Annotated in this window: 53 protein-coding genes, 1 tRNA gene and 4 pseudogenes (2 of these 58 only partly in view); 22 read left to right on the forward strand and 36 right to left on the reverse strand. The window is 69.3% G+C overall.

The window, feature by feature from the left end:
- Positions 1–16: 16 nt before the first annotated feature.
- Both LIX60_RS03635 and LIX60_RS03640 read right to left on the reverse strand, forming a co-directional pair.
- Complete coding sequence (locus tag LIX60_RS03635) at positions 17–1,135, reverse strand: acyl-CoA desaturase (protein ID WP_227957167.1); 1,119 nt, start codon at positions 1,133–1,135, stop codon at positions 17–19.
- Between the two features lie 7 nt (positions 1,136–1,142).
- Positions 1,143–2,201, reverse strand: coding sequence for a ferredoxin reductase (locus LIX60_RS03640; protein ID WP_227957168.1), 1,059 nt, complete (start codon positions 2,199–2,201; stop codon positions 1,143–1,145).
- An 86-nt stretch (positions 2,202–2,287) separates the two neighbouring features.
- Here LIX60_RS03640 and LIX60_RS03645 point away from each other — a divergent pair, with 86 nt between their 5' ends.
- Complete coding sequence (locus LIX60_RS03645; protein ID WP_227957169.1) at positions 2,288–3,427, forward strand: CdaR family transcriptional regulator; 1,140 nt, start codon at positions 2,288–2,290, stop codon at positions 3,425–3,427.
- A gap of 166 nt (positions 3,428–3,593) precedes the next feature.
- Here LIX60_RS03645 and LIX60_RS03650 read toward each other — a convergent pair whose 3' ends face one another.
- The 8 genes from LIX60_RS03650 to LIX60_RS03685 form a co-directional block, all read right to left on the reverse strand.
- Entirely contained in the window at positions 3,594–4,856 is a 1,263-nt protein-coding gene (locus LIX60_RS03650) for an acyl-CoA dehydrogenase family protein (protein ID WP_227957170.1), read from the reverse strand.
- Positions 4,843–5,655, reverse strand: a complete 813-nt coding sequence (locus LIX60_RS03655; RefSeq protein WP_227957171.1) for an enoyl-CoA hydratase-related protein — start codon at positions 5,653–5,655, stop codon at positions 4,843–4,845. The genes LIX60_RS03650 and LIX60_RS03655 overlap by 14 nt, the downstream gene beginning before the upstream one ends.
- Positions 5,652–5,900, reverse strand: a complete 249-nt coding sequence (locus LIX60_RS03660; RefSeq protein ID WP_227957172.1) for a hypothetical protein — start codon at positions 5,898–5,900, stop codon at positions 5,652–5,654. Before LIX60_RS03660 ends, LIX60_RS03655 begins: the two co-directional genes overlap by 4 nt.
- Positions 5,901–6,545: 645 nt before the next feature.
- A complete protein-coding gene (locus LIX60_RS03665; RefSeq protein WP_043462454.1) occupies positions 6,546–7,229 on the reverse strand; it encodes a TetR/AcrR family transcriptional regulator in 684 nt (227 codons plus the stop codon).
- A gap of 89 nt (positions 7,230–7,318) precedes the next feature.
- Positions 7,319–8,284: a nitronate monooxygenase family protein gene (locus LIX60_RS03670; RefSeq protein WP_227957173.1), complete on the reverse strand. Its 966-nt coding sequence runs from the start codon at positions 8,282–8,284 to the stop codon at positions 7,319–7,321.
- A 71-nt stretch (positions 8,285–8,355) separates the two neighbouring features.
- Positions 8,356–9,882: an AMP-binding protein gene (locus LIX60_RS03675; RefSeq protein WP_227957174.1), complete on the reverse strand. Its 1,527-nt coding sequence runs from the start codon at positions 9,880–9,882 to the stop codon at positions 8,356–8,358.
- 380 nt (positions 9,883–10,262) lie between these two features.
- Positions 10,263–10,910: an HAD family phosphatase gene (locus LIX60_RS03680; protein ID WP_227957175.1), complete on the reverse strand. Its 648-nt coding sequence runs from the start codon at positions 10,908–10,910 to the stop codon at positions 10,263–10,265.
- A gap of 98 nt (positions 10,911–11,008) precedes the next feature.
- Positions 11,009–12,208, reverse strand: a complete 1,200-nt coding sequence (locus tag LIX60_RS03685) for an acetyl-CoA C-acyltransferase (protein ID WP_227957176.1) — start codon at positions 12,206–12,208, stop codon at positions 11,009–11,011.
- Positions 12,209–13,125: 917 nt separating this feature from the next.
- Between LIX60_RS03685 and LIX60_RS03690 the strand changes: the two genes are divergently transcribed.
- A complete protein-coding gene (locus LIX60_RS03690) occupies positions 13,126–13,947 on the forward strand; it encodes a hypothetical protein (RefSeq protein WP_227957177.1) in 822 nt (273 codons plus the stop codon).
- 284 nt (positions 13,948–14,231) lie between these two features.
- On the opposite strand, the gene LIX60_RS03695 is transcribed toward LIX60_RS03690, so the two are convergent.
- Positions 14,232–14,774: a hypothetical protein gene (locus LIX60_RS03695; RefSeq protein ID WP_227957178.1), complete on the reverse strand. Its 543-nt coding sequence runs from the start codon at positions 14,772–14,774 to the stop codon at positions 14,232–14,234.
- 258 nt (positions 14,775–15,032) lie between these two features.
- On the opposite strand from LIX60_RS03695, the gene LIX60_RS03700 reads away from it, so the two are divergent.
- Positions 15,033–15,512 (forward strand): hypothetical protein, encoded by a 480-nt coding sequence (locus tag LIX60_RS03700; protein WP_227957179.1) that lies wholly within the window; start codon positions 15,033–15,035, stop codon positions 15,510–15,512.
- Positions 15,513–15,645: 133 nt separating this feature from the next.
- Here LIX60_RS03700 and LIX60_RS03705 read toward each other — a convergent pair whose 3' ends face one another.
- On the reverse strand, positions 15,646–17,436 hold the full coding sequence (locus LIX60_RS03705) for an AfsR/SARP family transcriptional regulator (RefSeq protein ID WP_227957180.1): 1,791 nt from the start codon (positions 17,434–17,436) through the stop codon (positions 15,646–15,648).
- A gap of 972 nt (positions 17,437–18,408) precedes the next feature.
- Entirely contained in the window at positions 18,409–18,918 is a 510-nt protein-coding gene (locus tag LIX60_RS03710; protein WP_227957181.1) for a CHRD domain-containing protein, read from the reverse strand.
- A gap of 529 nt (positions 18,919–19,447) precedes the next feature.
- On the opposite strand from LIX60_RS03710, the pseudogene LIX60_RS03715 reads away from it, so the two are divergent.
- Positions 19,448–19,618, forward strand: a pseudogene (locus tag LIX60_RS03715) (translocation protein TolB); the annotation flags it as partial.
- A gap of 195 nt (positions 19,619–19,813) precedes the next feature.
- Positions 19,814–20,470 (forward strand): TetR/AcrR family transcriptional regulator, encoded by a 657-nt coding sequence (locus LIX60_RS03720; protein ID WP_227957182.1) that lies wholly within the window; start codon positions 19,814–19,816, stop codon positions 20,468–20,470.
- A gap of 157 nt (positions 20,471–20,627) precedes the next feature.
- Here LIX60_RS03720 and LIX60_RS03725 read toward each other — a convergent pair whose 3' ends face one another.
- The 3 genes from LIX60_RS03725 to LIX60_RS03735 all read right to left on the reverse strand — a co-directional run bounded on the left by LIX60_RS03725 (position 20,628) and on the right by LIX60_RS03735 (position 25,164).
- Entirely contained in the window at positions 20,628–21,995 is a 1,368-nt protein-coding gene (locus LIX60_RS03725) for a phenylacetate--CoA ligase family protein (RefSeq protein ID WP_227957183.1), read from the reverse strand.
- 192 nt (positions 21,996–22,187) lie between these two features.
- Complete coding sequence (locus tag LIX60_RS03730; RefSeq protein ID WP_227957184.1) at positions 22,188–23,813, reverse strand: carboxylesterase/lipase family protein; 1,626 nt, start codon at positions 23,811–23,813, stop codon at positions 22,188–22,190.
- Positions 23,814–23,925: 112 nt separating this feature from the next.
- Complete coding sequence (locus LIX60_RS03735; RefSeq protein WP_227957185.1) at positions 23,926–25,164, reverse strand: CSLREA domain-containing protein; 1,239 nt, start codon at positions 25,162–25,164, stop codon at positions 23,926–23,928.
- Positions 25,165–25,669: 505 nt separating this feature from the next.
- Between LIX60_RS03735 and LIX60_RS03740 the strand changes: the two genes are divergently transcribed.
- Positions 25,670–26,536 (forward strand): site-specific integrase, encoded by an 867-nt coding sequence (locus LIX60_RS03740; protein ID WP_227957186.1) that lies wholly within the window; start codon positions 25,670–25,672, stop codon positions 26,534–26,536.
- 70 nt (positions 26,537–26,606) lie between these two features.
- Here LIX60_RS03740 and LIX60_RS03745 read toward each other — a convergent pair.
- From LIX60_RS03745 to LIX60_RS03760, 4 genes are all read right to left on the reverse strand, one after another.
- Positions 26,607–26,710: transfer RNA gene (locus LIX60_RS03745), tRNA-OTHER, on the reverse strand.
- A gap of 108 nt (positions 26,711–26,818) precedes the next feature.
- Positions 26,819–28,051, reverse strand: coding sequence for a DUF4253 domain-containing protein (locus LIX60_RS03750; protein ID WP_227957187.1), 1,233 nt, complete (start codon positions 28,049–28,051; stop codon positions 26,819–26,821).
- Between the two features lie 50 nt (positions 28,052–28,101).
- Entirely contained in the window at positions 28,102–28,527 is a 426-nt protein-coding gene (locus LIX60_RS03755) for a DUF4259 domain-containing protein (protein ID WP_227957188.1), read from the reverse strand.
- Between the two features lie 279 nt (positions 28,528–28,806).
- A complete protein-coding gene (locus LIX60_RS03760; RefSeq protein WP_227957189.1) occupies positions 28,807–29,175 on the reverse strand; it encodes a VOC family protein in 369 nt (122 codons plus the stop codon).
- Between the two features lie 63 nt (positions 29,176–29,238).
- On the opposite strand from LIX60_RS03760, the gene LIX60_RS03765 reads away from it, so the two are divergent.
- Together LIX60_RS03765 and LIX60_RS03770 are read left to right on the forward strand one after the other, a co-directional pair.
- The gene (locus LIX60_RS03765) at positions 29,239–29,697 is read left to right on the forward strand and encodes a MarR family winged helix-turn-helix transcriptional regulator (protein ID WP_227957190.1); all 459 of its coding nucleotides are present in this window, start codon (positions 29,239–29,241) and stop codon (positions 29,695–29,697) included.
- Positions 29,698–30,001: 304 nt separating this feature from the next.
- A complete protein-coding gene (locus LIX60_RS03770; protein ID WP_227957191.1) occupies positions 30,002–30,391 on the forward strand; it encodes a hypothetical protein in 390 nt (129 codons plus the stop codon).
- A 210-nt stretch (positions 30,392–30,601) separates the two neighbouring features.
- Here LIX60_RS03770 and LIX60_RS03775 read toward each other — a convergent pair whose 3' ends face one another.
- The 6 genes and pseudogenes from LIX60_RS03775 to LIX60_RS03800 all read right to left on the reverse strand — a co-directional run bounded on the left by LIX60_RS03775 (position 30,602) and on the right by LIX60_RS03800 (position 34,829).
- Positions 30,602–31,300 carry a contact-dependent growth inhibition system immunity protein gene (locus LIX60_RS03775; RefSeq protein ID WP_227957192.1) on the reverse strand — a complete coding sequence of 233 codons (699 nt, stop codon included), beginning with the start codon at positions 31,298–31,300 and terminating at the stop codon, positions 30,602–30,604.
- A 40-nt stretch (positions 31,301–31,340) separates the two neighbouring features.
- Positions 31,341–31,646: an RNase A-like domain-containing protein gene (locus tag LIX60_RS03780; protein WP_227962611.1), complete on the reverse strand. Its 306-nt coding sequence runs from the start codon at positions 31,644–31,646 to the stop codon at positions 31,341–31,343.
- Positions 31,647–31,675: 29 nt separating this feature from the next.
- Positions 31,676–32,377 (reverse strand): hypothetical protein, encoded by a 702-nt coding sequence (locus LIX60_RS03785; protein ID WP_227957193.1) that lies wholly within the window; start codon positions 32,375–32,377, stop codon positions 31,676–31,678.
- 25 nt (positions 32,378–32,402) lie between these two features.
- On the reverse strand, positions 32,403–33,245 hold the full coding sequence (locus tag LIX60_RS31690) for an RNase A-like domain-containing protein (RefSeq protein WP_227962612.1): 843 nt from the start codon (positions 33,243–33,245) through the stop codon (positions 32,403–32,405).
- A 785-nt stretch (positions 33,246–34,030) separates the two neighbouring features.
- Positions 34,031–34,339 (reverse strand): annotated as a pseudogene (locus LIX60_RS03795) (WXG100 family type VII secretion target); the annotation flags it as partial.
- Positions 34,340–34,397: 58 nt separating this feature from the next.
- The gene (locus LIX60_RS03800; RefSeq protein ID WP_227957194.1) at positions 34,398–34,829 is read right to left on the reverse strand and encodes a WXG100 family type VII secretion target; all 432 of its coding nucleotides are present in this window, start codon (positions 34,827–34,829) and stop codon (positions 34,398–34,400) included.
- Between the two features lie 144 nt (positions 34,830–34,973).
- Between LIX60_RS03800 and LIX60_RS31695 the strand changes: the two genes are divergently transcribed.
- A complete protein-coding gene (locus tag LIX60_RS31695; protein ID WP_308101085.1) occupies positions 34,974–35,249 on the forward strand; it encodes a hypothetical protein in 276 nt (91 codons plus the stop codon).
- Between the two features lie 122 nt (positions 35,250–35,371).
- Here LIX60_RS31695 and LIX60_RS03810 read toward each other — a convergent pair whose 3' ends face one another.
- From LIX60_RS03810 to LIX60_RS03830, 5 genes are all read right to left on the reverse strand, one after another.
- Entirely contained in the window at positions 35,372–36,298 is a 927-nt protein-coding gene (locus LIX60_RS03810; RefSeq protein ID WP_227957195.1) for a carbohydrate ABC transporter permease, read from the reverse strand.
- A 2-nt stretch (positions 36,299–36,300) separates the two neighbouring features.
- Positions 36,301–37,194, reverse strand: coding sequence for a carbohydrate ABC transporter permease (locus LIX60_RS03815; protein WP_227957196.1), 894 nt, complete (start codon positions 37,192–37,194; stop codon positions 36,301–36,303).
- A gap of 95 nt (positions 37,195–37,289) precedes the next feature.
- Positions 37,290–38,612 (reverse strand): ABC transporter substrate-binding protein, encoded by a 1,323-nt coding sequence (locus LIX60_RS03820; protein WP_227957197.1) that lies wholly within the window; start codon positions 38,610–38,612, stop codon positions 37,290–37,292.
- 70 nt (positions 38,613–38,682) lie between these two features.
- On the reverse strand, positions 38,683–40,416 hold the full coding sequence (locus LIX60_RS03825) for an alpha-glucosidase (RefSeq protein WP_227957198.1): 1,734 nt from the start codon (positions 40,414–40,416) through the stop codon (positions 38,683–38,685).
- A gap of 83 nt (positions 40,417–40,499) precedes the next feature.
- A complete protein-coding gene (locus LIX60_RS03830; RefSeq protein WP_227957199.1) occupies positions 40,500–41,681 on the reverse strand; it encodes an ROK family transcriptional regulator in 1,182 nt (393 codons plus the stop codon).
- Positions 41,682–42,424: 743 nt separating this feature from the next.
- On the opposite strand from LIX60_RS03830, the gene LIX60_RS03835 reads away from it, so the two are divergent.
- The 6 genes and pseudogenes from LIX60_RS03835 to LIX60_RS03860 form a co-directional block, all read left to right on the forward strand.
- Complete coding sequence (locus tag LIX60_RS03835) at positions 42,425–44,788, forward strand: family 49 glycosyl hydrolase (RefSeq protein ID WP_227957200.1); 2,364 nt, start codon at positions 42,425–42,427, stop codon at positions 44,786–44,788.
- Positions 44,789–44,884: 96 nt separating this feature from the next.
- Entirely contained in the window at positions 44,885–45,319 is a 435-nt protein-coding gene (locus LIX60_RS03840) for a DoxX family protein (RefSeq protein WP_227957201.1), read from the forward strand.
- An 83-nt stretch (positions 45,320–45,402) separates the two neighbouring features.
- Positions 45,403–46,056: a lytic polysaccharide monooxygenase auxiliary activity family 9 protein gene (locus LIX60_RS03845; protein ID WP_227957202.1), complete on the forward strand. Its 654-nt coding sequence runs from the start codon at positions 45,403–45,405 to the stop codon at positions 46,054–46,056.
- A gap of 122 nt (positions 46,057–46,178) precedes the next feature.
- Positions 46,179–46,730 (forward strand): DoxX family protein, encoded by a 552-nt coding sequence (locus LIX60_RS03850; RefSeq protein ID WP_227957203.1) that lies wholly within the window; start codon positions 46,179–46,181, stop codon positions 46,728–46,730.
- 48 nt (positions 46,731–46,778) lie between these two features.
- Entirely contained in the window at positions 46,779–48,095 is a 1,317-nt protein-coding gene (locus LIX60_RS03855) for an ABC transporter ATP-binding protein (RefSeq protein ID WP_227957204.1), read from the forward strand.
- A 7-nt stretch (positions 48,096–48,102) separates the two neighbouring features.
- Positions 48,103–48,275 (forward strand): annotated as a pseudogene (locus LIX60_RS03860) (IS5/IS1182 family transposase); the annotation flags it as partial.
- A gap of 1,273 nt (positions 48,276–49,548) precedes the next feature.
- Here LIX60_RS03860 and LIX60_RS03865 read toward each other — a convergent pair.
- The 3 genes from LIX60_RS03865 to LIX60_RS03875 all read right to left on the reverse strand — a co-directional run bounded on the left by LIX60_RS03865 (position 49,549) and on the right by LIX60_RS03875 (position 51,484).
- On the reverse strand, positions 49,549–50,007 hold the full coding sequence (locus LIX60_RS03865; RefSeq protein ID WP_227957205.1) for a hypothetical protein: 459 nt from the start codon (positions 50,005–50,007) through the stop codon (positions 49,549–49,551).
- Between the two features lie 921 nt (positions 50,008–50,928).
- On the reverse strand, positions 50,929–51,291 hold the full coding sequence (locus LIX60_RS03870; RefSeq protein WP_227957206.1) for a hypothetical protein: 363 nt from the start codon (positions 51,289–51,291) through the stop codon (positions 50,929–50,931).
- Positions 51,292–51,310: 19 nt separating this feature from the next.
- Positions 51,311–51,484 (reverse strand): hypothetical protein, encoded by a 174-nt coding sequence (locus LIX60_RS03875; RefSeq protein ID WP_227957207.1) that lies wholly within the window; start codon positions 51,482–51,484, stop codon positions 51,311–51,313.
- A gap of 192 nt (positions 51,485–51,676) precedes the next feature.
- On the opposite strand from LIX60_RS03875, the gene LIX60_RS03880 reads away from it, so the two are divergent.
- The 4 genes and pseudogenes from LIX60_RS03880 to LIX60_RS03895 form a co-directional block, all read left to right on the forward strand.
- Positions 51,677–51,982, forward strand: coding sequence for a transposase (locus LIX60_RS03880; protein WP_227957208.1), 306 nt, complete (start codon positions 51,677–51,679; stop codon positions 51,980–51,982).
- Positions 51,979–52,872, forward strand: a complete 894-nt coding sequence (locus LIX60_RS03885) for an IS3 family transposase (RefSeq protein ID WP_227957209.1) — start codon at positions 51,979–51,981, stop codon at positions 52,870–52,872. Before LIX60_RS03880 ends, LIX60_RS03885 begins: the two co-directional genes overlap by 4 nt.
- Positions 52,873–52,938: 66 nt before the next feature.
- Entirely contained in the window at positions 52,939–53,130 is a 192-nt protein-coding gene (locus LIX60_RS03890; protein ID WP_227957210.1) for a hypothetical protein, read from the forward strand.
- 52 nt (positions 53,131–53,182) lie between these two features.
- Positions 53,183–53,380 (forward strand): annotated as a pseudogene (locus LIX60_RS03895) (cupin domain-containing protein); the annotation flags it as partial.
- A gap of 407 nt (positions 53,381–53,787) precedes the next feature.
- On the opposite strand, the gene LIX60_RS03900 reads toward LIX60_RS03895, so the two are convergent.
- Entirely contained in the window at positions 53,788–55,023 is a 1,236-nt protein-coding gene (locus LIX60_RS03900; RefSeq protein ID WP_227957211.1) for an MFS transporter, read from the reverse strand.
- A gap of 263 nt (positions 55,024–55,286) precedes the next feature.
- Between LIX60_RS03900 and LIX60_RS03905 the strand changes: the two genes are divergently transcribed.
- The 3 genes from LIX60_RS03905 to LIX60_RS03915 all read left to right on the forward strand — a co-directional run.
- Positions 55,287–55,814, forward strand: a complete 528-nt coding sequence (locus LIX60_RS03905) for an HAD domain-containing protein (RefSeq protein WP_227957212.1) — start codon at positions 55,287–55,289, stop codon at positions 55,812–55,814.
- On the forward strand, positions 55,811–56,260 hold the full coding sequence (locus tag LIX60_RS03910; protein WP_227957213.1) for a hypothetical protein: 450 nt from the start codon (positions 55,811–55,813) through the stop codon (positions 56,258–56,260). The genes LIX60_RS03905 and LIX60_RS03910 overlap by 4 nt, the downstream gene beginning before the upstream one ends.
- A gap of 494 nt (positions 56,261–56,754) precedes the next feature.
- A protein-coding gene (locus tag LIX60_RS03915) for a hypothetical protein (protein WP_227957214.1) crosses the window boundary here: on the forward strand, positions 56,755–57,074 show its 5' portion. Its footprint extends 13 nt past the window's final position; only the first 320 of its 333 coding nucleotides appear in the window; its start codon is at positions 56,755–56,757; its stop codon lies beyond the right edge, outside the window.
- A protein-coding gene (locus LIX60_RS03920) for a hypothetical protein (RefSeq protein ID WP_227957215.1) crosses the window boundary here: on the reverse strand, positions 57,036–57,074 show its 3' portion. Its footprint extends 612 nt past the window's final position; 39 of the gene's 651 nt are visible here — the last part of the coding sequence; its start codon lies off the right edge, out of view; the stop codon is at positions 57,036–57,038. The two genes, LIX60_RS03915 and LIX60_RS03920, sit on opposite strands and share 52 nt — an antisense overlap.

Raw genomic sequence — 57,074 nt, forward strand, 5'->3', positions numbered from 1 at the left:
GAACCGATACCGGGAATCAGGCGGCGACGAGCTCCTGCTCACGGTCCGGCGTTTTGACCTTGGGCTTCTTGTTCGGCAGCGAGAGCCGGAAGACCTTGTGCCATGCGGAGAACACCTGCTTGGGCAGTGGGCCGGTCACGTATTCCAGCTCGTACTTCTGGAACAGCGCGCGCACCTTCACCGCGACCTCGGCGTACCGGTTGCTCGGCAGGTCCGGGAACAGGTGGTGCTCGATCTGGTGCGACAGGTTGCCGGTCATGAAGTGCATGGCCTTGCTACCGCTGATGTTCGCCGAGCCCATCATCTGGCGCAGGTACCACTGGCCGCGCGTCTCGCCCTTGATCGATCGGCGTTCGAAGACCTGTACGCCCTCGGGGAAGTGCCCGCACATGATCACCGAGTGGGACCAGATGTTGCGGACCACGTTCGCGGTGAACGTGGCGGCGAGCGTGGTGAGGAACGACGGGCCCGACAGCAGCGGGTGGATCACGTAGTCCTTGAGCACCTGCTTGCGGATCTTGCGGCCCACGGCCTTGGCCCGCGCGCGGAACTCCGGGTTCTTGCGGCGGCGCTTGTGCAGGTTCTTGCCGAGCTCCAGGTCGTACGCTGCGATGCCGTACTCGAAGAAGCAGGCGTTGATGAAGTTCCACAGCGGCTGGCCGAGGTGGAACGGGTGCCACTTCTGGTCCTCGTCGACGCGCATGATGCCGTAGCCGAGGTCGTTGTCCTTGCCGATCACGTTGGTGTACGTGTGGTGCAGCTCGTTGTGCGAGTGCTTCCACTGCTCGGACGGCGAGACGTGATCCCACTCCCAGGTGGTGGAGTGAATCTTCGGGTCCCGCATCCAGTCCCACTGGCCGTGCAGGACGTTGTGGCCGATCTCCATGTTGTCCATGATCTTCGCCACGGACAGCCCGGCGGTGCCGAGCAGCCACGCGGGCGGGAAGATCGAGAACAGGAGCACGCCCCTGCTGGCCAGCTCGAGCTTGCGCTGCACCGAGATGACCTTACGGATGTAGGCGGCGTCCTTTTCACCGCGGTCGGCGATCACCTCGTCGCGGATCGCATCCAGCTCGCGGCCCAACTCCTCGATCTGCTCCGCGGTCAGGTGGGCGGTGGGGTCGATGGCGGTCAAGGTGCTCCTACCGTTCGATGTCGCAGGGGCCCGCCGCAGCGGACACGCAGGTCTGGATGAGGACGCCCGGCTCGGCCTCGGTGATCTCGCCGGTGCGCAGGTCGCGGATGGCGCCCGCCTTGAGCGGCGTGACGCAGCCGAAGCAGATGCCCATGCGGCACCCGGAGGGCATGAGCACGCCGGCCTCCTCGCCGATGTCCAGCAACGGCGTGGCACCGTCCGCGTCGACGGTCTTGCCGGTGGCGCTGAACGTGACCTCGCCGCCGCCGTCGCCGGCGACGACGATGCCGGGGCGGAAGCGTTCGGTGTGCAGGCGCTCTTGGACGCCGTGTTCGGTCCAGTGTTCTTCGGCGGCGTCGAGGAGGCCCGCGGGCCCGCAAGCCCAGGTCTCGCGCTCGGTCCAGTCGGGCACGAGTTCGTCGAGACGGGCGATGTCGAGCATGCCGTCTGTGTCGGTGTGCACCTCGGTGAGCCGCAGCTTCTTGTCCGCGACCAGGCCGTGCAGTTCATCGCGGAAGATCACGTCTTGGGGCTGTGGTGCGCAGTGGACCATGACGACGTCGTCGAGCTCGGTGTCGCGCAGCATGCCGATCACGGGCGTGATGCCGCTGCCGGCCGTCAGGTAGAGCACCTGGGCGGGCTTGGCCTGCGGCAGCACGAAGTCACCGGTCGCCTGGTCGAGCTGGATCAGCGTGCCCGGTTTCGCCCTGCGGACCAGGTGGTTGCTGACCTTGCCGTCCGGGATCGCCTTCACGGTGATCGTGACGCGGCCGTCCCGGCGGTTTGCCGGCGAGGTGATGGAGTAGGCACGCCACAGGCGCACCCCGTCAACGTCGACCCCGATCCGCACGTACTGACCGGCTGTGTGGCCGCGCCAGCCCCGTCCCGGCCTGATCACGACCGTCGCGGCGTCGCGCGTCTCGGGGTGCACGGCCTCGATGCGCCCACGCAGGTCAGCGCCCGTACGCAGCGGGCTGACCAGGTCGAGGTAGTCCGACGGCAGCAGCGGCGTCGTGACCATCTCGAGCAGTTTCCACGCCCTGCTGCGGAGGGCTGTACTCGTCATGGCTCCAGCTTGCTGTGCCTGAAGGCGTAAAGTCCTGACCGCAGGATGTAAATCTGGTCGGCTAGATTGTTCGCAGGGAACAGAACGTGAGCCATGCAATCCGGAGGGCCGGCGAACTGGCCCTGGATGAGACGACGGTCACCGCACTTCGGGCCGCGCTGAAGACCACCGCCGACGAGGTCGTCCAGGCGATCATCGACGAGGTCCCTCCGTATGCCAACGCCCTTTCGGGCCGCATGGGCGGCACCATCCGCCGAGCCGTCCGCACCGCCCTGGGTCACTACCTGGACCTCGCGAGCGGGAAGACCACAGGCGGCGACGCCGGTGACGCAGCCTACGAGCTGGGCCGCGGCGAGGTGCGCGACGGCCGTTCGATGGACGCCCTGCTCAGCGCCTACCGCGTCGGCGCCCGCGTGGCCTGGCGATGCCTGGCCGCGGGTGCCGTACCCGCAGGTCTGCCCGCCGCCGAGGTCGCCAAGTTCGCCGAACTGACCTTCGCCTACATCGACGAGCTCTCCGCCGCGAGCGCCGCGGGCCACGCCGACGAACTGGCCGCCCGGGGCAGGGCCCACGAGCGCCACCTGGAACACCTGGCCCGCAACCTCCTCGCCGGCGCGAGCCCGGACGTGCTGCTGGCCTCTGTTCAACGGGCGGGGTGGCAGCCTCCGGTCTCGCTGACCGCGGTCCTGCTGCCCGCCGCCCAGGCCCGGCCTGCCTACCGCGCGCTCGACCCGAGCACCCTCGTCCTCGACGATCTGCCGGATGCCGCCGGTGTGCTGCTCGTCCCCGATGCCGACCGATCACATCTCTTGCGGCAGCTGACCGACCGCGCCGCCGTGGTCGGCCCGGCCCGGCCATGGACTCGTGCGTCCGCCTCGTACGCACGAGCCGTACGCGCCCGGTCCCTCTCCTCCGATATTCGCGACACCGAGGAGCACCTGCCGGAGCTGGTGCTGAGTGCCGACATGGACGCGTTCACAGACCTGCGTACCCGAGCCCTCGCACCGTTGCGGACCTTGCCTGTCGCGACCGCACGGCGGCTGGAGAAGACGTTGCGGGCGTGGCTGCTGCACCAGGGCAGGCGGGAGGAGGTGGCGGCGGAGTTGTTCGTCCATCCCCAGACAGTCCGGTACCGGATGTCGCAGCTGCGGGAGCTGTTTCCGGACCTCGCATCGCCACAGCGGGTCCTTGAACTGACGCTGGCCGTCGGTCTTCGGGCCAGTTGACGCGTACTGGTGGTCACCACCAGCCGGCCGCACCCGGACCGGGAGGTGGGAACGACGCCGAAGCCGGCTGCGGCGACGGCCCGGGCGATCGCCGGCCCGGTGGAACCGCGCGATGCCGGTGCCGAGTGCGGTACGCCCGGTGAGATCTTGCCCCGGCCGGCTCAGTTCACCGCTGCTTCGTGGCGGCCGAGGCGCCCGTGCCGCTCGCCGCCGCGGTTGCCCCGTCGCGGTACTGCCGCAGTTCCTGCCGGGCGATGGCCCGCTTGTGGACCTCGTCGGGACCGTCCGCCAGCCGCAGTGTCCGCAGATGCGCGTACATCATCGCCAACGGGAAGTCGTCGGTCACTCCCGCTCCCCCGTGCACCTGGATCGCGCGGTCGACGACCTTCAACGCGATGTTCGGAGCGGCCACCTTGATGGCCGCGATCTCGGTGCGCGCTTCCTTGTTCCCGACCGTGTCCATCAGATACGCGGCCTTGAGCGTGAGCAGGCGGATCATCTCGATGTCGATACGCGATTCCGCGATCCAGTCCTGGATGTTGGACCGGTCGGCAATCGGACGACCGAACGTCACCCGGGACTGCGCGCGTTTGCACATCAGCTCCAGCGCCCGCTCGGCCGCGCCGATCGCCCGCATGCAGTGGTGGATGCGACCGGGTCCGAGCCGGGCCTGGCTGATCGCGAAACCCTCCCCCTCCCCCTTGAGTACGTCCTTGGCCGGCACCCGCACATCGGTGAAATCGATCTCGGCGTGCCCCTCACGGTCCTGGTAGCCGAACACCGGCAGCCCGCGCATCACCGTGATGCCGGGGGCGTCGATCGGGACGACCATCATCGACTGCTGCCGGTGCGGGGCGGCGGCGGGATCGGTCTTCCCCATGACGATGAGGACCTTGCAGTTGCGGTGCAGGGCATTGGAGGCGAACCACTTGCGTCCGTTCAGCACGTACTCGTCACCGTCGCGCTCCATGCGCAGCTCGATGTTGGTGGCGTCGGAACTGGCGACCCGCGGCTCGGTCATCGCGAAAGCCGAGGCCATCGTCCCGTCGAGCAGGGGCCGCAGGTACTTCTCCTTGTGCTCGTCGGTGCCGAAGAGCGTGAGGACCTCCATGTTGCCGGTGTCGGGAGCGTTGCAGTTGCACGCCTCGGAGGCGATGTGGCTGCGCCCCATGATCTCCGCCAGCGGCGCGTACTCGAGATTCGTCAGCCCGGGGCCCCACTCGGGATGCGGGTGGAAGAGGTTCCACAGTCCGTGCTTGCGCGCCTCCGCCTTGAGTTCCTCGATGACCGGGGGGTGGAAGTTCGGGTCGCCCGACGCGCGCATCTGCTCGTGGTACACCTCCTCGGCGGGGTAGATGTGCGAATCCATGAACTCGAGCAGATCCGCCTGGTACTTCTTGGCACGGTCCGACGTCTCAAACAGGGACATCTGAACTCCTGACGGGTAGGGAGGGGAAATTCGGTGGGCGCCGGTCGAGGTGACTGGCCACGCCTTCGACGAGATCGGCCCCGCGGAAGGCCTGGAACATGAGGCCTTCGGCCCGGGTCACGGAATCGGCGTAGGTGCCGTCCGCGTCGTCGCGCAACTGGCTCTTGATGGTGGCCATGGACCCCGGGGAGCAGCGCGTCGCGAGCTCGGTGGCGTACGCGACAGCGGCATCCACCACACTGCCGCCGGGAACCAGGTGGTCGAGGAGTCCCATACGGAGCGCCTCCTCCGCCTCCACCATGCGACTCGACAGCAGCAGGTCCGCTGCCCTGCTGTGCCCCACCAGCCGGGGCAGCAGCCAGGAGATGCCGTACTCGGCGATCAGCCCGCGCTGCGCGAACGCCGTGGTGAACCGGGCCGCCGGTGAGCCGAAGCGGATATCGCAGTAGAGCGCCTCGACCATGCCCAGCCCCGCGGCCACTCCGTTGACCGCGCCGATCAGCGGTTTGCGCAGGGTCAGCGGAGTGTCGCGCGGCCTGCGCCGCGCCCTGTCCGCCTCGGAGACCTCACCGGCCGCCTGCAGCCGCTGGAGGTCGGCGCCCGCGCAGAATCCGCTTCCCGCGCCGGTGACCACGACGGCGCGTACGTCCGGGTCGTCCTCGGCCGCGTCGAGCAGTGTGAAGTAGCCGTTCTCCAGTTCGTCGGTCCAGGCGTTCAGCTTGGCGGGCCGGTTGAACGTGAGCACCAGCACGGGCCCGCGGTGTTCGGCGAGGACGAGCTCGCCCGCCGCGCCGGTCATGCCTGCGCCGCCCGGAAGCTCTGGTGGCGGCGCGTCCCGCGCAGCCACCGGTCGCGGTCCGAGCCCTTCTGCCAGCGCATGTCCGAAACGTCCTCGTGCGGCAGGACCAGGCCCCGCTCGCCCTCGACCGCGGCGAGGCGGGCATCGGTGACCCGAGCGCCCTCGCGGGCGGGCCACACGGCCGACGCGCCACCGCCGCCACCACCACCGCGAACGGCGATGACGACTTCTTGCGCAACGTTCACAACGAAACCCTCTCCGTGGCGGGGCGTGCGGCGCCGGATCATGATCCACGCCATCACGTTGTCTGTGGTCCCCTGTATAATTGAATCTGGCGTCAAGTTCAATATCTCGCCGCGCATCACGCCACGGAGAAGGCCGCCTCGCCCCGATGAACCGCAGCCAAGGGTCCCCGACCGCCATCGCCGCCCCTGCACCACGCCGCCAGCCGTGCGAGCGGCTGCCCGTGCGGCTCAACGGGAAGCCCGGGGGGCCCACGCAAAGCCGACAGCGGGTCAACGCCCGTGCCGGCCTGGAGAGATGTTGCACCCGGCCAAACGCCCCCGGCCGCACGGCTGTTGATGGACACTGACCCGGAGCGGCCGCGTGCCTCCGGCCCGGCTTCCGGTAACGATTGCCGTGCCGTCGTCGTCACTGCCGCGCTCCAGGCTCAGCCCCGGGGCTCGACGACCGCCACGGCGGCTACCCGCTCGCCACCGGTGGTTCCCGGCCGGCCCGAGGGAGAGGTGAGAAGGTACCGGTGACCGGGCATGAAGGCTCGCGCAACGCCGGTCTTCGTCTTCGCCTTCGTCTTCGCCGCGGGCGCCGGCCCCGGGATCGGCGAACGGTCGCCGCGGCAGGGCCCGCCCCGGCCGGCGCTGCTGCCGGATTCAGCGGTGGCCGGGGAACCGCAGGGCGTTCGCCCAGAGCCGGGTGACCGTGGTCACGAGCTCTTCGAAGTCCACCGGCGCACCTTCCCGCTTTTCGCCGAGCGCGAAGGCGTTGTAGGCCATGACGCTGACCATGCCCGACAGCGCACGGGAGGCCATCATCGGATCGAGTTCACGGTCCGCGACGCCCCGAGCCTGCAGGTCGGCGATGCCGCGGGCGTTGCGGCGGATGAACGCATCCGTGCGCCGGCTTCGGAACTCGCGGAATTCCGGCTCCACTTGAGCGACCTGCTCGAGCAGTCCCATCAACTTCGCGTTCCGCTTGTATGCCTCGAGATACGCACGATTGCTCGCCTCGAGTACCGCATACGGATCGTCGGTGTCCTGCACCCGTCCCATGCCCGGGTGCAGCATGTCCTCCTGCGCCTCCAGGAGTACCGCGGCAAGCACCTCTTCCTTGCTCGCGAAGTAGGTGTAGAAGGATCCCGCAGCGCGTCCGGCTTCTTTGGTGATGTCTGTGAGGCGGGTGTCGAGGTAGCCGTCCCGCTCGAACACCTTCCGCGCGGCCTTCACCAGAGCGGCTCGCGTCCGCGCTCCGCGCTGCGTCGTGGGCGGCTCGCGCAGCGGCGAGCTGGGCGCCATGGGGGGAGCCTTCTCGCTGTCCTCCGGCGCAGTGGTGTCCATCACCCGGAGTGTAGTTGAATCCGACGCCGGTATCACAAACACCCCCGTGACAGCGGTAGTCCGTTGTGGGGTGCGGCCGCGGCGCCCCCTCACATGTCCCTGAGCCGCCTCTTGGCCTCGGCGTACTCGCCGGCGAGACGCTCGACGACCGCAGCCGCAGGGAGGACCGCACCGACCGTGCCGATGCCCTGACCCGCACCCCAGATGTCCCGCCATGCCTTCGCCCCCTTGATGTCCCGGTCGCCGAAGTCCATGGCGGACGGGTCGGAACCGGGCAGTGCGGCTGGATCGAGTCCGGCGGCCTCGATGCTGGCGCGGAGGTAGTTGCCGTGCACGCCGGTGAACAGGTTGGAGTACACGATGTCCGCGGCGGTGGAGTCCACGACCATCTGCTTGTACCGCTCCTCCGCGTTCGCCTCGTCAGTGGCGATGAACGCCGAACCCACGTAAGCCAGGTCCGCGCCGGCGGCCTGCGCCGCGAGGATCGAGCGGCCGTGGGCGATGGAGCCCGACAGCAGGAGGGGGCCGTCGAACCAGCGGCGGATCTCCTGGACGAGCGCGAAGGGCGACTGCGTGCCCGCGTGCCCGCCCGCTCCTGCGGCAACGGCGATCAGGCCGTCCGCTCCCTTCTCCACCGCCTTGCGCGCGAACCGGTCGCTGATGACGTCGTGCAGCACGATGCCGCCGTAGGAGTGGACCGCATCGTTGACATCGGCCCGGGCGCCGAGAGAGGTGATGACGATCGGCACCCTGAAGTCCACGACGGTCGCGAGATCCTCCCCCAGGCGCGAGTTGGTCCTGTGCACGATGAGATTGACCGCGAACGGCGCCGACGGTGACTCGGGACGGCCGATGTCGTGCTTGGCCAGTTCCTCCGTTATGTGCTCCAGCCATTCGCGCAGCGCCGACTGGGGCCGCGCGTTGAGCGCGGGGAAGGAACCCACGATGCCGGAGGCCGACTGGGCGATGACCAGTTCCGGACCGGACACGATGAACATCGGCGATGCGACCACGGGCAGGCGGAGCCGGCCCTTCAGGCCGGGAGGCAGGCTCATGAGCTACTCACCATGCGTCTTTCTCCTGCGGTTCTCTTCTGCGGCGGACGCGTCTCGCCCGTCGGCGGAGTTCAGTGGCGGCGGGCGGGTACGTCGCCGGTCACCGGGTCACGGGTCAGCTCGGTACGGTCGATGGAACGCTTGAGGATCTTCCCGCTCGGCCCCTTGGGCAGCGCGTCGACGAACCGGATGATGCGCGGGACCTTGTAGGCGGACAGTCGCTCCCGCGTCCAGCTCGACACCTCGGCGGCACCGAGCCCGGAACCGGGCCGGGCCGCGACGAGGGCGGCGACCTCCTCGCCGTAGTGATCGTCGGGAACGCCGATCACGGCTGCCTCGATGATGTCCGGGTGCTCGAAGAGAACTTCCTCCACCTCACCGGGATAGACGTTGTAGCCGCCGCGGATGATCAGATCCTTGATCCTGTCGACGATGCGCAGGTCGCCGTCCGTGTCGGTCTCGCCCAGGTCGCCGGTCCGGAACCAGCCGTCGGGTGAAAGGCACGCGGCGGTGTCCGCAGGGCGGTTCCAATAGCCGCGCATCACCGTGGGTCCCTTGATGTGCACTTCGCCGACGGTGCCCGGCGGGCACTCCCTGCCGTGGATGTCGCGCACCTGGACCTGCAGCCGCGGGACGGCCCGCCCCGTGTACCCGGTCTTGCCGCCGCGGTCGATGTCGTTGAAGGTGCCGAAGGCGGTGGTCTCGGTGAGCCCGTAGCCCTCGAGGATGGTGCAGCCGAAACGGGCCTCGAAGGCCCGGGCGATCTCCCCGGGCAGCGACGCACCGCCGGAGACGGCGACGCGGAGTTGGGCGAAGTCCGCCGGATTGGCATCACCCGCCGCGTGCAGCATCGCGTTCCACATGGTCGGTACGCCGGCCATGATGGTGAGCCGGTCGTGGCGCAGCATCTCCAGCATCGAGGCCGGGTCGAACCGCGCCAGCAACGACATCGATCCGCCCGCCGTCAAGGTCGCCATCATGACCGATGCCTGGCCGAACACGTGGAACAGCGGGAGTCCGGTGCCGGTGCGGTCGGCACTGGACCCGCGGCTGCACTCGGCGCCGATCTCCCCTGCGGACAGCAGGTTCCCGACCGTGAGCTGGGCGCCCTTCGGCCGCCCTGTCGTACCGGACGTGTACAGAATGGCCGCGGTCTCGTCGTGGTCCCGGTCGACGACGCGGGCCGGGCCGGCGTCGGTGACCGCCGCGCCCGTGGACAGTACCCGGAAGGGCACCTCGAGCGCCGAGGCCGCCTCCGCGACGGCGGGTCCCAGGGCGTGCCATGCGACCGCCAACGAGCAGCCCGCGTCGCCGAGGACGTATTCGACCTCGGCCCGGGTGGACATCGTGTTGACCGGAACCACGACGCAGCCTGCGGTCTGGATGCCGAGGTAGGCCACTACGAACTCGGGCACCGACGGCGCCGCCAGCAGCACCCGGTCCCCGGGAGACAGGCCTGCGGCGGCCAGGGCGCCCGCGTACCGCAGGCTCGCGTCGGACAGTTGGCGATAGGTCCACTGCTCCGCGCCGCCGCGCAGCGCGATGTTGCCGGGAGTCGCGGCCGCGTGGCGGCGGACCGGTTCGAGAACACTGGCCATGGGCGGTGCCTTCCGGGGATGTGAGCAGGTTGCGCGGTTCGGGGCTCCTCCTCGCCGCTCCGAGTAGACTTGAACCCGAGCTCAAATTCAAGCCTGCTGCGCGCGGAAGTGACCGGTGTGCGGACCGTCCGGGCTTCTCGCCGTGGACGGCGCGACCACGCCCGCCGAAGCGCGTACGGCGGCTCAACCGGACAGGATCCGGGCGGGGCGGGACCCGAGCCGGGTACGGGTGTCCGATCGCCGGAGCGCGGAGACGGCACGGGGGAACAGAAGGGCACGGGGCCGGTACCAAGCGGGCGCGGGCGCAGCCGCCCGGCCCGCGGCGCCGGCCCGGGTATGGCCGGTTCCTGCGGCCGCGTGCTCGTCGATCGGTCGCCCGGTCAGGCCGAGATCCCGTAACTCTCGGCCAGTTGGCGGCGGGTGTCGGCAGCACCGGTGTGCAGCACGCCCCCGATTCCGATCCGCGCCGCTCCGTCGAGGTTCTGCCGCAGATCGTCGATCATGACGGCCTCCTCAGGGGCGATGCCGAGGCGTTCACATGCGATCGCGTAGATCCGCCGGGAGGGCTTGCGGATCCCGACCTCGGAGGAAATGACCACCGCATCGGCCACCGCGGCGAGGTCGACGCCGTCGTAGGTCCCGTTCCCGAAGGAATTGGACACCAGCGCAACGGGATACCCGGCGGAGCGGAGATCACCGAGCAGGGCGAGCACCTCCTGGTCGATCGACATTCCCGCCTGCATCCGGGCCGTGAGCCCCTCCGCCTGTACGGCGGCGCCGTGGGCGCGGAGGCGCTCGGCGAACCCCCGCTCGAAGGCTTCGGCGTCGATACGGCCGCACTCGTGATCGGCCAGGAGGGCGCGTGACGGCTGATCCCGGCCGAGAAGGTCCAGCGGCAGGCGCGGGTCGCCGCCGAGCGAGGCGCCGAAGTCGGTGAAAGCCTGCAACACACTGGACGTGATGACCCCGCCGAAGTCCACGAGGACCGCGGTTCGGGCCCCCTCCACGACGTTCAGCACACTGCCCACACCCTCTCTCCCACGCCGGCTTCCACCGGCCCCATGCGACGGCAGCCGCGTCCACCGCCCCTTCCGCCGCCGCGCGGAAGCCCGGCGGCAGGTGGACCTCAGGCCACCTCGAACAGCCCGGCTGCGCCCATTCCGCCGCCGACGCACATGGAGATCACGACATACCGGACGCCACGGCGCCTGCCCTCGATCAGGGCGTGCCCCACCAGGCGGGCGCCGGTCATTCCGTACGGATGGCCGACCGAGATCCCGCCGCCGTTGACGTTGAACCGCTCCGGGTCGATGTTCAGTTCGTCCCGGCAGTACAGCGCCTGGGAGGCGAACGCCTCGTTGAGTTCCCAGAGACCGATGTCGTCGACGGTGAGACCGTGCCGCTTCAGCAGCTTCGGAATGGCGAACACCGGACCGATCCCCATCTCGTCCGGTCCGCAACCGGCGACGGCCATGCCGCGGTAGGCGCCCAGCGGCTGCAGTCCGCGGTGCTCGGCTTCCTTCGCCTCCATCAACACCGACGCGGAGGCCCCGTCCGACAACTGCGAGGAGTTGCCCGCCGTCACGCTGGAACGCGCGGCCACCTGACCGTCCGGCAGCACCGGCGCCAGTGCGCCCAGACCCTCGAGTGTGGTCGACGCGCGGTTGCCTTCGTCCCGGGTCAGGGTCACCGCCTCGTCCCGCACCTCCCCGGACTGCTTGTCCATGACCTTCCTGACGCTGTCGAGCGCGACGATCTCCTGATCGAACCGCCCGGCCTCCTGCGCCGCCGCGGTGCGCTGCTGTGACACCAGCGCGAACTCGTCCTGGCGCTCCCGGCTCACGCCGTAGCGTTCGGCGACGATCTCCGCCGTCTGCAACATCGGCATGTAGATGCCCGGCTTGTGCTCGACCAGCCAGGGATCCGCCATGCGGTGGGTGTTGAGGTGGTCGTTCTGCACCAAGGAGACCGACTCGACGCCGCCGCCGACGGCGATCTGCATGCCGTCGCCGACGATCTGCTGGGCGGCCGTCGCGATCGCCATCAGGCCGGACGAGCACTGCCGGTCGATCGTCATACCGGACACGGTGTCCGGAAGCCCGGCCCGGAGAGCCGCCTGGCGGGCGATGTTGCCTCCGGAGGACCCCTGCTGCAGGGCGCAGCCGAGGATCACGTCCTCGACCTCGCCTCCTTCGAGCCCGGCGCGCCGCACCGCGTGCGAGAGGGCGTGGGCGGCAAGTTCCTGCGCCTGGGTGTCGTTGAACGCGCCGCGGTACGCCTTTCCGATCGGTGTCCGCGCCGTCGAAACGATGACTGCTTCCCTCATGTCGCCTCACTGCTTCCTGTCGCTCCGGCGTCTGCGAGCCCCCGGCTTGAATCCCGGGTGCCGTGACCGGGCTCACCGCCGGCCGGCCGTGCCGCGGGGGGGGGTGGGAGCCGGACCTCCACGTTATAGTTGAATTCGGCGTCAGGTTCAACTGCCTACTGCCGGACAACGCGGGACACCTGGGATCGGGATCGGGGCGAGACGCCCTGGATCACACCCTCCTTCGACGCCCCCGCTCGGGACGCGGCCCCACGGCCTGCGCCACCGGGCCGGAACGCCGCGCCCGCCGCGACATCCGGCCAAAGACGCTGTGCGCGGTCGCGGTTGCGGTTGCGGGGTGCGCACCCTCGGCCTTGACAATCCATGTCAACGACTGAAAGCTGACCGACCAGTCGGTACGAAAGGGCGGGCCGTGGGCGAACTGCGCGACTCCACTGCTCGGGGCGTGCTCGACGCGCTACCGGCGGATCCGCCCCCGCGCCGCCCGTTGCTGTGGCCGCTCGGTTTCCCGCGGACCGGCCTGGTGTGGCAGCGGCAGACGGCACTGGCCGTGCACGGTGACCGGGTGGTGGCGCCGAACAGCGCGGACTCCCCCGGGTCCAGCCCCGGACGGCCCCGCCCCGGCGCTGAACCGCTACCGGGCCGGGCGTCCCGACGGTGCGATCGGCGTCATCGACGTCTCCACGCCGTACGTCCGGGACACGGAGGACAGCACCTTCGGCCCGGCGGCCGCGCGGGAGACCGGGCAGCGGGTCACGGACCGTACCGGTTCGAGACCCTTTGGAGCGTCAGCCACCGGGGCTCCGAGGAGGCGCCCGAGACGCTGAGCCGCCTGCCGCTCGGACATCTGCGAGCGCGCGGCGAGTACGGAACCACAGTGAACTCCCCGTCTGTTGACTCTCAGAAGAGGTGACCCGATGAAGACAGCACGAACAGCCTGGCGCCGACTCGAACCCGTACACGCCATGATCTACTTCGTCCCCGAGGGACGGCGGCGGTACGCCGACCTCGGACTCAGCGGACGCACCGGGTACTTCGTATCCCGGAGCGCCGCCTTGGGCCGAGCATCCGCCGAGCTGGTCATCTCGACCTTCTACAACTTCAACCCCGCTTTCGTACGGAAGGCGGTCGACGGGGCCTGGGACACGGCGACGCCGCAGCAGGTGCTGGACGCGCGGCACGCCGCCGCGAGCGAGGCCCTGCGACGGGCCGGGATCCACGAACTGCCCGCTCTGGACGAGGTCCTGGCGCTGACCCGCAGGGCCGCCGAGGCGGCCTGCGAACACGCCCAGGGCCGCCCGCTGTTCGCCGCGCATGCCGCTCTGCCCTGGCCGGAGGAACCGGTGCTGCAGTTGTGGCACGCCCAGACCCTGCTCCGGGAGTTCCGTGGGGACGGCCATGTCGCGTGCCTGCTGAGCGAGGGCGTCGGGGGCCTGGAGTCCCTGGTTCTGCACGCCGCCACCGGCGAGGTTCCCGTCGACTTCCTCAAGGGAAGCCGCGCGTGGCCCGAGGAGGAGTGGGCCGGCACCGAGGAAAGCCTGCGCTCGCGGGGTCTTCTCGACGGCGACTCCCTCAGCCCGGAGGGCGTACGCCTGCGCCGGCACATCGAGGACCGCACCGACCAGCTGGCCCTTCCCGCCTACGCCGCCCTGGGTGAGGCCGACTGCGAACGCCTCGCCGAACTCGCGAGCCCCTTCGGCCACGCGGTCGTCGACGCCGGCCTCCTCAAGATCGGCTGACCGATACCTCCACCCCTTCCGCCTCGTGGTCGTCCTGCTCGACCGGGCGGCCATGGCCGACGACAGAGCTCTGGCCGCCACTGGTCACGGCGCGGCATCCGACGGCGGTTGTGGTCCGGCCGCTGGGTGGCAATGACGCCGGCCGTAAGATGCGGCCGAGGAGCCGGTACGGCCGCGGCTGTCCCGGAGGGGGCCCGCGCCCGCCGTACCGGCCCACCGCGAGGCGGGCATGGGACTCCGCTCGGCCGCGGAGCACGCGCGGGGCCGGCTCGTCCGGCGCCTCGCTACAGGACGGACATGCCGCTGAGATCGACGACGGAGGGCTTCCGCCCGGACTCGGCGAACTCCCACGCCGCGATCTCCGCGCTCTCCGGCACGCGGTAGACGAACAGCATCTCGTCCTTGCGGCCGGGCCGAAGCCGGTCGTCGCAGTCGGGATTCCCCGGGACGCCGTAGAGGCCGGCGAGGGGTTCGTAACGGCGGCCCCGGTCGTCGACCAGGGTGCTGGTGAAGGGCGGTGAGCAGGTCAGACCCATACCGGCCTTCGTGTCGTTGCGGACGACGGTCTCCAGTGCCACGATCTTCCCTTTGCCGCCCGCCCGCTCCGTGCCTCCCTCCATTGCGATCTCGTCGGCGTCCCGTACTCTGCCGATCTTGACGGCCACGCCGCCGCTGCGGGCCTCCTCGCCGCCCGTGAAACGGGTCGCCGGCCCAGTGCTCCCTGCGGTCGCCCCAGGGCCGGGGTCGGAGTCGGCCGGGCCGCCGCAGGCAGTCATGACCAGGGCCGCGCAGACGGTCACGGCGGTGGTGGTGGCGCGAGTGCGCATGGTGTCCCCCAGTGGTGTGGTCGTCCATGATCCTCCGGGACGCTACCGGCGCCGCAGGGCCGTGTGGCCGACTCGTTACCGTGCACGAGCTATCCCTCCGGTCACGGTCTCCACAGTGGGAGGGGAGGTGCAGACACGAACCGCGAGCACGAGCGGGGCACCGTGCTCGCTGACCGGGGCCTGACCGAGCGCTGACCGCGGCGGCCTAGGTTCACTACCGAGCCGGAGAAAGACTCCGGCACAGCAGGAGGTCCCCGCATGACCAGGATCCGCACAGCGACCATGGCGACGGCGGCCGCGGCAGCTCTCGCACTCGCTGCCCTCACCCCCGCCGCGGCCCACGCCTTCCCCGCAACCGACACCGGCGGCCGGCAGCACAACGGCATCGCCCGGCAGTCCGCCGACACCCTTCTGTACGCGCCGGCCACCCTGTACCGCAACCAGGCGTGGACCTCCGGCAACGGCCGGGCCGTACTGCGCCTGCAGTCGGACGGCAACCTCGTGCTGTACAAGAACGGCAGGGCGGCCTGGCAGGCCCCGGGCGCGTGGCCCAACGGCTACCGGGCGGTCGTCCAGTACGACGGCAACTTCGTCCTGTACGACGTGAACGGCCGCGCCCTGTGGGCCACCGGCACTTACGGCCGCCCGGGTGCCTACCTCGCCGTCCAGGACGACGGCAACCTGGTGATGTACACCCGCAACGGCGGCGCCCTGTGGGCCACCAACACCGGAGACTGACACACCACCACGCGACCATCGAGCCGGGACCGCCGGCACCACAACTCCCCCCTTCGCCGCAGGCCTCACGCGGCGAAGGGGGCCCGGCCGTGGCGGAGCCGTCGCCCGCCGATGTCCCGCCCTGCCCCGGCGGTCACCGGCAAGCCGTCGGGAGGAGCCGGCCGCCGGGAATGTCGCGGCCGGCAGAGCTGTACCGTTCCCCGGCGTAGGCCCGCACCAGAACATGGAAGTGGTACAGCCGGTCGCCCGTGAGCGTTTCGCCGGCCTCCTCCACCAGGTGGGCGTCGGCAAGACGCACCATCAGCAGGCGGCCCGTCACCTCGTCGACCGAGAGCGCGGCCGCCCCGTCCCCGGCCGTGAAGGGGACACTCAGCGCCGCGGCCAGCCGCCGGAAGGCCGCACGTTCCGCCCGCTCCAGCGTGTCCAGGACCGCGTCGATCCGGTCGTCGAGGTCCAGCCCCAGCCGGGCCAGGTCGGACAGGCGATGTTCTTCGGCGCACCGTTCCAGCAGGTCGGCGCAGAGGGACAGCCGTGCGGTGGGGTGCCCGGCCAGACGTGCGCCGGCGGCTGTGACCGCCAGCGGCAGCCGGCCCAGGCATTCCGCGATTCTTACGGCCGCCGCCGGCTCGGCCTTCAAACGCCCGTGTCCCACGGCACGTCCGAGCGCTTCCACGGCCTCGCCGGGGGTGAACGCCCCGAGCCGCACTGCCGTGTGCGCGCGAAGCCCGTACAACGCACAGCAGGTGGTGACCAGTGCGACCGAGCCCGGCCCGGCGGGCAGCAAGGGTTCGACCTGGCGAGCCGATACCGCCCCGTCCAGCACCACCAGCACCCGGCGGCCCGAACTCCAGGAGCGGAAAGCCGCCGTTCTCTCCTGCGCGGTGCCGGGGACCGCTTCCGGTGCCATGCCGGTCGCCCGCAACATGCGGCCCAGTGCAGCGGAACCGTCGTCGGCGTCGCCGGGCACATCGCCCAACGGCACATGGAACTGCCCGTCCGGGTAGTGCTCCCGCAACAGGTGGGCGGCGTGTACGGCCGTTGCCGTCTTGCCGACACCGGGCATGCCCACCAGACACACCACGGGAACGGCACCGCGTCTGCGGCCGGAGGCCGCGAGCCCGGTCACGCCGGCCAGCACGCCGGCACGACCGGTGAATCCCGAGACGTCCGGCGGAAGCTCCGCCGGACGCACCCGCGTCCGGGCCGGCCCCTCCTCCGCCGGGAGCCCCGCCTCGTCCCTGAGCACGGCATGATGCAACCGCTGTACCTGCGGCCCCGGTTCCGCCCCCAGTTCCGCTCCCAATCGGCGCCGCAGGTCCTGGTACGCCGCAAGAGCCTCACCGCGGCGGCCCGCGCGGTACAGCGCCAGCATCAGCCGCGCTGCCAACCCCTCGTGGAAGGGCCGCCCGGCCGCCAGCTCGGTGAGTTCCGCCACCACCTGACCGTGGTGGCCCAGCTCCAAGTCGGTGTCGATCCGCAGTTCCAGCGCCCGCAGCCGCGCCTCCTCCAACCCGGCCGCGTGCACACCCAGCACCTCCCCGCAGCGGACACCCGACAGAGCCGCGCCCCGCCACAACGCCAGTCCGCGGCCCAGCAACCGGCGAGCCACCCCCGGGCGGCCCTCCTCCGCCTCCCGTCTGCCGTGCGCCACCAACGCCTGGAACCGACCGACGTCGACCGCCTCCTCCGGCAGCACCGCCATGTAGCCGCCCGGTCGCGTCACCACCCACGGGGCAGTGCCCGACGGCTCCGGCGCGAGCGTCCTGCGCAGCTCGTAGAGGCTGGTGTGCAGGGCCCGCAGGGCACGACGCGGCGGATGCGCCCCCCATACCTCGTCCCCCAGTGCGTCCGTGGAGACCACCTCACCACGGCGCAGCACCAGCAGGGCCAGGACCTGCCGCAACTGCGGGGCGCTCGGTGTCACCGTCCGCCCCGCGGACAACACCTGAAAGGACCCCAGCAAACGGCACTCCACACCGCTACTCATCCCGGCGCACCCCCTCTTACGGACACCCCACCGAACGTGCCCAGCCCTGAAACCGGAAGCAGTCCGCCGGCCGTCCGCGACGCCCCTGCACCCCCGGTTGCGCGGGAGGAGTCTCGCTGCTGCGGCACGGCTCGGTGCCGCAGCAGGATTCCCGTGAATCCCGGCAACCCATCGTATGCGCGTGCGTACGCAGCGAAAGGGTGCCATCAGGCCACACGCGTCTCTCCATGACGTTCCGCCCCGCGGCCCGTCGCGGTCCGCCTCTCCCCCGTCGGCCGCTGCGCCGGCCACGACCGCTTCTTCCGGGGGTCCGCGCCTGCGCCTGATATGCACCTTTCAGGGCCTGTCCGTCGTCTTCACCCTGAACGGAGTCATGGCCGACGAACGCGAAACCCTCCTCGACCTCCTCGGCACCGAACTCCTCCAAGGCCGGCCGGATCAACACTGATCGGCGACAAAAGCACTTCGGCCAGGGCTTCGCCAGACACGAACTCGACGAGCACGGAATGCAGTTGCTACGACCGATCCGCAAGGGCGAACGGCAGCCGGTGCGGATCCCTGTCCATGCCCCTGCGGCACGTCATCGAGTCGATCAACGAGACATTCAAGGGGCAGCTCGTCCTCGAACAGCACCAAGGACGCATGCCCGGCGGCGTCATCCCCCACGTCACGCAGCGCATTATCGCGCCTACCGCGGTGATCCGGCATCACAGCGGCCGCCGCCACACTGTTGTCCTTGGCGGACGTGGCCGCCACCCGCTACGTCCACCACCAGCCGCAGCGGTGGTCCCCACCCGGGCGCACCCTGCGCCCGACCACCCGCCCCGTGGCCGGGCGCCGTGCGGCTGCCCGGCCCGGAGCGACTGGCCGCCCTCCCACGGGTGCTGCGGCACGCGACCGCCCCGCGGGTCAGTGAGTGCGCTTCAGCTGGCCGCGCACAGCACCGGCTGGGAATTCCGCGTTGTGCACGTTCACATAGAAGACGAAGGTGTCCTTCTTGATGCCCTGGAGCTCCCAGAAGGTGAGAACTCTGTTGGCGTTCGCCGGGTTCTGGTGCTCTTGAGCTCTGATGCAGCCACGGACCTTGCCGTCCTCGGGCGGGGTCTTCAGGGCGACCGCGATCGGGCCCGCCTCCCCCTTCGGGCCGAAGTGGATATGGGCGGCGGTCGGTGTCTCGACGCGGCGCACCCGGAGGCTGTAGCAGAGCTTGTCCCCGTCGGCCTTGAAACGGAACCAGCCCCGGCCGTCGGGATCTCCGGGGCCGGGCACCTCCTGGGCGCCGTCGAGGTGGGCGCGACCGGTGACCGCACCGCCGCCGTGAGTGTCGCCGGTGGTCGCGGCACCGGCGGGGGCGGTGAGCGAGGCGCACAGGACCGAGGCGCCGAGTGCGGAAGCCGCAGCGAGAGAGAAGACACGCATGTCGGAACTCCTTCTGTATCCGGAGGGTGACTTGCTTGCACGCTACGTGCGCGAGGGGTCTGCCGCGTTTCTCCCGGGCATTGGAGGTACGTCCGAACGGGGCCTCCGCCGCCGGACCGAGCATGCCGCCGCAGGTCCTGGCCGCCGCGATCACCCTGCAGGCCCCACACGGGCGTCGCGATGACCCCGCCCGCACGTACCCGCGGCCGACCTGGTGGTCTGTCCCTGGTTCCGCATCGGTGAGCAAGTGGCGACAGCCATCGGGATCGCCGCCCGGTTCGAGGCCACGGCCGAGGTGACGGTCGACGAGCTACGGATCGGGCTCACCCACTCGCTGGATGCAGCGGCCGACCGCTTCTTCCCGAGAACTGGATCGGTCGGCCGTCTCCTCGTGAGCGCCCTGGCTGCCGGGAGGCCGCCGCGTCTTCACCTACCGGCTGCCGGCCGCACCCGTGCTCTTGCAGCACGGCACCATCCACGACGTCGGCTTGCTGGTGTGGCGGCGGCTGCTCCACCACCACTCGGGCGGTCGGTCGCCCCTTTCCTGCGGGTCACCGGTCATTCCTCCTCAGAGATCACTGGGCCGGCTTTCAACCCCGCGGGCGACCGGCTGTATTTCTCCTCCCAGCGTGGCACCTCCGGTTCCAGCAGCGGCGGCATCACCTACGAGGTGACCGGCCCCTTCCGCACCTCGCTGTGACGGCCCCGCCGACCGCAGAGCCCGGAGGGCTGGGCGGCGGCCGTCCGCGAGACCAGGAGCCTGGAACGAGTGCAGGCGGCCGCGGCCACGGCGGCCGGCCGGCCGGAGGGTGCGCCATTCGAAAGTCCCGAGCCTCTGACCGAACCGGGGGTGGTTCACTGAACACACCGGAAGGGCTCGTCTAGAGTCGGGCGCATGACGGAGGCACCTGCCCACGATCGCGGCATGCGGTCACGCGAGGCGATCCTCGACACCGCCACCGGGCTGATGTCACTGCACGGCTACACTGCCACGTCCATTTCGATGATCTCCGCCGCGTGCGGTCTCCCCGCCAGCTCCATCTACTGGCATTTCGGCAGCAAGGACGGCATCTACGTCGCGGTGCTCGAACGCGCCAGGCTCACCTTGCTGGCGGCCCTGCCCCCGGTCGAGGTACCGGGGGCAGACGCCGGCCATCGGCTGGACCACTTCCTCGAAGCGGTACGAGACGGGTTCCAACGCCATCCACACAGCCTGAAGCTGCTGCTCGGGCTGGGCATGTTGCGGGAGAACTCCAGTACGGCGGCCGTGGCCGAGCTGCACCGCTACCGCGACGCCCTGGTGGCGTGGGCCAGGGACTCCCTGTGCGTCGTCTTCGGTCTGCACGACCGCCCCGAGGTGGCGGACGAGCTGGCCCGCTTCACCCTCAGAACGGCGAGCGGAACCGCCGTCGCCCGCTGGTTCGAACCGGACACGGCTCTGGAGACCGAGCCGCTGCGCGTCGCGTTGCCGGCCCTGGCGGCCCACCACGGGGTTCGCGTGGGGTGGACGTCCGCGGCCGGTCCACGTCCCGGGCCCGGCGCGGACCAGTAGTTCTCCGCCAGGGGAGGCGGGGCTGCCCCGCGTGCGCCGGACACCGGCATCGAGCCGGGTGTCCCGCCGGTGTCCCTGTCCATCGCTCGACGGAACCGCTCCTGGAGGCACGGCCGGCCTCTGACCCCGCCCGGCACGCCGTGGGCGCCGGGCGGGGTCAGGAGAAGGGGATGACGACGCGGAACTTGCCGCCTGCGGACTGCTGGGGCGGCTCGTGGCCGCGTTCGACGGTGCAGTGGCCCACCTGGTGGGCCGTGAGCAGGCCTACGATCTCGGCGCGTACCGCGGTCCACACCGTGTCGGGGTCTGCTCCGGTGGACGTGCGCACCCGCACCCGCAAGGTGGTGGGTGTCGTCTGCACGATCTGGAACAGGTCGACATCAGGGGTGCGCTCGATGGCGGTCTCGAACGCCATCGGCACGATAGGGACACTCTTGCCGTCCCGGCGGCGGAAGGTCAGCAGCTCCGCGGACCGGCCGCGCACCTTGATCGCCTGTAACGGGTCCCCGCAGGGGCACGGGTCCGCACGCCGCAGGACGCTGTCGCCCAGGTCGTAGCGCAGGATCGGCTGCGCCCATCGGCACAGGCTGGTCAGCAGTACGGTGGAGGACTGCTGACCGGGCGGTGTGGGGCGGTGGTCGGCATCGACGGGCTCCAGGATCACCCAGTCGTCGTGGATGTGCAGCCACCCCTGCGGGCAGCCGTAGCCCAGCGCGAGGCTCTCGTTGCAGCTATAGGTGTTGACGACATGTGCCCCGAACGCCGAGCGGATGCGTTGATGCTCGCTGTCGCCGAGGCCTTCGGCCACGAGCGACACCACGGCGGGCTTGATGCGCAGCCGGCCGGCCAGCTGCTCGCCGGCGAGCAGCGCGATCATGGTGGCGTAGCCGTCCAGGAGCACCGGCCGGTACCGGTTGAGCTGCTCCACCAGCTCGGGCAGCGGGCTGTGCACCGAGAAGACCCGGCTGATTCTGACCTGCCGGCGGCCGGTGGCCCGCAGCCGGGTGTTGACGGCGTACGCGGCCAGGTGGCCGCCGGTCGCGATGACGTGAGCCGATCGGAGCCGGCGCGTGAGCATCCGCGCAAGCCGGGCGAAAGTGATCGTACGCGAGACGGCACGGAGCGACAGGGCCTTGACCACCGCTGCCGCCCGGTCGTCGAGCAGGAAGACACCGCGGTGTCCGGTGGTTCCCGAGGTGGTGGAGACCAGGTACTTGCCGAGGAAGTGGTCGCCGATCCGCTCGGGGTCGTCGACGAAGGCCCGTACCCGGTCGATGGTTGCCTCCGGGTCGGTGACCCAGTCGTTGAAGTGCGCCATGAGTGTCTGCTTGTCGGTCACCGGCAGCAGGGCCGGGTCCTGGACCTGTGCCGGGAGGTCGCGGTAGAGGCCGGCGTAGTAAGGGGAGTGGGCGCGGGCGAAGGCGACCATCGCGGCCAGACGGTCCCGCTGCCGGTGGGCCAAGGCTTCCGGTCCCTGCCGGTGCGCCCGGCGCGCGTCCTGGGCCAGCGTGAATGCGGAGGTCATGACACTCTTCTTCCGTTGTGATCGCTGTGCTGCCGTGCGCAGGAGCACAGGTGGGGCCCCGCCGGGCGGCCTGCCGGGGAGGGGAGAGGTCCTCCGGAGGGCCGGGACGGCGGCCCCGCTGCAAGGGGGTGGGGCAGCCGAGGAGGCCCGCCGGAGCGGAGGGGATCCGCGCCGGCGGGCGGTGAGGCACCGTCAGGAAGCCGCGGAGGGCTGCCAGAACGCGCAGTGGTGGTCGGACGCGAAACCGGTCGTGGGAGCGATTCGGTCCGGGGCCAGCACCTGGATGCGGTCACGGCTCGCGGTGTAGCGCGGCCAGGCGGGGGCGCCGGGATGGTTGGGGTTGCCGGTGGCGGCGAAGTGGGCCCAGTAGTCGGTCATCCGGTCGGACAGCCGGCGCTGGGCGGGGGTGAGGGGCGACAGGGCGTCCGTCGGGAACAGATAGGCCAGTTCCGCCGCGTGGAAGGCTCCCTGCGGGGTGTGCGGCGCCGGGATGAACGGCGGCGCCTGGGGATCGTTGAACTCGTAGGCGTAGACGGCCACCCGGCCGCTGTACCGGCGGTTGTCCGCCCTCGCCGGGCAGGCGAACCGCTGGTCGGTGCCGACGGCGGAGTAGGCCAGGTTGGGGGACGGGTGGGCGGAGGCCGGGTATGTGCCGAGGACGGTGTCCGCGCGGGCGGGATGCTGCGATCTGATCAACGCGGCGTAGCGCTCGGGGGTGAGCGGCCCGCCGCCGAGCAGGTCCACGTTCAGCGCGGTGAAGTATCGGTACTCGTCGTGGGTGCTGCCGCTGAGCGTCGGGACGGCGTTCACCCGTCCCGTGGCCCACGCTGTGCGAGGCGGTAGGGGAAGAATGCGCGGCCCGGTGTTCGCTCCCCACAGGGATGTGGCGCCGGGCGTGCCGCGGATGAGTTCGGCGGGGGGTACGGCGCGCAGACAGGCCGGGGCGGTCGAGGGGTCGGTGCAGCCGACCGAGGCCGCGAAGTCCTGACCCTTCCGCTCGGCCGCGGCCAGACTCAGCGGGGTGAGGGCCTTTTCGGACACGCAGCTTCCGCTCTGCTGGACGGCGCGGTGGAACAGGCCTCTCGCGGTGGGTGAGGTGATGTGGAGGCAGGTGTCGGCAGATCCGGCGGACTGGCCGCCGAGGGTGACCCTGGCCCGGTCACCGCCGAACGCGCCAATGTTGTGCCGTACCCAGCGCAGGGCGGCCTGCTGGTCCATCAGGCCGTAGTCTCCCGAGGCCCGGTCTGCGCTCTCGGCCGACAGGGCGGGGTGGGCGAGGAACCCCAGTGCTCCCAGCCGGTAGTTGACCGTGACCACGACCACGCCGCGCGCGGCCAGCGCCGCGCCGTTGTAGTCGCTTCCGGCGCCGTAGGCGTTGCCGCCGCCGTGCAGCCACACCAGCACCGGCAGGGCCCTGGCGCCGGTCCGGGCGGGGGTCCATACATTGAGGTACAGGCAGTCCTCGGAGGTACTGCCGGTCCGGTTGGACTCTCCGGGGAGGACCGGGCCGCCGTCGGGGAGCAGCGTCAGCGGTAACTGGGGGCAGGGGCCGGCCGGTGTAGTGGCCTCCCGCAGGCCGGACCATGGTACGGGCGGCCGGGGCGGGCGCCAGCGCCGCTCTCCCATCGGCGGGGCGGCGTAGGGGATGCCCTGGAAGAGCCGGCCGCCACCGGGGCCGGCCGCGCCGCGTACGCTGCCGTGCACGGTGGCCACGGCCAAGGGGTCGGGGCCGGAGTGGGCGGAGGCTGCCGGGAGTGCGGTGACCGACAGCAGCAGGGCCGCCGCGGCGGTCGCGGCGCGGGTGAAGATACGGCGCATGCGGGGTCTCATTCGGTTCCCTTCCGTGCCTTGGGTGTCCTGCGGTGGCCGGCGCGGGCGCACGGGTGGCAGCCGGTCCGGTAACCCCGCCGGCGGACGTCTCGTGTCCGTGTCACGGCGTGTGTTCGTAGGCACCGATGTCGCAGGCGGCTCCCTGGGGCCGGGGGACGCCGCGCTGGTCGGTCGCGGGGCAGTGGGCGGCCGCGTCAAGGGCGGGGCTGCCGGGCAGCAGCGCACGGGTGTCCGTGGGCCCGCCGTTGTCGGCAAGCGGTCCGACGAGGGCGGCTCGGCTCGGCAGGTCGCCGGCGGCGGTGAGGCGGCAACTGCCGTCGCTGTCGAGGTTGTGGCCCTGCGATTCGATGTCGGCGAAGGCTCTCTTGCAGTCACCGGAGGAGTCTTCACCGGTGTTGCCGGCGACGATCGAGTTCTGCAGGGTGAGACGGCCCAGAGGCAGATCAATGATCTCGGGGATCGGCGAGGGCAGGCTGTCCAGGTAGGCGGGCGCGATGTTGACTCCGCCGCCGTGCGGCGCGCTGTTCCCGGTGATAGTCGAGTTGAGGATCTTCACATGGCCCAGGCCGCGGATGTCCACGCCCCCGCCGTACCCGCCCAGGCTGCCGGGACGGTCACCGGGGTCGGTCACGCGGTTGTCGCTGATCGTCGAGTTGGTCACGGTGCCGCTGTCGTCGAACCTGATGCCCCCGGCCTCCCCCGCGGCGTTCCCGCTGACGGTGCTCTCGATCAGCTCCAGGTGCGAGTTGGGGATGTTGAAGATGCCGCCGCCGTAGCCGGCGGAGTTCCCGGTCACCGCCACCCGGCGCAGGGTCAGGTTCTTCGCGTTGGCGATTCCGCCGCCGCCGGGGTCGGTGAAGGGCACTTCGCGCTGTTTGGCGACACCTCCGGTGATCGTGAGATCGGACAGCCGGGTGTCCGCCCGCGTACGGAAGACGCGGTCGAGGCGGCTGCCGTCGATGATGGTGGTCCGAGCGCCGGCGCCCTGGACCGTGGTCGGCGCTTGGACGTTCAAGTCGCCGGTGGCCGGGTCGACGTGCGGTCCGATGAGCAGGCGGGGGTTGGGCGGGATGGTCAGCTTGTACCGGCCGGCGGGCAGCGTGATCGTGCTGCCGGGCCGGGCGTTGGCCGCCATCACCGCCGCGCGGAGGCTGCAGGTACCGGCCACGGTGCGGCAGGCACCGTCCGACGGGTCGGTGTCCACCGCGTCGGAGGTGGTGTTCACGGTGAACTCCGCGGGCCCGGCGGCCGCGGCGGCGACAGAGGCGGGAGCTGCCACGTTCGCCGCCATCGCCAGTACCGCGGCGACGAGTGCCGCCGGAATGGTTCGTTCCCTCATCTGCTGAACTCCTGTCCGTGAAGGGATGCTGACGCACGTTCCGACCGGCGAGGACTGCCCGGTGTTGCACAGCTTGCGGAGATTCGCTCCGGGGCCCGGCCGGGCCCCGGATGGGCCGGGAGAAGGGGACAACGGACGGACGCGATCGCCGCCGCGGAGCGTGGGAGCGAGGACTTTTCTGCTCGCCGGCGGGGTGCCCGGCCGAGCAACGATGCGCTCCGAGGGACGACGCGGTGGCGCCCCTCTCCGCTCTGTAGGGATCGTTCCATTCAGAGTGGGCGCTGTCTACCGGCGCGAGCCTGGATCGCGCGAATGCAGCGGGCTGCCAGCCGCGGTGTCACCCCGGCAACGGCGACCACGACCCTGGCCGAGTACGGCGACGAGGAATGGGCGTTGGCCATGCAGGGTTTGGAGGCCAAGACCTTGGACCCCTACCGGGCCGGCTGGCGGCTGCGGGTCCTCCCCACCTTGGGTCATCTGCCGGTTACCGGCCATCACGAACGGCGTGGTAGACCGTGCCGTGTACGGCTGGATCGCTGACGAGTGCGGGCGCTCCACGGTCAAGAACAGCCTTGCCGTCCTGGTGCGCGTGATGGAACAAGCCGTGCGAGACGGGATCATCGACAGCAACCCGGCCCGGGTCGTGGGCTGGCAGCAGGCGTACAAGCGGGCCGAAAACGAGTTGGACGACCCGCGCTCACTCGCCCTGCCGGACTGGGACGCCCTGGACAAGCCGGCCTCCGCCCTCGTCGCCCGGTCCGCCGGGGAGTACCAGGGTTGGGGCGACGTGGTGCGCTTCGCGGCCTGCACCGCTACCCGGATCGGGGAGGTCGCCGGCGTCCGGGCCGTGGACATCGACCGCGAGCACTGGGTCTGGCACCTGTGCCGACAGACGACGCCCGGACCCGGCGGCCTGGCCGATAAGGGCACGAAGGGAAAGCGTCGCCGAGTGGTGCCGATCCTTCCCGAGATCCGGCCGCTGGTCGCCCGTCGGCTCGACGCTGCCGGACGTGATCCGATGGCGCGGCTGTTCACCGGACCGCGGGGCGGCAGGATCTCCACGGCTGTCCTGCGGGACGCAACCCACTGGGACGAAGTGGTAACCAAGCTCGGATACGAGCATCTGCGGCGGCAGGACCTTCGGCACACGGGCCTGACGTGGATGGCTGACGCCGGTATCCCGCTGCACGTCCTGAAGATCGCCGGACACGGGTCGCTGAGCACCACACAGCGCTACCTCCACCCGGATCACCGCTCGATCGACCTCGCCGGAGCGGCGCTGAGTGCGCACCTCGCGGCCGGCCGGGAGGAGGCTGGTCCCAAAGTGGTCCCAGAGGAGCAACCCCGGCGGCATCTGCGGCTGGTCCGCTAAGACGCCGCCGGAACGAGAAAAAGCCCGCTGAGCTGGAGATCCGATCTCCGCCAGCGGGCTTTGCGCACCGTCGGGACGACAGGATTTGAACCTGCGACCCCTTGAACCCCCAGCGTCAAGTACCGACCCGGCCCTGGACTGCCCAGGACCGACCGAGACGCCGCCCTCATCCCGCTCCCCGCCGCGAAGAGCCACTCCCGGAGGCCGGCGCGCGTCGCCGGGCGCAGCCCCCGGAAGACCACTTCACGAGGGGTGGTGAGCGTCCCTGGGGCGCATGGCGCGTCAGTCCCACCAGAAGTCCCAGTTGTGGACACCGGTCATTTGCTCGGCGTACGCGGCCAGTGTGTACGGCCGTGTACCCTGCCAGATGTTGTCCGGGCAGAAGGCGAAGTGTTCGGCCGCGACGAGCAGAGCGTCCTGCTGCGTCATCGGTGGAGCGGCGACGCTGAGGTGCAGGGTGGAGAATCCGACCGCGACGACACAGGCACCGAATCGGTGCTCCCAGTCGCGGATGACGGCGGAGAACTTCGCCGTGTCGTTGTCATAGTTGGCGGGCCCCGACCAGCCCGCCGCCGTGAGCGCTTCGGCGCCTGACGCCGCGACGACCAGCCCCAGCCGTGCCTGCGGGCGGTCCGCGAGAAAGGCCTGCGCGTACTCGGCGGCCACGTCATCGGCGTCCGCCACTGCCTGCCGGCCGGGGGCAATGCCGGGCCAGCGCTGTCCGTAGGGGGCTGTTTCGGCGAGGCGCTGCTCGGCGGAGAGTGCGTCGTCGTCTTCGTCGACGGCGGTGTGCGCGGCCCACCATTCCGCGAGGAGGCCGGCCGGTTCGTGGTCCGTCGGGGAGGACATCTGCTGGAGGAAGATTTCGCCCGATCCCCACGGGCGGCATGCGTCGTCCCCCGGATCGAGTGTGTCGAGCAGGAGCGGCCAGAGGCCGGAACGCGTGTGCTCGGCGTGTATCCGCGCCCATAGTCCGGCTGTGGCCGGACGGTCGCTGAGCCACAGCGGTTGTACGTCTCCGTCGCCCTCGTCAGAGGTGATCAGCCGGCCGGGAGGGAGTGGAGTCCCGAGGTTCCTTCCGGGTTCGGCGGGCAAGGGTGGCTGCCGGTGCTGCTGGGATGCCCACACGGCGCTGTCTCGGTACTGCTGGAAGGTGTGCCAGCCGGACGTCTGCCGCGGAGTGATCAGCTCGCCCTCCGCGCAGTCGAGGACCTTGCAGCGCAGAACGTCCGCGAGGCGGAAGACGGGGTCGAGCACGTCGTCGCCGGAGCCTCTGATGTGGAGCATGATCGAGTCCACCGGGTCCTCCGAACCGATGTTGAGTTCCATGGACCAGGTGGGGCCGAGGAGTTGCCCCCAGGTGGGGTCGGAGAGGTCGGCTTCGGGGACGGCCCGGGTGATGGCCGCGAGGACGTCGTCCCGGCTGCCGAGCGGGGCCGAGGCGTAGTCGTCGGGGATCTGCCGCAGCGAGGCGGCTTCGTCGGGCAGACGCAGGAGCAGCACGTCCCAGCTCATGGTGGGGCCTTCCCGGGGTGACGCGTAACTGGTGGCGGGGGTTCGGTCGTTCAGAGCAGCGTGAGCTGTTCTTCGGGACGCTGGGGCATGAGCACGTTCCGCAGGTTCCGGATGCTCGTGCACCAGGGGCCGCCGTCCGACTCGTCCCAGAGTTCCATCAGCTCCGACGGTGCGGTCATGACGCGGTCGAGGGCTTGGAGCGCGAGGTCGCGGAGATCCGTGAGGTCGGGGAGGGGCTCTTTCGGTCCGTAGACGGGATCGGTGGGCTCCCCTTCGGGGCACTGCGCGGCGATGAGGGCGGCCGCCGCGACGGCTTCCTCGGACTCGGGTGCTTCGAGGTAGCCCGCGGTGTCGATCACGCGGGTGAGGGCGTCGTGGACGATGCCCGCGCGTTTCTCCGCGGCGGCCTCATCGAGGGTTCCGCTGAAATCCGCCGCGGTGTCGTTGCCGAAAGGCCCGACATCCCAAGTGCCCATGGTGTTCTCCCGTTTCGTGGCCGGTTCTACGGATCCTGACAGCAGCCACTGACAAAGAGCCCTGCCCGGGCCGTGACGGGAGCGGTCTCGCGGCTCATCGCGGTGGAGGGCGCAGTCGGGGGTATGAAGCCGCCGGTGTCGAGCAGGCTGCGCGCGATGTGGTTGGCCAAGTTACGGAAGCCGAGAACGGTGCCGCGAAGGTGTCGAGTCGGCCGTTGACGGCCTCGGGCAGGAGCCCAGAGTGTGACCGCTGGTGGTCGTCCGGTGGTGTTGGGCCGATCAAGCGCGGTCGTGGAGCGTGATCTGGTAGCCGTCGGGGTCGGCGAAGGTGAAGGTCCGGCCGAAGGGGCCGTCGATCGGTGCGGAGACGATGGTGTGACCGTCGGCGACGAGCGCGTCGTTGATGGCCTGGACGTCGGTGGCGTGGAGCCAGATCGCGGCACCGACGCCGGGCTGGGCGACGGATGCGAGGTCGGTGCCGGGAATGACGTCGCGGAGTGCGAAGGCGATCGGCTTCGTCTCGAAGACGACGGCGTGCGGAGGTCCGGCCGGAGAGCGGACGAGGCCCAAGTACTGCTCGTAGAACGCCCGCGAAGCGTCGCGGTCGCGCACTTGGAGCGAGATGAAGTCGGGGCCGGTGACGGGCATGATGACACTCCTTCTCTTCGTGTCAGCTTCCTGACACGCTTCAACCTATGTCAGAATACTGACATGAAGCAAGAAGGTGTCGGCGTCGACCTGGAGACGTCACTGGGCTACCTGCTCAAAGAAACGTCGAGCGCCCTCCGCGGGGCCATGGAGGAAGTGCTGCGGCCGCTCGGGATGAGCGTGACGCACTACTCCTGCCTCGAGCTGCTGGCACAACGACCGGGCTTGTCCAACTCCGAGCTAGCGCGCGGCGCGTTCGTGACACGGCAGACGATGAACGTGCTGCTCCAGGCCCTGGAACGAGACGGCTACGTGACCAGACCCGCGGAAGCACCCGTCGGGAAGGCGCTTCCCACGCGGCTCACGCCTCGCGGCCGACGAAGCCTCGAGAAGGCGAGCGCAGCCGTCCGGTCCGTCGAGGCCAGAATGCTGGCCGGCCTGACCGAGGCCGAGCAGTCGGACGCGTTCCGGATCCTGCGGAGGATGATCCATTCCCTGCGCGCCGACAACGACGGCGCGTAACTCGTTCCACGGCGCACGTTTCGACACGGCGCGGTACGGCCACCGGCCCGCTGCGCGACTCCGGCCCAAGGATGCGCTCCCCCACCGGCTGAAGCCGGTGGTCCCCTCGCAAGAAGGTCTGATGGACGAGGATGCCGCCCGACACGCAAACCCGTCATCTCATGGCCCGCGCCATGGCCGCTCCGGCGCCGACGTCAGCTTCGGCACGGGCTCCGGGGCCCGCCACGAAGCCCGAATCCACGCCTGACGAGGGGCCGATGCCACCCAAGACTCATGTGATCGATCCCAGCGTTACGCTGAGGTCGTGACAGGCAAGAGAACAAGTGAACGGTGGCTCTTCGCCATGCTTGCCGCTTCCGCGGTGGTCGTCTCGGCGTGCTCGGGGGCGGTCGACCCGGAGAAGCTGCCCGGTGTGTACCGCAACGCCGACGGCGGGCAGATCGAGCTCTCGGCGGACGGCACGTTCTCGGCCACCGGTGTGACGACAGGCGAGGGTGCAGATCCGGTCGACTTCAGTGGCAGCTGGGACTATGAGGATCCGGGAACGTCGAGCGATTTCGTGTACTTGGGGGTCGAGGACGGCGGGCTCGGCAAGATCGGCGGGATCCAGCTCTATGTAGACGATCAGGACACGCTGTACTTCCGGTCCGATCCGGACGGGCCGGTCACACAGGAGCTCAACAAGACGAGCTGAGTGGCCTGACGGCTTGGGCATCTCGGTGACCCCCCGCCCTGTCAACTGCCCGGGAGCCAGCGGCCGGTGGGATGGGCTCGGTTCGCTCTCCTTCATCGCCTCGTTCCACTGCCCGTCCTTGCCGACAGCCGCGCTCGACATCGGTCTGCCCGAGGCCGGAACACTGCTGTTCTCCTCCTTCGACGGCTGGCTCGATGACGGCGAAGTCCGCTACTCCTGCCGCTCCGCCCGCGGCGGCGGCCCATACTCCGCGCCCGGCTGGGCGAGCCGGTGAGCGAGATGGGCGAGCCATCCGCTCGGTGAGTACGGCGCCGGGGGATCGACCTCCATGCCCAGCTCCGCCACGGCCAGGGCGTGGTCCGACTCGTCAAGGTCCAGGGCGAGCAGCTCGTGCAGCTCGCCGACGAGGCGGGCGACGAGCTGCGGATCGGCGGAGGCCCGGTAGTCCGCGATGGCCGCCTCGTGGTCCTCGAACTCGTCCAGCATGTCCTGCGAGAACCACCCGCCGAGGAACTGGCCGAGCTCCGGGAACCGGGCGTGCCACTCCCAGTGGGTGGCGGGCACGGCGGGCGGCGGCACCTCGCCTTCCTCGATGCTGTGCCTGATGTGGTCGGCGAGCGTGTGCAGCCACTCCTGGACGTCTCCCTCCGGCAGGCCCACGTCGGGGATGGCGTAGAACTCGCCCAGGCGCAGCCGGAGCCGTCCGGGCGGGTTCTCGGCGTACTCGCGCGCCTGGCGCTCGGCGACCGCCAGTGCCCGGGGACGGGTGTGCCAGGTGTGCCGTAGGTAAGCCGTCAGGGCTTGGCCGGGTGTGTCCGAGGTGTCGTCCGCCGGCTGCCCGACGTAGGCACGGATCAGCTCGTCCAGCTCGCCGTAGCGGCGGTCGTGTTCGAGAGGGCTCAGAGGCACGGGGATGGGGCCTTTACGGATGAAGGGCTGAGGGCTGTGGCTAAAGGTGGACGGGAAACGTGGCGTGGACGACGAAGCCGTGCGGGGCCGAAGTGTCCCGCTTGAGCACGACACGTGCGGCGCGTACGTCGATGGGCTCCCGCCCGGCCAGCATCATCGCCTGCAACAGCACCCGGCCGACCGGCGCGGGCCGCGCGGGCCAGGACGCCTCGATGGTCAGCCGCGGACGCGTGCCCTGGGCGAGCCAGCGGTGGATGAGCTGCTCGTTGACGGTAACGACCTGCTGCGTGGCCCATCGGGCGGTTTCACGGTCCGGGTAGGTGGCGGACCGGTTCCGGGACGGCATGGCGGGAGAGACCTCTGAAGGGTGTGGTGTCATGACAGGACGGTGTGCTCTCGCCGCATGTGGTCGTCAACAGCCTGGAGCAGGTGGCGCAGTGCCTCCGGGGACACCCAGCCGATGACAGCGGACAGGCTGTCCTCCATCGCTCGCTTTCCCGGGAAGAGCACGAGAGCGGACTGGGCCTCGGCCGCGAGAGGGGCCAGGAACCCGCCGCAGTAAGGGTGCTCGGAATCGATCGCGGCCTGAATGGAGTCATGAAGAGTCGCGTATTCCCCGTCGTACACCCAGTTGGCCCCGAAGCCGGAAAGCCGGGGGAATCCGACCTCGATTTCCCAGCGGGCCAAGGGAAGCTCGTCGTAGTCGTCCTGCGGGTCCTGTTCCAGGGCCCGAAGCTTCCCCGCCAGGGAGTGCAGGTACGCGGAGGCCTCCGTTCCCCCGCCGGCTCGTTCCAGCTGCCGGCGGAACTCCTGCGGCAGCGCCTCCATGCCGTCGGTGCAGAGACCGGCGACGTGGTCGAGCAGCGCGGCCACAGTGGCGATCGGACACACCCAGTCCGTCACGCCGGTCATCCGCGTGGTCCGGATGAAACGCCGCAGCTCCTCGTCGAGGGACAGGGTCTCCCCGGAGTCCCGCACCGCGGCGGCGATATCCAGGACCCTCCTCATCGGACCGTCGATGAAGAGACGTGTGGTGTGCGAGACCACCTGGTCACCGTCCTCGTTGCCAACAGACACGAACCGCGAACAAAACTACGAACTGCTAAGGACTGACAGGGTACGACGTGATGACGACGAAAGGCGGGTCGAGGCCCCTCTTGTACCTCAGCGCGACCTGCGTGGAATGCACCTCGCTCGCCGCGGCGTTCATACCGTGCGCCGTGTAGTCACCGCGTTCCACGGTGCGCCCCGTCACCTCGTTCACGGTGAGCTTGAGAGCCGGGTCGATCTTCGAGTTGTCCGGGTTCCAGTTCGGGTTGTTGGCCATCCGTCTCTCCACCCTCTTGATCCAGTCCTCGACGCGCTGGGCGTTGTCGATGTCGTCGAGTGCCGCCTGCGTCAGACGCTGCGCGGACGACAGATCCTTGTACGTGGAAGCGGACGGGGCGTTCCCCTGGTCCCGGAGGCGCTGCGTCAGCTGGTCATCGGTGAGCCCGATGTGCTTGTCGACGCCGTGGCTTCCATGGATGCCCTCCTGAGCTGCCAGGTCCAGTGGGTGGAAGTGGTTCCTGGGATCCTCCCCGGGACCGTGTACGTGTGCTCGGGCTTGAACTCGTTCAGTGCCCGGGCGCCGAACGCCTGCGCCCGCGCCTCCTCCGCGTGGAAGGTGGGCGCGCTGCGGTAGGCCTCGTCCAACGGTCCCGTCAACGTGTCGAGACGAGGCACCAGCGCATTGACCCGCCGGTTGTATTCGGTGACGATCGCGTTCAGCCGGCCGGTGTCGATGTTGAGGACGATGCCCGCGCCGAGCTGGCCCGCCCCCTTGGCGACCCCCTTCACCACGCCCTTGATGAGGCCCCTGACATCGTCCATCCCGACGCCGTCCTTCAGGTTCACCTCCACCTTGGGGATCGCCTCCCGGATCGCGTCGACGTAGACGTCCCACACCTCCCGATTGAGGTAGACGGCGGCTTCTGCGAAGTCATACAGCAGGTCACCGACCTTCTGGGCGGTGTCGAACAGCACCGTCATCACTGGGTGCGAGGCGGCCTGCGACGAGGCCGAGTCGTGCCTCCACTCATAGCCTTCTCGGCTCGTGCCCCACGCGGTCGTCCCCCAGAGCGCGCTGCAGAACTGCCGCATGGCGTCGTGCCATTCGCTGTTGCTCTGCTGCGGATAGGGGTAGACCTCCGCCACCTTCCCCATGCGGAAGGCGTGTTTCACGACGGGGCGCAGAACCTCGCGGACCGGCTCCGGCACCCACTCCAGCAGGCTGCGGACGAAGTCGTCACCGCCGTCGTCATCACCCCACTTGATGTTGGGTACGGAACCATAGGACGGAGCCCTGTCGATGACCCGCGGCGCTGGCTGGGTGACCGCCCTCGTCCGCCCCGAGGGGTCATTGGCCGCCTCCGCCTTCGCATAGTTGTTGGCCGTCGTGGTGAACCCGACCGCCGCGCCGCCGATGCTCACGACACTCTTGGCCCACACCTCGAGGAAGCGGTTGCCCACTTTGACATACGAGGTGGCGCACGCCTGCGGAGCGGTTCCGTAACCGCCGGCGTCCGGGTACTTGTTCAGCTCGTCCAGAAGGGTCTTGGCGCCCTTGTCCATCGGCGTCTGCTGGGCGGCGACACCCCCCGACACCCGGTAGAGTTCGGACGGCTTGACGTCGATGGTGCCGGCCTGCCCTCCGGGCCCCGGTGTGCCCGGCTGCGGACCGGCCATCAGCGCGCCCCAGCCCCGCAGCACCGCCTGGTGCGCGGCCGTGTAATTGACGTGGCTGGTGGTCGCGCAGGCGTGCAGCCACTTCTGCGCCGCCTGCAGGTCCTGCGCCGAGCGGTCCCACTCGTCGAGTTTGTCGACGAAGACTTCGCGGGCCTCCCCCTCCCACGACAGCACGACCGGGACGACACGGTCGTAGATGTCGTCAAGCTTGTTGTTGAGCTTCTCGAGGATGTCCTCCAGTTCGCCGGCGAGTTCGCGGAGACTGGCAACGGACACGGTTATGTGGTCGTCACCGGACGGCCCGGTCGTCATGATTCCCCCGTTTCATGATCGGAACTGTGCTCGTGGAGGGTGGCGCCGGCGGCGGGCGTCAGAACGAGTCGAGACTGCTGCGCTGACGCCCGGGAGCCTCGCCGCCCCGCGCGTCCGGGTGCGCGGTGGACAGCCTGTCGACCTCGCTGTCGATGTCCACCCGCACGCTGCGCATCTGCTGGAGCACGTCCAGCTCATCCTGCGTGAAACCGTCACGGCTCAGGCGCACGGCCCGCTCCAGGTGGCGCAGGACATCCCTGATGCGTACGGCGTCCTCGGCGGCCGCCCGGTGAAAGCCGCGGTACGCGGTCCCGGCCGGCCCGCGCCAGCCCTTCTCGATGCGGTCGACGATCGAGTCCATACGCCGGACCTGTCTGTCCAGGTGGTCCTGCGTATCGTCGAGGTCGTCAGCGAGTTTGGTGAGGTCCTCGCTTGACGCGCGCAGGTCGGCACCGCCATCCGGCCCCGCCCCTGTGTCGCGTGTGCCCATGCCACCAGCTCCCCCGCCCCGTGGCTTCAACAGCTCACGTCACATGACAGATGATCATATGCGTCATGTCTTCGCGCCGCGACGGAGACGAACTCCAATACCGCGCCCAAGGCGCGCAGAACGCAGACCGCACGTTCCGTCGGTGTGAGCCGCACCAGCGGCACCAGCAGCGCCGTCGACACAACGTCGCGCTGCTCGGCGGACTCCATGGAACCGAGCGAACCATCCTGCGTGAACACCGGTTCCGGCGGCCACGGCCCCAGGCGTGCTACGGGGCACCTCGCTCGTCTCTTCGCGCTCCTTGTGGCCGGCTCGACCGACCCGCAGATCTTCGACCTCACACTCCCCCTCGGCCGGGTCGCCGACGGCTACAAGGCCACTGATGGTTGCTTATGCAGAGGTATGTCCAACGGCACGTGACCTGGGCAGCCGTGATCCGCATTCCGGCGTGGGATCCGGGGCTGTCCGCAGACGTGGGTACCCCGGATCCGGCGGCGGGGCGGTGCGTGCCGGATCCGGGGTGGCTGTGGGGTGGGCAGGCGTTACTTCACGGCTCCGGCGGTCATGCCGCGGGTGAGGGAGCGCTGGAAGATGAGGAAGAAGATGACCATGGGGACGATGCCGAGGAGGGCTGCGGCGCTCATGGCGGTGGGGTCGCTGGTGTATTGGCCCTGCATGACGGAGAGGCCGAGGGGGACGGTCTGGTTGTCGTTGGAGATGAGCAGGACGAGGGGGTAGAGGAACTCGTTCCAGCTCCAGACGAAGAAGAAGACGCACATCACGGAGAGGGTGGGCCAGCTCATGGGGAGGACGATGCGCCACAGGATGGTCCAGCGGCCGGCTCCGTCCATGGCGGCGGCCTCGATGAGTTCGCGGGGGAAGCTGGCGAAGACGGAGGAGAGGAGGTAGGTGCCGAAGGCGCTGTAGGTGATGCCGACGAGGATGGTGTAGCCGAGTTTCCCGTCGTAGAGGCCCATCTCCTTGAAGAGGTAGTAGATGGGGTAGACGAGGCCCTCTTGCGGCAGGACGTTGACGCCGAGGAAGAAGATGAGGAAGGGGGTGCGCCAGCGGACGCGGCCGATGCCGATGGCGTAGGCGTTGAAGAGGGCGAGCAGGACGGCGATGAGGACGACGCCGAGGCTGATCTGGATGCTGTTGAAGAGTTTCTGGGTGAAGCCCACCCGTTCCCAGACTTCGGCGATGATGCTCCAGTTCCACTGGGCGGGTAGAGAAAGCGACCCGTTGCTGCGGAAGTCCGCGCTCGTCTTGAACGAGTTGAGCAGGATGACGATGAAGGGTGCGAGGAACGCGAGGACGAATACGGCGACGGCGGCCAGGACGGCGTAGGAGCCGGGGGTGCGGCGGTTGCCGGTGGCTTTGGCCTTGCCCGCTTTGGCCTTGACCGCTTTGGCCTTGACCGCTTTGCGCCGGTGGTTTGGGGGTGCCGTGGAAGTGGTGTGCGTGGTCATGGTCATCCGTCCTCGCGGGCCTGGCGGGTGAGCATCGTTCCGGCGATGATCAGCACGAGCAGGGTGATCGTGCTGGAGATCGCGGAGCCGTATCCGACGTCGGCGCGCTCGAAGAAGTTCTGGTAGGCGAAGTACGCGGGGACGAGGGTCGAGTTGCCGGGGCCGCCTCCGGTGAGGACGAAGATCTGGGCGAAGACCTTCAGGCCGGCGATGGTGGTGGTGACGAGTACGACGTAGACCTCGGGCCGCAGGATGGGCACGGTGATGCGGGTGAAGCGCTGCCACCAGGTGGCGCCGTCGAGTGAGGCGGCTTCGTACAGCTCGGGATCGATGCGCTGGAGCCCGGAGAGGAACAGCACCAGGGGGTAGCCGAGCTGCATCCAGACGAGGACGGAGAGGACCATCCACAGGGCGAGGTCGGGGTCTCCGAGCCAGTTCTGGGCCAGGGAGTTCAGGCCGATGGTTTCGAGGACGCTGTTGACGGCGCCTTCGGGGGCGAGGATCCAGCCCCACATCAGGCCGGTGACGGCGACGGGGATGACCTGGGGCAGATAGAGGCCGGAGCGGAAGAGGCTGACGAACCCGTCTCCGTGCTTCTTGCCGATGTAGTCGAAGAGCAGCGCGGCGAGAAAGAGGCCGAGCAGGGTGGGGACGACGGCGATGCCGACGATGACGAAGGCGATGTTGCGGAACGAGGCCCAGAAGTCGGCGTCGCTGAAGAGGCGGGTGTAGTTTTCGAAGCCGATCCAGGTGGGCTCTCCGACGCCCTGCCATTGGGTGAGGCTGTAGTAGAAGGTCATCACCAGCGGGACGACGAGGAAGAGCAGGCTCAGCAGCAGGCCGGGGGCGAGGAAGGCGCCGTATCCCGTGCGCCGCAGGTGACGTGTGGTTTTCACTGTTGCTCCAAGAGGGGCGGGACGGCGGCCCGGTGCTGGGCGGGCCGCCGTCCCCGGGAAGAAGGGGCTGACGCGCGGGTGCGGGCGGGTCAGCCTCAGCGCCGGGAGGCGGTGTACTTCTCGTAGGGGGCCTTGAGCTCGTCGAGGACGGCGTGGGGCTTGGCGCCGTTCATGAGGTTCTGGGTGGCGCCCATCCAGGTGTCGTAGTAGCCGGGGGCCGGCCAGTCCGGGTAGAAGGCGAGCCCGTTGCTGTCCTGGTAGGTGTTGAAGGCGGTGATGAGCTCGCGGGACTTGGAGTTCTCGATGGTGTCCGGCTTCGCGGCGAGCGGGACGTTGCCCTCTTCGCCGAGGATCTTCTGGATCTTGTCCGACATAGTGATGTCGATGAAGTCCTCGGCGAGCTTCTTGTTCTTGGCCTTGGTGGGCACGACCCAGTGGTTGCCGCCGGAGCCGAGGGTCTTCTTGCTGCCGGGGTAGGCGGCGGTGGACCAGGAGAAGTCGGTGATGTCGGCGGTCAGGCCGCCGAACCACCAGTTGCCGCCGACCATGATCGGGCGCTTCTGCGAGACGAACTGCTCGGTCATGTCGCTGCCCTTGAGGCCGACGTCCTTCTTCTCGAAGTAGCCCTTGTCGAGCCAGTCCTTGTAGGTCTCGACCGCGTAGGTCCACTCCGGGCCGTGGAAGTCGACCCTGCCCTTGTAGAGCTGGTAGTTGTCGACCCAGGCGTCATTGGCCTTGGCCAGGGCCAGCAGGTAGAGCCAGTGGCCGGCGGGGTGGTCGTTGCCGGCGTTGGCGAGCGGGGTAAGGCCGGCGGCCTTGAAGTCGGCCAGGGCCGCTTCGAAGCTCTGGAGGTCGGTGGGCTTGGCTATGTTGTGCTTCTTGAAGAGGTCGTCGTTGTAGTACGCCAGGACGAACTCCCCGTAGTTCGGGACGCCGTACCACTTGTCGCCGCCCATTTCGCCGTTGGCGTCGTAGCGGGCGGTGACGGAGGCGCTCTCGCTGATCTTCTTGTCCCAGCCGCGTTCCTTCGCGGTGGCGGTCAGGTCGGTGAGCAGCCCTTGCTTGGCGAGCAGGCCGGTGGTGGCGTTGCCCTTGTTGTACTCCATGACGTCGGGCGCCTTGTCGGAGTTGAGGATCATGCCCGCGTTCTGCTGGATCTGCTCGAACGTCTTGCGTTCGAAGACGACCTTCACGTCGGGGTGGGTCTTCTTGAACTCGGCTATGGCCGCGTCCCAGGCGTTGCTGAGGGCGCCGTCTTCCTGCTCGTAGTGCCACAGGCGCAGGGTTTTACCGTCTCCCTCGGCGGTGTCGGAGCCGCCGCCGCATGCGGCGAGGGGGGCGACGAGCGCCAGGGCGGACACGGCGAGCAGGGCTCGGCGTGTGGTGTGGCGTGTGGCACGGAAGCGCATGTTCGTCATGAGGATTCCTTGGGTGTGCGCGGATCGGGGCGGTGCGGGGGGAGACGGAGCGGGACGGGCGTGGGGGTGGTCAGGCGTTGCGGCGGTGGACGCGGGCTTCCCAGGGCTGCAGGGTGTGCGGGGCGCTGAGGGGTGTGGTGGCGGGAACGTTGGCGATGAGCGTCTCGCTGTGTTCCCAGCCGTCGGGCAGGTCGACGGTGAGGTCGTCCGGTCCGAAGTTCGCGAGGACGAGCAGTTCCGTGCCGGAGGCCGCGTCGTGGCGCGTGAAGGCGTAGAGCTGTTCGTGGTTGGGGTGGAGCATGTGGAAGTCGCCGTGGGTGAGGGCGGGCTCGGTGTGCCGCAGGGCGATCAGGCGGCGGTAGTAGTGGAATACGGAGTCGGGGTCGGCGAGCTGGGCCTTGGCGTTGACGTGGGTGTGGTCGGGGTTCACCGCGATCCAGGGGGTGCCGGCGGTGAAGCCGGCGTGCTGGGTGGTGTCCCACTGCATGGGGGTGCGGGCGTTGTCCCGGCTGCGGTGGCGCAGCCCGGCCAGGACCTGTTCTTCATCGACACCGAGTGCGGTCTGTTCGCGGTGGTGGTTGAGGGACTCGATGTCGCGGAAGTCGTCGATGGTGGCGAAGCGGGTGTTGGCCATGGCGAGCTCTTCGCCCTGGTACACGTAAGGGGTGCCGCGGTGCAGGTGGAGCACGGTGGCGAGGAGTTTCGCGGAGCGGTCGCGGTAGGCGGGGCTGTCGTCGCCGAAGCGGGAGACGGCGCGGGGCTGGTCGTGGTTGTTCCAGTACAGGCTGTTCCAGCCGGTCTCGCCGAGGCCGGTCTGCCAGCGGCCGAGGCTGGCCTTGAGGTCGGTCAGCTTGAGCGGGCGGACGTCGAACTTGCCGGCGGGGCCTTGGTCGAGGCCGACGTGCTCGAACTGGAAGACCATGTCGAGTTCGCGGCGGGCGGGGTCGGTGAAGAGCTTGGCGTCCTCGACAGTGACGCCGGGCATCTCGCCGACGGTGAGCAGGCGGCGCGGGTGGCCTTCGAAGACCTCGCGGTGCATTTCCGCCAGGTACTCGTGGATGCGGGGGCCGCAGATGTAGTGGGGGCTGCCGTCCCCGTGCAGGGCGCCTTCGTGGACGATGCCGTCGGGAAGACCGGGGGTCTTGGAGATGAGGTTGATGACGTCCATGCGGAAGCCGTCGACGCCCCGGTCGAGCCACCAGCGCATCATGGCGTAGACCGCCTGGCGCGCGGTGGGATTCTCCCAGTTGAGGTCAGGCTGCTTGCGGGAGAACAGGTGCAGGTAGTACTCGCCGCTCTTCTCGTCGTAGGCCCAGGTGGGGCCGGAGAAGAAGGAACCCCAGTTGTTGGGTTCCGCACCCGGGGTGCCCGGCTCCATGCCCTCGCGGGCGGGGCGCCAGATGTACCAGTCCCGCTTGCTGCCCTCGGGGCCTTCGTCGCGGGAGGCGGTGAACCAGGGATGTTCGTCGGAGGTGTGGTTGACGACCAGGTCCATGACGAGCTTCATGCCGCGCTCGTGCACGGCGGCCAGGAGCCGGTCGAAGTCTGCGAGGGTCCCGAAGAGCGGGTCGATGTCCTGGTAGTCGCTGATGTCGTACCCGTTGTCGTCGTGCGGAGACGGATAGACAGGGGACAGCCACAGGACGTCGACGCCGAGCTGGACAAGGTAGTCCAGCCGTTCGATGATGCCTTGCAGGTCGCCGATGCCGTCCGCGTTCGAGTCGGCGAAGCTGCGGGGGTAGATCTGGTACACCACCGCTTCGCTCCACCAGGCGTCGGCGGGATTGGCTTCGATTTCGGGCACGTCAAACCTCATCGTGATCGCATGATTGCTTTTGGTTACTTCACTGGGTGGCGTGCTGCCGCAGCAGCGGCGGGCGCTGTGGGTCAGGAGATGGCCGCGCCCACGGTGTCGCGGATGACGAGGCAGGCGGCGCCCCGGGCCCAGAGGTCGTGGCGGGCGGGGTCGACGTGGATGTCGCAGTCGGTGGCCGCGGTGGAGAACGCCTGGGCTTCCATCGCCTCGCTCATGTGCGGGCCGAACAGGTCGTAGGCGACCGCGCCTTCTCCGGCGATGATGATTTTCTGCAGGTTGAGCAGGTTGCACATGCCGGCCACGCCTCTGCCGAGGGCGGTGCCGGCTTCGGCGAAGGCGGATCGGGCCACGGTGCGGGCCGCCCCGGCTTCACCTCGCGCGAGGTCGATGGCCTCCGTGATCGTGTCGCAGGGGAATCCGCCGTCTGCGAGGTGGCGCAGGATGGCACGGTCGCCCGCCAGGGCTTCCAGGCACCCTCGGCGGCCGCAGCTGCACATAGGCCCGGAGGGGTCCAAGGGCAGGTGGCCGAGTTCGCCCGCCAGTCCGGTGGCGCCGGAGAACAGGGAGCCGTCCAGGAGCAGTCCGCAGCCGATGCCGGGGCCGACGGTGACCACGGCAAAGGAGTCGATGTCGCGGCCTTCACCGAACCAGCGTTCGGCGACGACCAGGGTGTTGACGTCGTTGTTGACGACCACCGACAGCCCGGTCGCCTCCCGCAGGGGCCCGGCCACGTCGACCTTGTTCCAGTCAAGCAGGGCCGAGTATCGGCATATCCCGGCTGCCGAATCGACGTGGCCGCTGACGCCGACGCCGAGTCCGAGCACCCTGTCCGCCGCTTCGGGCGCCTCTTCGAGGAGCCTGCCGGTCAGCGAGGCGGCGGCGGACAGGGCGGTATGGGGGGTGCAGTCGGCCAGGGGTTCCTCGCCCCGGGCCAGGACGTTGGCCGCCATGTCGGTCACGACGCCGGACACCTGTCCGGGGCCGATCTTCATGCCGACGACCACGTGCTTGTCGGGATTGACGTGCAGCATCTTCTGCGGCCTGCCCCGCCCCTGGGAAACCGGGTCACTCTCGCGCAGGTAGTCGTGCTCGAGCAGCGGCGGCAGCATGCGGGTGACGGAGGAGGGCACCAGGCCCAGGCGCTGGGCGAGCTGGGTGCGCGAGATGGGTCCTGCGGTGAGCACGGTCGCGAAGATCTCCGCCCGGGTCTGCTCACCGACAAGCTCCGAGAACCGGATCTTGGACGGGCTCATCACGCGGTGCCTCCAGGTAGTGGTCTGTCAGGGCCGTTGCATCGGGTTCAGCGCCATCGAACCCGATGCGGGTGGCGAGGGCTTCCCGTATGCGCGGGGCCGGTACTGCCAAGCGTTGCAGAGATCGTCATCGCGCCTCCTGCGGCTGGGACGCCGTCGACCTGTGTAAGTCGGCGTCGCTGCTGATGACGGGAGTGTGTCCCTCAGCCTTTAAGTGCGTCAAGGAAGAAAACATCGCGTTACGCAACCGTGATGGCCCACCCCTGCCGGACACTCGTGGTCGATTTGCTCCTTTTGTGCTTCTTGTTATGCGCACACTGGCCCCGCAGGTCGAAGAATCCTGTTTATTTCATTGACACAGGGAAGAAATGACGGGAAGTTAACCGTCAACCGGGGCGGAGCCAGGGCCTGTTGGGCCACAGGTCGCCGTCACGCCTGCAGCCCCCTCACCCCTCGGGGCGGGCAGGACCGGTTCGTTCCGTTCGCAGGACCGGTGTCCTGTGCTCCTGGCCCTGCGAATGATCCCCGCGTGGACTCCCTCAGCCGCCTCCCCCGAAGAGAGACGGACCGCCGACCAGGACGAGTGCCGCACTCCGCACCCCGGTCAAGCCCCGGAAACGGGCGACCGCATGCACCGATGACTCCGCCACACAGCTGTTCCAGCTGTCCCAGCGGTGTCCGTGCCCGCCCCCGGGCGGGTGCCCTGGGGCCATGCACCGATTCATCAAGGAGAGGACATCATCATGCCCGCAGGAAGACTGCGACGGCTCAACCCGCTGGCGGCCATCGCCGCCGGCCTGGCACTGGCGCTCGCTGGAGCCGTCGTACCCGCCAGCACCCTGGCCTCGGCCGCCCCCGCTCCGGCAGGGCAGCTCGTCCCTGCTGCTGCGGTACTCGCGGCGCCGGCAACAGGAGCGGCGGGTGACACCGCCAACAGCGAGCAGCTGCAGACCTGGTGGCACGACAACCACGAGTTCAACACCAGCAGCCCGGTGGGCGGCGACAAAGTGCGGCGGTCCTCCTTCTACGACGTGAAGGTGGCCACGGCCGCGGCGCCGACGACGAAGTACGACTCGTTCGCGTACATGAACATCCCCCGCAGCGGCAAGGGGAAGATCGGCTACACCAAGGAGGACGGCGCGGAGTTCTCCGCGTCGGCGAACCTCACCATGAGCTGGTCCTCCTTCCAGTACACGGCCGATGCGTGGGTCGACGTGTCCCTGCGCACCGACCAGAGCATCTCCTCCGCCGACCAGGTCAAGATCAAGCCGAGCAGCCTGAACTTCGACAAGGAGCTCGTCAACAGCAAGACCATCCGGATCAAGGTGCCCTACAGCAGCAAGGGCTACCGGTTCTCCGTCGAGTTCGACCCGCAGCTCTACACGGCCTACAACGACATGTCCGGCCCGGCCAACGACGCCGGCAAGCTGACCACCAGCGGCGGCGGCAACAACCGGGCCATCCACACCGAACCGCGCAACTCGATGATGATCTTCGCCGAGCCGACGCCGACCGGTGCGGAGAAGGAACGGCTCATCCCCACCGCCGCATCAGGGAGCATCCACTACCCCGAGCCCGGCCAGGTCACCAACCTGAACAACATCGACAAGGAGATCATCTACTTCCGCCCCGGCACCTACACCATGGGCTCGAAGTACCACGCGGTGCTCCCGCCGAACGTGAAGTGGGTCTACCTCGCCCCCGGCGCCTACGTGAAGGGAGCCTTCCGCTTCTTCCACGACAACCAGGGCCTGTACAAGGTCACCGGGTACGGCGTGCTCTCCGGTGAGCAGTACGTCTACGAGGCGGACACCAACAACAACTACGACCACCTCAGCGGCGCGTCGAACTGCCACGCCTCCTGCGTGAAAATGCTCCAGTTCCAGTCCGCCAACGCCCAGCAGTACCTCGACCTGCAGGGCGTGACGATCAACGAACCGCCCTACCACTCGTTCGTCGTCTACGGCAACGAGCAGACCTTCCAGATGCGCGTCGACAACTACAAGCAGGTCGGCTCCTGGTACTGGCAGACCGACGGCATCGAGCTCTACCGCGGCAGCACCATGAAGAACACGTTCTTCAACGCCAACGACGACGTGCTGAAGATGTACCACAGCGACGTCACCATTGATAACACCGTCATCTGGAAGAACGAGAACGGCCCCGTCATCCAGTGGGGCTGGACCCCCCGCAACATCGACAACGTCCGGGTGACCAACACCCACGTCATCCACAACCGGATGTACTGGAAGGACGTCAAGTACAACACCTGCATCCTCAACTCCTCCTCCCACTGGGAGAACCCCGGATCAACCACCATGGGTAACCCCGGTGCGAAGGTGCAGAACATGACCTTCGAGAACATCACCGTCGAGGGCATGACCAACTGCGCGATCCGCGTCTTCGCCCTCTCCAGCACTGAGAACATCCACGTCAAGAACCTGAAGATCGACAGCTGGAGCGGCCTCGACCCGAGCAGCCAGATCAGCCTGCTCAAGCGCCACTCCAACAGCGCCGGCCAGAAGGTCACCCTGGGGAACGAGACGACCCAGAGCAAGGGCCTCAAGCTCGAGAACTACACCGTCGGCGGCACTGTCATCAACAAGTCCGGCACCAACTGGAGCGCGGACAAGCCCGGCCGGCTCGGCTTTGACGCCGAGAACTGGGACAACTGGAACGCTTGGGGCCCCGGCGGCGGCAACCCCGACCCGGACCCGGACCCGGGTTCCGGCCAGATCGTCAACGGCGGCAACGCCAAGTGCATCGACCGCGCTGGAGCCGGCACGGCCAACGGCACCGCGATCCAGCAGTGGGCCTGCGCGAACACCGCCTCGATGACCTGGACGCTGGACGGCCAGCAGCTCAAGTCCGGCGGCAAGTGCCTCGACGTCGAAGGCGGCGCCACCGCCAACGGCACCAAGGCCCACCTGTGGGACTGCGGCGGCTGGGACAGCCAGAAGTGGGCCTTCCAGGCCAACGGCACGCTGAAGAACCTCAAGTCCGGCCGCTGCCTCGACATCGAAGGCCAGAGCACTGCCAACGGTGCCCGTCTCCACCTGTGGGACTGCAGTACCTGGGCCAGCCAGAAGTTCAGCCTCACCGCCTAGCCGCACCAGTGGTCGGTGGCCGCACCCGCGGCGGCCACCGACCACCAGGCCCAGCAGCACACCCTCCCCCCCACCCCGCAGAAGGACTTGCCCCACATGCCATCAACCCGGTTCGAACTGTCCGTCCTGAGCCTCTTCCGCATCGTGACCGGTCTGCTCTTCGCCTGCCACGGAGCCGCCACCCTCTTCGACGTCTTAGGCGGCCCGCACGGCGAGGTACCCAGCGCCGGGCAGTGGCCCAGCTGGTGGGCCGCGGTGATCCAGCTGACCGGCGGAGCACTCGTGCTGATCGGCATCGGCACCCGCCCGGCAGCCTTCGTGTGCTCAGGCTCCATGGCCTACGCCTACTTCGTCCACCACCAGGGCGACGGACTGTTCCCAATACAGAACGGCGGGGAGAGCGCCGCGCTGTTCTGCTGGGCCTTCCTGCTCATCGCCACCCTCGGCCCCGGCCGGTGGTCCCTGACGGTCCTGCTGAACCTGCCCGCCCGCCGACGAGAGGAGGTGAGCAACGGCCCCAGCAACGTCTGAACACATCACGCCAGCTGTCATGTACACCTAAATCACTGGCCGAGGTCGGCCTGTGATCTCCACACACTCGGAGGAAAAGCACCATGAACCGCATACCCGCAACGCTGTCCCGCGCCGTCGCGCTGAGCTCCGCCGTACTGGCCACCGCCCTCCTCGGCGTCGTCCAAGCACCCGCGGCCTCTGCGCACGGCACCGTCATCACCCCCGAGACCCGCAACTACGGCTGCCTGCAGCGCTGGGGCTACACCGAGCCCAGCGAGTCCCAGGACCCCATGTGCTACCGGACCTACCACGAGAACGCGAACGCCATCGGCGCGTGGAAGGCCGTCTACGCCAACAACACCGGCGACAACTACAAGCAGGTCATCCCCAACGGAGAGATCTGCAGCGCCGGCGGCCAGGGCGAGACGAACTACCGGCCCCTCGACCGCCCGGGCCCGTGGAAGATGACCGACATCGGCTCCAACTTCACCGTCGACATCTACGACGAGGCCCGGCACGGCGCGGACTGGCTCGAGGTCTACGTCACCAAGCAGGGCTTCAACCCGGAGTACCAGCTGATCGGGTGGGACGACCTCGAGCTGGTGAAGAAGACCGGCAGCTACACCTACCAGCCGCACTACGTCACGGACGTCAGCACCTCCGGTTACAGCGGACGCCACGTCGTGGTGACCGTCTGGAAGGCGTCGCACATGGACCAGAAGTACTTCCTGTGCAGCGACGTCAACTTCAGCTGACAGCCGGCTGACCCGGGCCCCGTGGGAGGCACTGCTTCCCACGGGGCCCCGCCCCTTCCCGACCCCGCAGGGCCCGGGACTGCGACCAACCGCCCTCGTCAGGTGCCCAGCAGTCTGTACCCGTGATCGTCTCCAGCGGAGGATCGACGATAACCAGCACTTCCCACCGCCGCCACCCCGCCGAAATCCCTGCCCCCACCGACCAGGCGCCCGCCCCGCAGCCGAGCGCACGGCAGTCCCTGCGAAGCCGCCTCGCACCCCACGCGCACCGCTACACGCGGGTCAGCCCCGCCGTTCTGCGCGTCTGCATCGGCCTGATCTTCTGCTGGTTCGGCATCCTGAAGTTCTTCCCCGGCGCGAGCGCAGCCGAGGGCTTCGCCATCAGCGCCATGACCGAAATGGCCATGGGGCTCATCCCCGCCCCGGCCTGCCTGCTCCTGCTCGCGGTTCTGGAGACGGGCATCGGACTCGCGCTCCTGACCGGCTTCCTGCTCCGCTGGGCCCTGGCAGCGTTCTTCCTCCACATGGCCGGAGTTTTCCTCTCCCTGCTGGTCCTGCCGGACACCGCCTGGCACACCGCGGCTGTTCCCACCCTCGAAGGCCAGTACGTCATCAAGAACCTCGTCCTGGTCGCCGCATGCCTCCACATCGCCGCCGACGAACTCACCCCCTGACCGGCCCCTCTCTTTTCCCGCCAAGCGCGACACGTACCAGGAGCACCCGTGGGCAGCACCATCACCCTGCACAACCTAGCCAAGACCTACCCCAACGGGCAGAGAGCCGTGCGCCAGCTCTCCATGACCGTCGAGGACGGCGAGTTCCTCGTCCTGCTCGGCCCCTCCGGATGCGGCAAGTCCACCCTCCTGCGCATGATCGCCGGTCTGGAAACGATCAGCGGGGGCGAGCTGCACCTCGACGGAAAGATCGCCAACGACCTCCAGCCCAGCGAACGCGACATCGCGATGATCTTCCAGAGCTTCGCGCTCTACCCCAACATGACCACCGCGCAGAACATCGGCTTCCCCCTGGCGGTCCAGAAGCAGGACCCCGACCAGGTGAGTGCCCGCGTGCAGGCCGTCGCCCAGACCCTGGGCATCGGCCACCTCCTGGACCAGATCCCCGGCCGGCTCTCCGGCGGGGAGCGCCAGCGCGTCGCCATGGGCCGCGCCGTGGTCCGGCGTCCCTCGGTCTTCCTGATGGACGAGCCGCTCTCCAGTCTCGACACCCGGCTGCGCGCCCGCCTGCGCACCGAAATGCTCGCGGTCACCCGCAGCACCGGTGCGACGACGATCTACGTCACCCACGACCAGGCCGAGGCCATGGCGCTCGGCGACCGGGTGGCAGTCATGCGCGACGGGATCCTCCAGCAGATCGACACCCCCCGCAACCTCTACGCGCTGCCCGCCAACGCCTTCGTCGCCTCCTTCGTCGGCACCCCGAGGATCAACCTGCTGCACGGCACCGTGTACGCCCCCGTTGACGGCCTCATGGCACTCAACTTCGGAGCCCAGAAGATCACCCTGTCCTACCCGCTCACCCACGACCACCAGATGCTCCGCATCGTCCAGGGACAGCCGCTCCTCATCGGCCTCCGTCCCGAAGCCATCCGCATCGCCGACCAGACACACGCCACCGCCTTCGAACGAGCCATGACCGGCGTCGTCGAGCACGCCGAGTTCCAAGGCCACGAAGCCCTGCTCCACCTTTCACTCGGCGGACAACGGGCCGACGTACCGGCCCAACTCCCCGACCACACGCCCCACCACCCGGCCCGCGGAAGCGCCGCCGACCTCCTGCGTCAACTCCGCCGCCGCACCGGCCTCTTCGGCCGCCTCCCCGCACACCCCAGAGACACACAGCCTCCGGCGCAGCCCCCTGCTCGCAAAGGCATCGGAGAACTCGTCATACGCGATGAACCGGGCGCACGTCATCGAAGAGGCCAGCACATCCCCCTCCTCATCGACGTACGCAACCTGCTCATCTTCGATGTACGCGGCGAACGCATCAGCCCCGACCCCACCCGAGTTCCGGAACTCTGACTACAGCCGAAACCGGAAGTGCGGCATCAAGCCACTCATCGCCAGGCGGGGTGTCGCCCATGGCTCCGGCCCGGGAAAGACCCGGTGGGATCTCGAGCGCACCTTGCCTGGCTCCACCAGTTCCAACGCCTACGGATCCGCTATGAACGCCGTGCAGATCTCCATCACGGTCTCCTGTAACTGGCTTGCTGCATCATCTGTCTCCGCCGACTGCGGGCACCGGCCTGCCATGGCTCGACCCTCTCAGGGAATCGAGCCTCCATCAGACCTGGAGCGGTTCAGGAAGACGCGGGAAGGCCCGACCAACCAAAGAGGGCCCTGACCCGGGTATCCCCCGCGTCAGGGCCATGAAGGTGGACGAGTCGGCCTGTGCGCCGGGTTGAGAATGAGACGGCCGCCGTCACCATCAGCGTCTCGCCCCCCATCAGCGCCGATCCTGCTTCCCACGTTTTGCGGCTCCTGCCGGGGACTCGAACCTGCGGCCAAGCGTCGACGTCTACCGGTTCAGCCGCACAATCACCTGGATCAACAGCTGGCCGCCCACGTCAGGGAACGGCTGGTCGAAGCCAACGAAAGATGAGCCTGACCCGGATATAAGCCAGTTCGGGGCAGCGTCAGCGTACGAGTCGGTCTGTACGCCGGGTACAGAGCGAGACGGCCGCTGTCACCATCAGCGGCCGCAGCCCCACGACGCCAGGAGGTTCACCGCGCAGCGCACCCAAACCACCTCTGGAAGGCCGGAACGGTAGAGCTTGGTAGAGCGCTGAACTGCCCTGTGCGGCGTGGCGGTTGTGGGAGTGCCCCGTCTGCGGCCAAAACGCCAAGGGGCATTGGCCGTCCCCGACCCGGGATGTCGTCGCCAGCCCGGCACCATGGCCCGCTCTTGGCCTGCACAGATCCCGAGTACGGGGCCTCGGCGAGGAGCACGGTGGTCCCCGTCGTATGGGGAGCGGCGCCGGTGCGCCCAGTCGGGAAGAGGCCGGTGAGCGGACAAGGGGTTCTTTGGCCGGTGGCCGGTCGGATCGGACCGACGCGGGTGGGTGACCGTAGGGGCGAAGGGTTGACGGCGGCGTGCAGTGGCGCGGTACGGCCGGCTACGTCTACCGGATCGGGTGACGGACGAAACGGGCACGGTTGACACGTCTGCGAGGTGGGAGCGCGAGGGCTCCCAGAGGGCTCCCCATCGCTCCCACCCCGGGAACGGCAAAGGCCGTTCCCGCTACCCGCGGAAACGGCCTACGGAGCCATGACCCCGCAGCAAAGCCCTGAACTGCCGTAGAGCGCCGTAGGGCTACCCCCGAACAGCTACCCGCACGCTGACTGGCCGTCGGAACTCCAGAACCCAATCCAGATCCGTAGGCCGCAATCGAGCGCTCCGGAGAGCGGTCCGAGCACGGCAGGTGAACCACTCCGGGGACAGTCCGGAGTCTCCAACAAACCCGGATCGGTTCAGTCAAGCCTGAATGGCAGCGGCATCCCGGAGTGCGTATGCGTAGCCTCTGGAGTTCTCCGGAATCAGTTGGGACATCCACTGGAAGAAACGGGTGGCTTCTTCCTTGATGGCCGCACTCAGTTCCTTCCTGAAACAGTATGCTACGCGTCGACCGTCTCCAGCGTCGCAGGTAACCAACATGCGCCCATTGCGCCCGTTTTCCAGAGTCAGCCGAATGGGCTGGTCAGGGAACAGGGTCTCGCTTCGGCCGGAAGTAGACGCCTCACCGATCAAGCGGACAAGATAGGCCCACAACTGATCGACATAGTCGTACATGTCGCAGTCGATAATGGGGACATGGTTGATCGTCAGCTCTATGGCACCTTCCACATAATCGCGATCTCCGTCGTATGTGGAAACCTGGTCGACCGGGTGAAATTTCCCGTCTGCACCCATGAGATAGCTCTTCACTTCAATCAAGACTGCGGCACCTCCGTAGGGCCAGAATTCGAAAATTTACCCGCCCATAGGCGGCGGGCTCCGCCAACCTCAACGACGATGCCCGCCAAGCCCGTAAGCGGCTGTCACGTAATTCCTGGCGGGCGCGCGACGCCGGCTACGGGCACCCCCAGCCTTCGCGGGGGTGCCCCACGCCGCTGTGCCGGAACATCGGGTCTGCTGCACGACAAGTGTCATGCGGGGTTACGACCTGGTCCCGCCTGGGCAAACCCGGCCCTGGTCGCGCTCCCCGTCTTGGCGCTCCTTTGCCTGGTCTACACCGTGCCCCTGATCGTCACCCACCACCGTGTCAAAAGGACGGCGCGTCACGAACGAACTGAGCACGCGCAGTGTGCTCGGCACTGTCGGCAGCCTGGTAGGGCCGACCACCTTCGCCCCCTGGACAACACCCCGGGTGCAGCCACCGCCCCGGCCCGGACGGACCAGGGCGGCTACCACCTGGCGCGGCAGCCACTCGGCCAACGACTGGCAGGCCTTGGACAAAAGCACGTCTGCACCATCGAGGGCAGTGGCCGGGCCGCACGCCTGGCCACCGGTGATCCCAACTCAACTCAGCCACTCGACCACCCATCGACCTTCCTGGAAGAAGGCCTCCAGAGACGCAAAATACTCCCACTCGTCTCCACCGGCGACTTCGTCCGTGTCCGCAGCAGTCAGGACGAGATAGCTCGGAGGGTGGTTCCGAGAGCTCCCGGACGAACACATACCGCCCCTGTTCGTCGCCCGTGGCGATCCGCCCCAGCGTTTTCCACCTTGATCATTCTTCATGCTCCCGAGCTGCGGGGGCCGCCGGTCCGGGTGGCCGGCGGCTGAGGTTGACGGACCTACGCGGGCCCCGGCCGACAGAGGTCGGCCGGGGCCCGCGGTGTCAGGATGCGACGCTCACCGCTCTTGCTCACACATCCCATCCTCCAGCTCCTGGATGTCCCGGTCGCCGGAGGCCACGCAGATCCAGCGGGTCGGCTCCTCGGTGTACTCCCAGCTCTGGGGGTCGGCGAGTAGCTCGTCCAGCTCCTGCCCAGTGACCTCCTCGCCGGTGTGGTCCGCGGGCCACTCGTCCGACCGGAACACCTTGATGAACCCAAGTCGGCTCCAGCAGGCGATTAGACGGGCGAAGCGCGGAATGTGTTTCACCCGCTCCCGCTCGTCCTCACTGTCGGACCAGTCCGCGAGCAGACTCCAGAGATCCGAGCCCTCGCCGCCGTTGACGTAGAGGCAGTACTCGTCGTCTTGCCAGTCTTTCACCGATTGCTCCCTTCCACACTCAGTCCAGGGTCGGGTTGCCGGCCAGCGGAATGCGGATGGGCTTCTTCTTGCCCTGCTGGATCTTGACATACGGACCCCGGTGCAGGGGATCGTTCATGACGTGGGAGCCGTCGGCCTTCTTTGCGTTGTTGCCTGCCTCGAAGACCATGGCGCCGCCGTCGGTCCTGATCATGAACCCGCCGCCCGTTGCCGAATGCGAGGGTTTACGGTCCTTGCCCTTGAGCAGGTTGTCCAGCTCGGCAGGCGTGGCACCGCGCAGGGACTCGGGATCGTCCAGGCTGCGGGTGACCTTGGAGGTGGAGCTTCCCCTTGATGTTGGACACCTGGAGACTGGGATGTGAGGTCCCAGAGGAAGTAGTGCCAGGTGGGAAACAAGAACAGCCGGAGCAGGCGGTACTCGGAGGAGTTCAAGCGGGACGCGGTCGCGCTGGTCCATTCCTCCGGCAGGACGGTCACGGAGGTGGCCCGGGAGCTCGGTGTCAGCGCGGAGGGCCTGCGGAACTGGGTGAAGCAGGACACGGTCGACCGCGGCCAGGGGGCGCCGGGCGAGCTGACGAGCGCGGAGCGGGAAGAGCTGCGACGGCTGCGGCGGCAGAACCGTGAGCAGGCCGAGACGATCGAGGTGCTGCGAAAAGCGGCGGTCTTCTTCGCGCAGGAGAGCGATCGATGAACGAGGTGTACGCGTTCATCGGGGCGGAGAAGACCACCCACGGTGTCGCTCTGTTGTGCCGGCTGCTGAAAGTGGCCCGCTCCTCCTTCTATGCCTGGCTGGCGGGCGAGCAGGCCCGCGCCGCCCGCCGGGCCGCCGATGAGGCCCTGGCCCACGAGATCACCGTGCTGCGCCTCGCCTCCCGGAGCACCTACGGGGTGCCGCGGATCCATGCCGAACTGCGCAGGCTGGGCAGCGGGATCAACCGCAAGCGTGTGGAGCGGGTCATGCGTGAACGCGGCATCGCCGGTGTGACGCGCCGCAAGCGCAAGAGCGTGACCCGCCCGGCGAAGAAGGCCGTGCCCGCCCTCGACCTGATCGGCCGCGACTTCACCGAGAGCGCGCCGGGGACCAGACTGGTCGGCGACATCACCTACATCCCCACCGGTGAGGGCTGGCTGTATCTGGCGACCTGGCTGGACCTGGCCACCCGCGAGATCGTCGGCTACTCGATGGCCGACCATCACCGCGCGACCCTGCTCGTCGACGCCCTGGCGATGGCGGCCGGCCGCGGCCGGCTCCGGCCCCGCTGCATCGTGCACTCCGACCGCGGAGCGGAGTACACCTCCGACGAACTCCGCCGCACCATAGACCGGTTGGGACTGCGGCAGAGCATGGGCCGCACCGGCTCCTGCTACGACAACGCTGCCGCCGAGAGCTTCTTCGCACTGCTCAAAGCAGAAATCGGCACCCGCCACTGGCCCGACCGGAACACCGCCCGCGCCGAGATCTTCGCCTTCATCGAAACCTTCTACAACCGCAAACGGCTACGCAAGCACCCGCTGTGGGGCTACCTCACCCCGCTGGAGATCAGACAGCGACACGAACGAGGACACGACCTCGCAGCGTAAGCATCGAGTGTCCAACATCACGGGGGAACTCCACACCTCACCAACCCCCGCGGAACGGTCAAGGAAGTGCGCTACCTCAAGACGGACGGCACGTTCCTCACCGTGACCGCCCACTACAGCGTCCAAATCTGGTACCCCGCCCTCGACCGGGTGCTCGCCGATGCCTGCGACCGCGTCCACGGCACCATCAGCCGCGCCCAGTGGGCCCAGCGTTTCCCCCGCCTCGACTACGCCCCGCCCTGCCCGCGCCGCCCGTGACCCAGGACCGGCCGGATCCGTGCCGCCTCCGGGGGGCGGCACGGATCCGGTCGGGCGGCTGTGGCTTGCACTCGGCGGCCAGGACCTCGTCCTCAGAGCCGGGGACGTCGCCGAGTCCGACACCCGGAGTCCTCACGGGGTCGCGAACGCCGGCCCCGGCGGCCCGGTCGAGTACCTGATCACGTTCGGGCCACAGGGAGAGCGCCTGCGACCGCGCACCCCGCCCGCCCCCGGCCCCGGGGCCCGGTAGCCGGCGGCGAACGAACGGCCCGACGTCCCCAGGCAGTGCCGCTGCCCGACGAGGCCGGTTTGGACGTCGGCGCCTCATCGGCATACCCGCGCTGACCGCGCACCGAGCGGTCGAGAGCCGCGCGGTCGGCAGGGTCCTGGTGGACGTCACCTCCTGACGTGCAGCACCTCGTGGAGGGCGTAGGCGCGTGCCTCACGGGTCCTTGATGACGAAGATGATCCGGTGGTTCACGATGTCGCGATCGACGCTCCGGGCAGCTGTCGCACAGGCCCGGCAGACGACGCCGAGAACGCATGGCCGCAGGCCCGTACGATCGGAGCGTTCCGGCCCAAAGCCGGCACCTGTGACTCCGGGCCGTTCATTTCGTGTGGCGAGTCCGTGAAGGCGGAGGAGGTGCGGGCAGCCGCTCACCGTTGCCCCTCCGCCGTAACCGCCTGATCCTCGCTGTTCGTCACACGTTGTTCGCGCGCTGCCGTTTGGTCCCACCGGGCTGGGACGAGAGCTGTCAGCATCAGGAGCGCGGTCAGGACGAATGCCCAGGGGTAGCCGGTGGAGCCGGCCACCGCGCCGAAGCCCACCGCGCCGAAGCCCATACCCGCGTCGTAGGCGACATTCCACAGGGCGCTCACCGTCCCGTACCCGGAGGCCGGGACCCGGGAGTACATCAGCGTGATGGTCGCGCTCTGGGTGATGCCGAAGCCGACGCCGAATACGGCCGCACCCGCGACGACCGCGACGGGGACGCCCGTGAGGGCAACGACGAGGATGCCGGAGGCTGAGACGACCAGCCCCGGTACGACCAGCCCGGCGGCTCCGCGCCGGTCGGAGTGCCGGCCGGCGAACCAGCGGGATGCGGTCGCGGCGGCCGGTTGCGCGAAGAGCGCCGCGGTGACCGCGCCGGAATGGCCCGGCGCCACGGCGAGCGGCAGAAAGGTGACGACGATCCCCGCGCCCACCGCGGTGACCGCGAACACGACCGTGGGGCGGCCCAGCGTGCCGGAACGAGCCCCGGCGAAAATGCCCAGGGGCGGCCCCGATACCGCTTCCCGGCCGGGCAGGCCCGGAACGGCGGCGATGGAGACCAGGGCGATCAGTGCCGCCACCCAGCAGACGGGCCCGTACCCCGTGTGCGCTGCCAGCCAGGACCCGAGCGGCAGGCCCACCAGGGATGGCACGCCGGCCATGACGCCGATCAGGGCCAGCCCTTCCCCGCGGCGTTCGGGCGGAATCAGCGACGCCGTCAGAGCCCCACCCGCCACCAGGGTGAACGCGAACCCGAGTCCCCGGACACAGCACACCGCGGCGATCCACGCCATGCTCTGCGACATCTGCAGGGCCAGTGCCGGTGCGCCCAGCAACAACAACCCCGCCCCCAGCATCAGGCGGTAGCCACAGCGTGCAGCCAACCATGGGGCCGTCAGCTCGCCGACCACCGTGGCCGACATCAGCACACCGGTGGCCAGACCCGCCTTGTCGCTGCTCCCGCCCGGCCCGCTCTGCGCGTACGCCGGGACGACCGACAGCAGCAGAAAGAAGCTCGCCGAGGAACCGATGACCGTCACAAAGCGCAGCAGCAGCGGGCGGGTCACCAGACGCGGTCGCGCCCCGGCAGCCCGGTCCTCAGGACCGACGGATGAGGCCATGGGGTGAAACCTAGGGGCCGGAGCCGCCCGAAGGCTTCCCGTTTCCAAGCCTGTTCAGCAAGCCAGTTCTTGCGCCGGCTCCCGGAGGGCCGTACGGCCGGCTCTGGAGCGGGGGGCTGCCCAAACCGTCTCCGCGCCTACGGATGCCCACCGGCTTGAGCGAGTTCATCCGCACTTGTGCAGGTGCCCTGACGAGTATGTCGGCGCCGGCCTTTTCTCGAAGGACACGGCGGTGGTGGTGCCTGTAGCTATCGTGTGCCGTTGTGACTGGCTCTGCGCGGCGTCCGCTGCTGTTCCTCGATGTCGACGGACCACTCGTCCCGTTCGGTGCGGAGCCGCGGCAGTACCGGAACTACGCGACGGGTCGGGATCTGCCAGAAGCCGGAGGGAACCCGCTTCTGGCCAGGATCAACCCCGCGCATGGGCCCCGGCTGGCCGGCCTTCCGTGTGAGGTGGTCTGGGCCACGACGTGGATGGACGACGCGAACGCGTGCATCGCTCCCCTGCTCGGCCTTCCGCAACTGCCCCTGGTGGCCTGGCCGGAGCCGTCCGATACGGATGAACAAGACGAGCGCGACGGACTGCACTGGAAGACCCGTGCACTCGTCGCATGGGCCGCGGGACGGTCATTCGTCTGGGTCGATGACGAGATCACTGACACCGATCGGGCCTGGGTCGCCGCTCACCACCCCGGCCACGCCCTGCTCCACCGAGTCGTTGCCGGCCTGGGTCTCACCGATGACGACTATGCGGCCATCGACGCGTGGCTACGACAGGGGCGGCAGTCATGACCTCCTCGTATCCCGCCGTCCTGCCCCTGCTGCTCGGCATCGTCACCGCCGCTGTGGCCGCCTTCGCTCTCGTCGGACACGGCTTTCCGGCGATCGGCCGGGGGGCCATGGCGCGCGGTGGCGCCGCGCTCTCCGGAGCCACCGCCGCACTCGCCTACGCCTGGGGCCTGGTCTCACTCGTCCTCGACGAGAGCGGCACCGCCCAGGCCTGCCGGGACGCGAACCCCTCGTTGTTCGGGCAGGTGAGCGGCTACAGCGTGTCCTACCTGCCGCCTGCTCTCAACTGCCGCATGGCGTCGGGTGGTTCCTATCCGGCGGCCGTCCCCGGCTTTCTCACGCCCGTGATGACGGTCTGTGCGGTGATCGCCGTGACGCTTGCCCTGCTCGCCGTCGCCGAACACCGCGGCACGACCAGACCCGAGCACCGGGAGCAGAGGAAGACGTGACGTGGTCGGCCGCGCAGCGCGCCCGCATCGGCACTGAGACAGCGGCCGCCGTGGTGACGCGCCTGGTCAAGCGCGTCTCTTCGACGCCACCGCCTCTCTCGGCGACGGCGCGGATGCGTCGCCGAGGAGGTGAGCAACAGGACGCCCGGGTTGACGACGCTCCGGGTGACGAGCCGGGCGCAGCCGGGCCCGGTGATCGACGCGACCTGCCACCGCGGAGGGCGGGAGCGGGTACGCGCGGGCCGAGCGGCGGCCGAAGCCTTTACCCGGCGGCCGCGCTGCCCGCTGGGGGTGCGTGCTCGGCGGGCAGCGTGTCATTCATTCGATCGAGCCCTTCTCCCCGTCAGCGGTCCGCCGACGAGTGACCCAAGTGGGATCCTCCCTCCGACTCGTGACGAAAGGGGGCCGTGATGACCACTCCGGCGGTGCTGCGGGACTTGGAGAGCGCGCTGCGCGGCGACGACCTCGTCATCGTCCTGTCCGCGGCCTGAGACGTGTTCGACGTGGCGGGCCGGGCCGCGGACGCCGTCACCTGGGAGCCGGGCAGCGACGAGCTGCGGGCGCTGCTCGCTTCCCGGGCCTGCTTCGCCGGCCGCCGCCTGCTGCCCCTGCCGGAGACCCTCCGCTCCGCCGACCTGCAGGCGCCGCCGGACACCCAGGGGCCGCTCACCCCCTACGTCGAGCTCCTGGAGCGCACCCGGGACACGCTGTCCGGCCTGGCGGAGGGTGACGGAGCGGGGAATGAGGCGCGGTCCGCCCTGCTGGAGGCCGCCGCTCACGCGAGGACGGGGGCCGTCTGCCTGGCAGGCGTACG

Source organism: Streptomyces sp. S07_1.15, from assembly GCF_020739505.1.
Taxonomy (GTDB): Bacteria; Actinomycetota; Actinomycetes; order Streptomycetales; family Streptomycetaceae; genus Streptomyces; species Streptomyces xinghaiensis.

Coding starts and splice junctions, on each gene's coding strand:
- LIX60_RS03900 (WP_227957211.1), bottom strand. CDS start 55,023: ATGGCCTCATCCGTCGGTCCTGAGGACCGGGCTGCCGGGGCGCGACCG.
- LIX60_RS03725 (WP_227957183.1), bottom strand. CDS start 21,995: ATGACCTCCGCATTCACGCTGGCCCAGGACGCGCGCCGGGCGCACCGG.
- LIX60_RS03750 (WP_227957187.1), bottom strand. CDS start 28,051: ATGAGCTGGGACGTGCTGCTCCTGCGTCTGCCCGACGAAGCCGCCTCG.
- LIX60_RS03820 (WP_227957197.1), bottom strand. CDS start 38,612: ATGACGAACATGCGCTTCCGTGCCACACGCCACACCACACGCCGAGCC.
- LIX60_RS03910 (WP_227957213.1), top strand. CDS start 55,811: ATGACCTCCTCGTATCCCGCCGTCCTGCCCCTGCTGCTCGGCATCGTC.
- LIX60_RS03730 (WP_227957184.1), bottom strand. CDS start 23,813: ATGCGCCGTATCTTCACCCGCGCCGCGACCGCCGCGGCGGCCCTGCTG.
- LIX60_RS03755 (WP_227957188.1), bottom strand. CDS start 28,527: ATGGGCACTTGGGATGTCGGGCCTTTCGGCAACGACACCGCGGCGGAT.
- LIX60_RS03690 (WP_227957177.1), top strand. CDS start 13,126: ATGAAGACAGCACGAACAGCCTGGCGCCGACTCGAACCCGTACACGCC.
- LIX60_RS03800 (WP_227957194.1), bottom strand. CDS start 34,829: ATGGGCACACGCGACACAGGGGCGGGGCCGGATGGCGGTGCCGACCTG.
- LIX60_RS03885 (WP_227957209.1), top strand. CDS start 51,979: ATGAACGAGGTGTACGCGTTCATCGGGGCGGAGAAGACCACCCACGGT.
- LIX60_RS03710 (WP_227957181.1), bottom strand. CDS start 18,918: ATGCGTGTCTTCTCTCTCGCTGCGGCTTCCGCACTCGGCGCCTCGGTC.
- LIX60_RS03675 (WP_227957174.1), bottom strand. CDS start 9,882: ATGGCCAGTGTTCTCGAACCGGTCCGCCGCCACGCGGCCGCGACTCCC.
- LIX60_RS03640 (WP_227957168.1), bottom strand. CDS start 2,201: ATGACGAGTACAGCCCTCCGCAGCAGGGCGTGGAAACTGCTCGAGATG.
- LIX60_RS03810 (WP_227957195.1), bottom strand. CDS start 36,298: ATGACCACGCACACCACTTCCACGGCACCCCCAAACCACCGGCGCAAA.
- LIX60_RS03655 (WP_227957171.1), bottom strand. CDS start 5,655: ATGACCGGCGCGGCGGGCGAGCTCGTCCTCGCCGAACACCGCGGGCCC.
- LIX60_RS03695 (WP_227957178.1), bottom strand. CDS start 14,774: ATGCGCACTCGCGCCACCACCACCGCCGTGACCGTCTGCGCGGCCCTG.
- LIX60_RS03780 (WP_227962611.1), bottom strand. CDS start 31,646: ATGCCGTCCCGGAACCGGTCCGCCACCTACCCGGACCGTGAAACCGCC.
- LIX60_RS03830 (WP_227957199.1), bottom strand. CDS start 41,681: ATGAGCCCGTCCAAGATCCGGTTCTCGGAGCTTGTCGGTGAGCAGACC.
- LIX60_RS03670 (WP_227957173.1), bottom strand. CDS start 8,284: ATGAGCCTGCCTCCCGGCCTGAAGGGCCGGCTCCGCCTGCCCGTGGTC.
- LIX60_RS03735 (WP_227957185.1), bottom strand. CDS start 25,164: ATGAGGGAACGAACCATTCCGGCGGCACTCGTCGCCGCGGTACTGGCG.
- LIX60_RS03760 (WP_227957189.1), bottom strand. CDS start 29,175: ATGCCCGTCACCGGCCCCGACTTCATCTCGCTCCAAGTGCGCGACCGC.
- LIX60_RS03650 (WP_227957170.1), bottom strand. CDS start 4,856: ATGTCCCTGTTTGAGACGTCGGACCGTGCCAAGAAGTACCAGGCGGAT.
- LIX60_RS03765 (WP_227957190.1), top strand. CDS start 29,239: ATGAAGCAAGAAGGTGTCGGCGTCGACCTGGAGACGTCACTGGGCTAC.
- LIX60_RS03840 (WP_227957201.1), top strand. CDS start 44,885: ATGCCATCAACCCGGTTCGAACTGTCCGTCCTGAGCCTCTTCCGCATC.
- LIX60_RS03875 (WP_227957207.1), bottom strand. CDS start 51,484: ATGATCAGGACCGACGGCGGCGCCATGGTCTTCGAGGCAGGCAACAAC.
- LIX60_RS03720 (WP_227957182.1), top strand. CDS start 19,814: ATGACGGAGGCACCTGCCCACGATCGCGGCATGCGGTCACGCGAGGCG.
- LIX60_RS03685 (WP_227957176.1), bottom strand. CDS start 12,208: ATGAGGGAAGCAGTCATCGTTTCGACGGCGCGGACACCGATCGGAAAG.
- LIX60_RS03665 (WP_043462454.1), bottom strand. CDS start 7,229: ATGGACACCACTGCGCCGGAGGACAGCGAGAAGGCTCCCCCCATGGCG.
- LIX60_RS03700 (WP_227957179.1), top strand. CDS start 15,033: ATGACCAGGATCCGCACAGCGACCATGGCGACGGCGGCCGCGGCAGCT.
- LIX60_RS03835 (WP_227957200.1), top strand. CDS start 42,425: ATGCCCGCAGGAAGACTGCGACGGCTCAACCCGCTGGCGGCCATCGCC.
- LIX60_RS03845 (WP_227957202.1), top strand. CDS start 45,403: ATGAACCGCATACCCGCAACGCTGTCCCGCGCCGTCGCGCTGAGCTCC.